Origin of the sequence: Dermacoccus abyssi, assembly GCF_003515945.1 — a bacterium.
In the GTDB taxonomy this organism is placed as follows: Bacteria; Actinomycetota; Actinomycetes; order Actinomycetales; family Dermatophilaceae; genus Dermacoccus; species Dermacoccus abyssi.
This window is the reverse complement of record NZ_QWLM01000002.1, coordinates 114,215-171,885: the sequence shown is the minus strand read 5'-3', so window position 1 is coordinate 171,885 and position 57,671 is coordinate 114,215. Positions and strand designations below refer to the sequence as shown.

Here is a 57,671-nt window from a genome sequence, read left to right as displayed (position 1 = left end):
GGGCGGCCCATGTGACCGCGGCGGTGACGAGCGTGCGCGAGGCGGGCAGGTGCGTCGCGAGCACCGCCAGCCCCACCCACGGGGCCGTCGTCACGACGACGAAGCAGGTGCCGCGCGTCCGGCTGGGTGCGTAGAGCTGCCGCTCACACGCCAGAGCCCACGTCCCGAAGCCCGCCACAGGGTGGCCACGCTGTGGGTCGCCGAGCAGGCGGTCGGCACCGTAACCGAGGAGAAGTCCGAGCGCGCGTTCGTTCAACGGTGTCCGTCCTTGATGACGAGGGGGCAACCTGCGACCACGAGGACGAGCTGGTCGCAGACCGCGGCGATGCGTTGGTTGAGCCGGCCGAGTTCGTCGGTGAACAGTCGGCCGGAGGCGTACGGAGAGACGAGGCCGAAGCCGACTTCGTTCGTCACGATGACGAGGTCGTCCTCGTAGTTCGCGATGGCGTCGACGAGAGACTCACGCGCGTCGCGGTACGCCGTCTGCCATCCGCGCCGCGGTGTCTCGTCGTTCCAGGCTTCGAGGGCGTCGAGGGTGCGCGAGAGCCAGTTGCCGACGTCATCGAGCAAGATCGGGCCGGTTGTCGCGGTGAGGGCTGCCGCAACGTCGAGGGTTTCGAGCGTCCGCCACGAAGCCGGTCGTCGTTCCTGGTGGAGCCGTACCCGCTCCTGCCAGTCGGCGTCGTCGCGGGGTACGCCGGTGGCCAGGTACGTTGCGTCGGCGAGGAGGCCCTCGGCGTAGGTCGACTTGCCCGAGCGAACGCCTCCCGTGATGAGCGTCTTCATCGCCACGCTCCGGAAGCGAGCACGACGAGGAGGGCCGCGGTGGCGAGTTCGACGGCGGCGCCGAACACGTCGCCGGTGATACCACCGAAGCTGCGACGGCACACGAGGACCAGAGCGCTCACCACGACGACGGCGACGGCGGCCGCGACGCACGCTCCGATCGGCCGCAGGCCGGAGAGAGCCGCGACCCCAGCCAACGCGAGAGCGACGGGCGCGACGACGAGGGCAGCGACGGCGGGGGAGACGGTGCGCGTCATGAGGGCGCCCATTCCTCCGGTTGTCGCGGGGGATGGGCCGGCTGCCAGAGCGGTACAGGCGGCCCGGCCGGCGCACCACGCGGCTGAGACGAGGAGGGGGTGATCGACGAGGGCCGCCACCCCGGCCGCTTCCAGACCCAGCACCACGACGAGGGCGACCGCGCCCATGGGGCCGACGTCGCCTCGCTTCATGACGGCGAGCGCCCGCTCGCGATCCCATCCGGCGCCGAGACCGTCGGCAGTGTCGGCGAGTCCGTCGAGGTGCATGCAGCGGGTGAGCAGAGCGGAGACAGCCACAGCGAGGAACCCGACGACGAGCGGACTGAGTTGCGCGAGATCGGCGGCCCACACCGTGAGGCCGACACCCACCGCCACCGGGAGAGCCGCCACCGGTGCGAGCGTCATGGCGACGCGTGCTGTGGAACGGGAGGTGTCGACCTCCCCGACCGGAACGACGCTCAGGGTGCCCATGGCCAGTCGCAAACCCGCGAGGAGGCTAGCCATCAGCGCCTCCCAAAGCCGTGACGACATCGCCGATCACCGTGATGGCCGGCGGCTCGAGCCCGCCTTGCGCCACGGCGTCGGCAAGGTCGGCGAGCGGTGTGACGACGTGTCGTTGCGTCGGTGTCGCACCGTCGGCGATGCAGGCCGCCGGCGTGGTTGGTGCCAGGCCGTGGCGTTGGAGCTCGCCGGCGATCGCTCGCAGGTTGGCCACGCCCATGAGCACGACGATCGTCAGCCCGCCGGTGGCGAGTGAGCGCCAGTCGACGGTGCAGCGCGGGTCGCCGGGCGGCACGTGGCCGCTGACGACGCTGAAGCCCTGCGTGAGGCTGCGATGGGTGAGCGGGATGCCTGCGAGCGCCGGAACCGCGATCGCGGAGGTCACGCCGGGGACGAGCGTCACCGGGACGCCGGCGTCGGCGCAGGCGATCCACTCCTCGCCGCCCCGGCCGAAGACGAAGTTGTCGCCGCCCTTGAGGCGGACGACCTGCTTGCCGTCGCGGGCGCGCTCGACGAGGAGGGCGTTGATCGTCTCCTGCGGCGTGAATTCCCCGCGCGGGATCTTGCCGACGTTGACGAGTTCGGCGTCCGGCCGGGCGTGCGCGAGTGAGGCCAAGGGTGCGAGCCGGTCGTAGACGACGACGTCGGCCTGCTTGACGGCCTCGAGACCAGCCACGGTGAGCAGCCCGGGGTCGCCTGGCCCGCCCCCGACGAGGACCACCGCCCCCGTTGCGTTCCGAGCGGAACTGCCCGAACTTCGGGCGTCGGGCGCAACACCCTTCAGGTGCGCGGACGCGTCGACGACCAGGGCATACGCGAAGGGGTCCGGCTCCTCGACATGGGTGAGCTGGCCCCGCGCAGCCAGATCCTCCGTGACAGCGGATCGTTCCTGCGCGGGAACGTCGACCCGAAAGCCCCGCTCAGCGAGATCGGCGACGACGACGCCTACGCGCTCGTCGGTGCGATGGACGAGAGCGGTGTTCATCGCATGGGCTCCCTCGTGTTCGGGCCGCCGGTTCGCTGGAGGACTCGCCCGAGGGCGGCGAGGAGGGCGTCCGTCGTCAGCGGGTCACGCACAGCGAGTCGGATCCATTCGGGCCCGAGGCCGGGGAAGGTCTCGCAACGCCGTGTGGCGAAGCCCTCCTCTCGCAGTCGTGCGTGGACGCCCGTTCCCACCTCGACCGTGACGAACGGTGCGCGGGACGGCAAGGGGTCCAGACCGAGCGCGCGCAGTCCGTCGACGAGGTGTTCGCGCCACTGCTCGGTCTCGACAGCCCACTCAGCCACCTGGCGCAGGGCGCTTGGTGACGTCGTGAAGATCGCGGCCTCGGCCGCGAGCGTGTTGACCGACCAGTGCGGTTGGGCGTGAGAGCACAGGGCGACCAGCTCGGTGTCGCCGACGAGGTAGCCCGCGCGCAGGCCGGCGATCGACCAGGTCTTCGTCAGCGAGCGGACGACAAGCAGGCCCTCGACCTCGTCGACGGGTCCGTTGAGGAGCGAGGCGTGCTCGCCGGGCACGAGATCCATGAACGCCTCGTCGACGACGAGGATCCGGCCCGGTCGGCGCAGGGCGAGAAGCTCGGCCCGGGAGTGAAGCGCACCCGTGGGGTTCGTAGGGTTCCCGACGACGACGAGGTCGGCGTCATCCGGAACGCTGTTGAGGCTCTCGCCGAGCCACGTTCGCACGATGTGAGGTCTTGGCCGATGGCCTGCGCGCTTCAGGGCGGCGTCGGGCTCGCTGAACTGGGGGTGAACCACGAGGGGCGTGTCGAACTCGAGACCGCGCGCGATGAGGGTGAAGGCCTCCGCCGCACCGTTCGTCAGCAGCACCTGATGCGGCGCGACCCCGTGACGCGCTGCGACGGCGTCCCGGGCGGCGTCGGCACGGGGGTACGCCGCGAGGCCGGAGAGATTGGAGGCGAGGTGCCGCGTGAGTTCGGCGGGTGGCTGCGCGGCGCGGACGTTGACGGCGAAGTCGATCAGTGCCTCGTCCAGCTCGTCGTCGCCGTGGAAGAGCGTGGGGTTGCCGACCGGCGTTTCCCCGGAGAAGAAGCCTCGTCCGTGGGCACCGGGCGCAGTCGGAGCCTGCGGGCCGGCGTGAACGGCGTCCGCGAACGTGACGGCCCGCTCCGGCGCTCCGGCCCAGTGCGTGTGGAGGTAGGACGCGTGAACGGTGGGGTGCCCGGTGCCCGCGGGATCGAGCGCGAATCCCTCGGCAGCACCGTTGAACTCCCAGGCGGGCTGCCTCCCCGTACGGGGCTCGGTGACGGTGCGGTGGAACTCGTGGCCGCGCACGGGCGGGTTGTCCGGGAAGGCTGGGTCGATCGCCTCGCGGTAGCCGAGGGTGAGGCGCGGGCTCATCGTCGCGCGCGCGTCGATGACGTCGGCGAAGCGGTGCCCGTCGACCTCGGCGAGGAGGTAGAGCATGCCCGCGCACTCAGCGACGGTCGGTACCCCCGCGCGGACAGCCGCGGCAACGTGATTGAGCAGCGATCGGTTCTTCGCGAGCGCCGCAGCGTGTACTTCCGGGAAGCCGCCGCCGAGGTAGAGGCCACGTGTGCCCTCGGGGAGGGCCTCGTCCGTCACGGGATCGAAGACGACGGGTTCGAGGCCCTGGGCGCGCAGCAGCTCGTCGGTCTCGGCGTAGCGGAACGTGAAGGCGCGGCCGCCTGCAACGGCCACCCTGGGCCGTTCGTCACCGGGCGTGAGCTGACGCGCGGGTGGCGTCCACGGTGTCGCCTCGAGCGGTGCCGCGGCGCGGGCCACCTCGAGCAGCGCACTGAGGTCGATGTGCTCTGCGGTGGCACGCGCGAGGTGGTCGAGCGTGGCGCGGGCGTCCGCGCTCTCCGCGGCGGGCACGAGTCCGAGATGGCGGGACGGAACGCTGACGCCTGCGTCGCGCGGCATGGAACCGAGCACACGGATGTCGGCCTCGGCGCAGGCCCGGCGCACTTCGTCGGCGTGCCGCGGCGACCCGGCCTTGTTGAGGATGACGCCCGCGACGTCGAGGCGCGGGTCGAACGAGCGCAGCCCGTGAACGACAGCCGCAACGCTCCGGCTCGCCGAGGAGACGTCGACGACGAGGACGACAGGCGACTGTGTGAGCCGAGCGACGTGAGCCGTCGAGGCGAAACCGTCCGTGCCGAGTCGACCGTCGAAAAGGCCCATGACACCTTCGATGACGGCAACGTCCGCAGGGTCCGGCTGGTGGGCCCCGGCGAGCAGAAGCGGCGCGATGCGTTCCTCACCCTGCATCCACGGATCGAGGTTGCGCCCGACGCGCCCCGTGGCGAGCGCGTGGTAGCCGGGGTCGATGAAGTCCGGGCCGACCTTGGCCGGCGCCACGTTCAACCCGCGCGTGGCCAGCGCGGCCATGACACCGACGCTGACCGTCGTCTTGCCCTGACCCGACGAGGGCGCAGCGAGGACGACGCGAGGGAGCACGTGTGAGTCGCGCGCCGCTGATCCACTCACCATTCGATGCCCCGCTGGCCCTTCTGGCCGGAATCGAACGGGTGCTTCACCTTCGTCATCTCCGTCACGAGATCGGCGACCTCGATGAGCGCGGGGTGCGGGTCACGTCCGGTGATGACGACGTGCTGGTGGCCGGGGCGCGAGGACAGGGTCTCGGCCACCTCGTGCGGGTCGATCCAACCCCACTTGATGGGGTAGGTGAATTCGTCGAGGACGTAGAAGCCGTGTGTCTCGGCGGCCAGTCGTCGCTGGATCTCGCGCCACCCCTCGAGCGCATCGGCAGCGTGGTCCTCCTCGGAGCCGGCGCGGCGCGACCACGACCAGCCGGAGCCCATCTTGTGCCACTCGACCGGGCCACCCTGGCCCGTGCTCGTGTGGACTTCACCGAGCGCTTCGAGCGCGGCCTGCTCACCGATGCGCCACTTGGCGGACTTCACGAATTGGAAGACGCCGATCGACCAGCCCTGGTTCCAGGCGCGCAGCGCGAGCCCGAAGGCGGCCGTCGACTTGCCCTTGCCCGCGCCGTGGTGGACGACGACGAGGGGGCGGTTGCGGCGCTGACGGGTCGTGAGGCCGTCGTCCGGAGTGCTGGGGGTCTGTCCCTGGGGCATCAGGCTGCCTTCCCGTTCGAGGTGCGCGGCGTCGCCGCGGGAGCGATGGCGTCGATGAGGCCGGTGGCCGAAACCTGTTCCAGCGGCACGTGACGGGCGAGCATCCGCTGGGCGAGCTGCCCCGCGAGGCCGAGTCGGAAGCGTCCCGATTCACAGTCGACAACGATCGTCTCGACGTCGAGGGAGTGCCACCTATCGGCCACGTCGAAGGCTCGCTCGAGGGCGCGCTCGCCGCTCGTCGCGCGGCCGTCGGTGACGAGGACGACCAGGGGACGGCGGCTCGGGTCGCGAAGCCGCTCGATGCGCAGCACGTCTGCCGCTTCGAGGAGGCCCTCCGCGACGGGGGTGCGCCCGCCGTGCGGAACGTCGGCGAGCAGGGTCGCGGCTCGGTCGACGGACGAGGTCGGCGGTAGGACGAGGCGGGCGCCGTCGCCGGCGAACGTCACGAGGCCAACCTTGTCGCGACGCTCGTAGGCGTCGAGCAAGAGCGAGAGCACGGCGGTCTTGACCTCGCTCATCCGCTTGCGTGCGGCCATCGAGCCCGAGGCATCCACGCAGAAGAGGACGAGGTTGGATTCACGGCCCATGATCCGCGCATGGCGCAGGTCCGCCGGTTCGACGAGGAGCCCCGAGCCGGGCTCGGCCTTCCGTGCTACTTGCCGCACGGCCGCTTCGCGGACCGTCGCGAGGAGGTGGACCTTGCCCTCACGATCGGGGCGCACACCGACGACACGGCCCGTCGTGGTCTCCGCCCGGCTGCGCCGTCCGGCCTCGCCACGGCCAACGCTCGACAGTTCGAAGCGCTGTGGGCGGTAGGGAGCGCCGACTGATGCCGTGGCGACGGGTGCCGCCGCGTTCTGCGGTTCGTCCTGTGTATCGGCAGGGCTCTGATCCGCCTCAGTCTCGGCATGAGTGTCGTGCGAGGACGTGGGTGACTGCTCGTCACGCGGTCTGTCGTCCTGGGCAGGCGGCGGTTGAGGAGAGTCGGCGCTTGGCCCGTCAGTCGCGTCGCTCCCGTCCGCGGCCTCGGAGTCGGACGGGTCCTCGTCATCGGGCCCCTGCGGCTCGTCGTCCGGGTCGTCGCCGCCCTCGGGCGGCGGGGGCGGTTCCTCGTCGAGCAGCCGATCGAGGAGGTCTTCGTCGAGGCCGGGCGGGTCGAAGGGGCCGCGGCGTCGACGGTGTGCGAGCGCGAGGACGGCCGCTGCGCGGATGTCCTCACGCTCGACGGCGTCGGCGCCACGCCACGCGGCGTGCGCACTGGCCGTTCGCGCGATGACGATGTCGGCACGCATCCCGTCGACGTCGAAGCCGGCACACACGCGGGCGATGGTGCGCAGCGCCCACGGGGAAAGGACAACCCCTCCGACACGCTCCTGGGCCGCGGCGATGCGCTCACGCAGACGAGCCTGATGGCCCGCGAATCGTTCGAGGAACGCATCGGGGTTCGCGTCGAAGGCGAGGCGACGCGTGACGACTTCGGCGCGGACCTCGGGGTCACGCGAGGCTGCGACGTCGACGGAGAGGCCGAAGCGGTCGAGCAGCTGGGGGCGGAGTTCGCCTCCTCGGGGTTCATCGTACCGACGAGAACGAAACGGGCTGCGTGCGTCACCGACATGCCGTCACGCTCGACAGTATTGCTACCCATCGCCGATGCGTCGAGAAGGAGATCGACGAGGTGGTCGTGCAGGAGGTTGACCTCGTCGACGTAGAGCAACCCCCGGTTGGCCTCGGCGAGCAGGCCGGGGCGGAACTCGGCGCTGCCGGCGCCCAAGGCCCGGGCCAGATCGAGCGAGCCACTCACTCGGTCGTCGCCGGCGCCGACGGGAAGTTCGACAAGACGGACCGGGCGACTCGTGGCGTCGCCGTCAGCGCTGTGCGGGCCGTCGGGGCAGTTCGGCTCCGGGGCGAGCGGGTCGCAGCTGTAGCGGCAACCGGCGACGACGTCGATCCGGGGGAGCACGTCGACGAGCCCGCGCACGATGGTCGACTTGGCCGTGCCCTTCTCACCGCGAACGAGCACACCACCGATGGCCGGTGAGATCGTCGTCAGCACGAGAGCCAGTTCGAGGTCGTCTGCGCCGACGACGGCCGTGAAGGGGTAACGGGACATCACGATTCCTCCTGACAAGTGACCACGCTTGCCGTACGAGATGCCGCGGCTCGTGCACGCGGCAGGTGATGACGACGTCCTGGCTCGCTTCGAAGGGAAGCTCACAGTGGCGGGACCGCTCCGGATTCTCACCGGTATTCCTCGTCATGCAACCGGGAGACATCATGGCAGACGAGCGCGCCGCGGTGGTGTCCGGGCCGATCCGAGGTTTCACCTTCCGTCAGTGGCCGCCGTCGGTGCTCAGCGTTGTCGTAGGGTGTCGGCCATGATCGAGGTCGTGGGCATCGGGGACGACGGGTGGAGTGGTCTCTCTGAAGCCTCACGACACCTCGTGGAACGGGCTGACACCGTCATCGGAAGCCCACGTCAGCTCGACCTGCTGCCGTCGATGGGACAGCAGGAACGGCGCACCCTGCCGTCGCCGCTGCGTGACAACCTGCAGTCGCTTGTCGGCGAATCAGGCAGGCACACAGTTGTTCTCGCATCCGGAGACCCGTTGTTGTCGGGCATCGGAACGACGCTGATCAAGGCAGTTGGTCGGGAGGCGGTGCGTGTCCACCCGGCGCTCTCGTCGGAGACGCTGGCCCGCGCTCGGATGGGGTGGTCGGCGGAGTCCGTCGACGTCGTCACCCTCGTCCGCCGCTCCACGGACCGTTTCCTTCCGTTCGTCACCCCTGGTGCCCGTCTCGTCCTGCTCTGTTCGGACGGTGACGGCCCCGCGGAGGTTGCACGCCTTGCCGCAGAGGCAGGCGCCGGAACTGCACAGCTCACCGCGTGGTGGCACCTCGGTGGCCAGAACGAGGGCTCGCACAGCACCACCTGCGCTGCGTGGGGTGACGAACGCACCCCTGACCTCGTCGTCGTGTGCCTCGAGGTCGGTGTTCTCGACGCCGAACCACAAACCCTCGGGCCGGCCCCCGGTCGTGCCGACGACGCTTTCGAGCACGACGGACTCATCACGAAGCGAGACGTGCGTGCCACCGCCCTCGCCCGGCTGCGCCCGTGGCCCGGTCAGGTCCTGTGGGACCTCGGAGCCGGCTCGGGGGCCGTGGGGATCGAGTGGTGCCTCGCTGCCCCGCGGGCCCGCACGGTCGCCATCGAGCGCGATCCCGACCGTGCCGATCGGGTGACGCAGAACGCCGCCCGCTTCGGTGTCTCCTCCCGCGTGGACGTCCACGTCACCAGCACGAGCGCCGCCGTGCGCGACGACGACCTGCCTCGACCGGATGCCGTCTTCCTCGGCGGTGGACTGGATCGTGACGTCCTGGACGCCGCGATCGCAGCGTTGCGGCCCGGTGGTCGTCTCGTCGCCCACGCCGTGACGAGAGAGAGCGAAGCGCTGCTTCACGAGGTACACCGCACGCACGGCGGCTCACTCACCCGCCTTGCCGTCGAACATCTCGAGCCTCTCGGGCGCTTCAACGGCTGGAAGCCTGCCCGTAGCGTCGTTCAGTGGTGCCTGACGCGGCCCCCCAGGTCGAAGGAGTCCGCATGACCGTCCACTTCATCGGTGCCGGTCCGGGTGCGGCCGATCTCCTCACGCTGCGCGCCGTGAACCTGCTCGAGCGCTCGTCGGTGTGCCTGTTCGCCGGCACCTACCTCGACGCGGCCGTGCTCGCTCACCTGCCCGCCGACGCCGAACGTATCGACACGCAACGTCTCGACCTCGACGACATCACGCGCCTCATGGCCGAGGCTCACGCCCGCGGAGCGGACGTCGCGCGGCTGTGCTCGGGCGACCCGTCGATCTACTCGGCTCTCGCCGAGCAAACCCGACGACTCGACGCTCTCGGGGTGCCGTGGGAGGTCTGCCCGGGCGTGCCCGCCTACGCGGCCACAGCCGCCGTCATCGGACGAGAGCTCACGGCCCCTGAGGTGACGCAGTCGCTCGTCCTTACCCGCGCCCAGCGCGATTCGACGAAGATGCCGCCGGGGGAGGAGCTTGCGAACTTCGCCCGCACGGGTGCGACCCTCGCGCTGCACCTGGCAATCCGTCACACGGACCGGTTGTGCGCCGAACTCGCGGAGCACTACGGCCCGGAATGCCCTGTTGTCGTCGGGTACCGCGTGAGTACGCCCGAGCAGCTCGTCCTGCGCGGAACGCTGACCTCGATGCCTGCCCTGGTGGCAGATGCCGGGCTGCGTCAGGCCGCTGTCATCCTCGTCGGCCCTGCCCTCGCGAACGACGACTTCGTCGAGTCGCACCTCTACAGCGCGTGTCGCGAGCGTCTGACCGGCGACTGACGCTCGGCGCCCATCAGGCGGTACTTCAGCTGACGAAGCGCGGCGACCAGACGCGGCCGTCCTCGGTCATCCGCGTCGAACTCGCGCCGACGATGACGAGGCACCCCATGTCGATCGTCTCCGGATCCAACTCGCCGAGCGTCGTCGTGCGCAGTTCCTCGGCGTCGCGACCGACGTGGCGAGCCACGGCCACCACCCGGTCGTGGGGCAGCTCCTCGCGCAGGACGGTGAGTGCGTCGCCGAACTGGTGCGGCCGGCTCGCCGATCGGGGGTTGTAGAAGGCCATGGCCAGATCGGCTTGGGCGCAGGCTCGCAGTCGCGCGTCGATGACATCCCACGGCTTGAGGCGGTCCGACAGCGAGATGAGCGCGTGATCGGCACCGAGGGCCGCGCCCGCGAGGGCCGACGCGGCATGAGCTGCCGTGATGCCAGGAACGACGTGCACGGTGACGTTGCGCAGACCTGCGTCGGCGTTCTCGCGCGCCTCGAACACCGCTGACGCCATGCCGAACACGCCCGCGTCGCCACCCGAGACCACTGCGACATCCTCGCCGTCGGCGGCAAGGCGCAGCGCGAGGGCCCCTCGGTCGACCTCGACGGTGTTGCCGCTCGCGTGACGCGTCAGCCCGGGGCGCTGCGGCACGCGCTCGACGTACGGCGCGTACCCGATGACGTGGGCGACTCGACCCAGGACCTCGGTCGCTTCGGGGCTCAGCCAGCGGTCGGGACCGGGCCCGAGGCCGACGACGTGAACCGTCCCTACCGCGCCCGAAGGGCTGGTTGACGGAGTCGGTGCGGATCCCTCCGCGCGGCCGGCAGCGTCAGCCCGCCTGTCGAGGCCGGGAACGACGACGAGCGCCATGTACGGCACCGTCTCGGGATCGACGTCGGCGACCGGCAGCACTCGTTCACCGTCGCGGCTGGCCCGCTCGACGTACACGGCGCGTTCGAGCAGGTTCGCCTGGCGCAGTGCCTCACGCACATTGGCGAACGTGCGCCCGAGCTTCATGATGACGGCGGCGTCGGTGTCGGCGAGGCGACGCGCGAGTTCCGGCGCGGGCAAGGTGCCCGGCAGAACCGTGAGTACGTCCTCGTGACGGCACAACCCTGAACCGATGGCCGCTGTCGCGCCGGAGACGGACGTGACGCCGGGAACCCGATGCGTCTCGAACTCCTCGGCGAGCAGGTCGTGGACGTACATCGACGAGCCGTAGAAGAAGGGGTCGCCCTCCGCGAGGAGGACGACGGTGCGTCCTGCGCGCAGGTGCGCACCCAGCCGGGCGGCGCAGTCGAGGTAGAAGTCGGCCAGGGCGCCGTGGTACCCGCGCGGGTGGGCCGCCTCCCCGGTCGTCACGGGGTAGACGAGCTCCTCCTCGACGGCGGGCACCGCACGCTCGGCGAGGAGTTCGGCAACGATGGAACGCGCGATGCTCGATCGCTTCGGGCCCCGGTGGTAGGCGACGACATCCGCCGACTCCACGAGGCGGGCCGCCTTGAGGGTGATGAGCTCGGGATCGCCTGGCCCGAGTCCGACGACGTGCAGAGCTGCGTGTGCCGACGCGCTCATGCCAGCTCGTCCCGCGTCGCGAGAGCATTGATCGTGGCAGCAGCCATGGCCGAGCCGCCCCGACGTCCGTGCACCGTGAGCCACGGCACCGGCCCGCCCTCGGGGGCGAAGGTGCTCAACGCGATCTTGGATTCGGCCGAGCCGACGAAGCCCACCGGCATGCCGATGATCGCTGCGGGGCGCGGGCCGCCGTCGGCGATGACCTCGAGAAGGTGGAACAACGCCGTCGGTGCGTTGCCGATCGCGACCACTGCGCCGTCGAGCCATGGCTCCCAGAGCGAGACAGCGGCCGCGGAGCGCGTCGTACCCCACGCGCGAGCGAGGTCGGGCACCGCCGGGTCGCGCAGGGTGCAGCGCACCTCGTTGTCGGCCGGAAGGCGGCGGCGCGTCACGCCGTTCGCGAGCATGAACGAGTCGGTGAGAATGTTCGCGCCGGCGCTGAGGGCGTTGTGAACGGCGTCGGCGACGTCGGGGCTTCCCTCGATCTCACCGACGATGTCGACGTCGCCCGCCGCGTGGATGATGCGAACGGCCGCCGTGTGCAGTGACTCGGGCAGCGTTGACAGGTCGGCTTCTCGTCGGATGGTCGCGAACGACTCTCGGTAGATCGCCTGCCCGTCACGTTCGTACGCATACCGGCGGGTGGGGGGCGTCGTCATCGGTCACCTCGTGCGTCGGCCACGTCGTCGGCGCTGCGCGGCGCCACGACGAGGGTGTGGGTGGAAGTCGGTCGGCCGCAGGCTCGTTCGCAGCCCACGATGTGAAGGCGTCCGTCGGCCTCGGGGGCGGGGGTTGTGCGGGCGATCTCGACGGTGGGGGAGTCGGTGCGGCGGCAGAATGGCGCGCCGATGCAGGCCGTCACACGGCGTCGCGGATCCGTCGCGCTGTGGAATCCGGCCGCAATCAGTTCATCGAGCGCCTCGGGCGACGTGTCGGCGGGTAGGACGAGGCTCCGGTGCGGCGTCACGACGATCCGTGCCGACGAGCCGAGGGTCGCGACCAACGCGTCGGCCAGGACGGGAGTGAGAAAGCCGAGAGGTACTCCGAGTTCGGTGAGCTCCACGCTGCTCACGCCCGTCGGGTCGGAGCCTCGCCCGTGCTCAGCGGTAGTGGTGTCACCGCCTCCATCGTCGTCATCGTCGAAGCCGTCGAACACCGGGGAGTTGGCGGGCAGATCACGCAGGTTCCACACGGCCTCCGACTCTCGGACGGCGAGGAACCGGTTCGCCACGTCGAGCAGAGCGCTCACGGCCTCGGCGGGGGAGCAGGGGCGCGACTGTCGGCCGGCGAGGAGGCGACCGGATGTGGGCGAGAACCTTTGGAACGCCACGTCGTACGGCGCGTCCAGCGAAGGGCCCATCTCGTCGGAGAGTGCGTAGAGCCACCGTCCCGGAAGCGTGGCGAGGGCGTCGTCCCGCTGCAGTCGGTCATCGAGTTCGCTGACGAGCCAGTCTAGTTCGGGCGACGGGTCGGCAACAATGTTGCGAACGCGCTCGTGGGTGGCCGAGGGGAGCAACCCCAGTCGCTCCACCGTCCGGACGAAGGGCTCCGGCAGCGGCTCGGGCAAGCCGCGGAGTTGAAGATTGCCGCGTGACGTCAGCTGGACGAAGGGTGCCCCGAATTCCTCGGCGAGAGCGGAGATGTCGACCAATTCCGTTGTGTCGGTGCGTCCCCCAGGAAGTCGCAGCCGGACGATGGCGCCGTCGTCGGCGGCGAACGGTCGCAGGACTCCGGGGCAGCGATCGTGAATCTGGCGGGACGGCACGGCGCCCAGCATAGGGGTAAGCCAGGTAGGGTCGGGGCTGGTCGTGAGCTGCGGAACCCGGTGTGAATCCGGGACGGTCCCGCCACTGTGAGCCCTCGTGCAAGTCAGGAACGCCGCCGCGACCGGCTCGCCGGGAACCCGGGAGAGTCCACGACGTCGACGTGAGCGCGGACACTCACGAAGGAGCGCCTGATGGCTCGTATTGCCCTGATCTCAACCTCCGACACGGACCTGCGCAGCGCGCGGTCCAGCGGTGCGGACTACGCCATCGCCAACCCGGCCCGGCCGCGCCCGATCGGCGAGGTCACCGACGGAGCTGACATCGTCGTCGTGCGCCTTCTCGGCGGACCACAGGACCTCTTCGACGGCTTCGACGCCCTCGCTGCGTCAGGTTTCCCGGTCGTCGTCCTCGGCGGCGAGCAGGAGCCGAACGCGGCGCTCATCGCGTGCTCGACCACCCCGCCCGGCGTCGCCCGCCAGGCCCACGACTACCTCGCTCAGGGTGGTGCGACGAACCTCGCGTCGCTGCACGCCTTCCTCAGCGACACCCTCCTGCTCACCGGTGAGGGCTTCGACCCGCCGGTCACGACCCCGTCGTGGGGTGTCCTCGAGCGCCCGGAAGCTCCCACGCCGGACGGGCCCCGGGTCGGAGTGCTCTTCTACCGAGCCCAGTACGTCGCGGACAACGTCGCCTACGTCCACGCCCTGGCCGACGCTCTCGATGCCGCGGGTGGTGTCGGCGAACCGGTTTTCGTGTCGTCGCTGCGCGACCCCGAAGCCGAGTTGCTCGAGCACCTGCGTCGCTACGACGCCCTCGTCACCACGGTGCTCGCCGCGGGCGGCACGCGTCCGGCCAGCGCCGGCGCCGGTGAGGACGACGAGAGTTGGGACGTTCAGGCGTTGGCCGCGCTCGACGTGCCGATCGTCCAGGGGCTGTGCCTCACCTGGGAGCGTGAGGACTGGCTCGACTCCGACGACGGCATGACGCCGCTCGACGTGGCGACCCAGGTCGCCGTGCCCGAGTTCGACGGGCGCATCATCTCGGTGCCGTTCTCCTTCAAGGAGTTCGACGAGGACGGTCTCGCCACCTACGTCGCCGACCCGGAGCGCTGCGCACGTGTCGCCGGCATCGTGCTCGGCCACGCCCGCCTGCGTCGGCTCGCGCCGTCCGAGCGCCGCATCGCCGTCGTGCTGTCGGCGTACCCGACGAAGCACTCCCGCATCGGTAACGCCGTGGGCCTCGACACGCCTGTCTCGACCATTCGGTTGTTGCGCGCCATGCGTGACGCGGGCTACGACCTCGGCGAGCCCGGTGCCATTCCCGGGCTCGACGGTGTCGGCGGGGAGCACGGCGTCGCACCCGTCGACGACGAGCACCCGGACACCACAGCAGGCAACGCGCTCATCCACGCCCTCATCGCCGCTGGCGGGCAGGATCCGGACTGGCTGACGGATGCTCAGCTCGGCGACGCCCACGTCCGTATCCCTGCCGCGACCTACCGCCGTTGGTTCGACGCGCTACCGAGCGACCTCACCGACGCGATGCGCGAGCACTGGGGAGAAGCGCCCGGTGAGCTCTTCGTCGACCGCCAGGAGAACCCCGACGGTGACATCGTCGCGGCGGCCATGCGCAGCGGCAACCTCGTCATCCTCGTCCAGCCGCCGCGCGGGTTCGGCGAGAACCCGATCGCCATCTACCACGACCCCGACCTTCCGCCCACGCACCACTACCTCGCCACCTACCGCTGGCTCGAGGAGGAGTTCGGCGCGCACGCCGTTGTCCACATGGGCAAGCACGGCAACCTCGAATGGATGCCGGGCAAGAGCCTGGGCATGTCGGCCTCCTGCGGCACGGACGCGGCCCTCGGCAGCCTGCCGCTCATCTACCCGTTCCTCGTCAACGATCCGGGTGAGGGCACCGAGGCCAAGCGCCGAGCGCACGCGACGATCGTCGATCACCTCGTGCCGCCGATGGCCCGCGCCGAGGGGTACGGCGACATCGCGCGCCTCGAGCAGCTGCTCGACGAGTACGGAAACGTCTCGGTCATGGACCCGGCGAAGGCGCCCGCGCTGCGCGGTGAGATCTGGACCCTCATTCGGGCAGCGGAGCTGCACCACGACCTCGGTCTCGACGAGCAGCCGGACGAGGACGACTTCGACGAGTTCGTCATGCACGTCGACGGGTGGCTGTGCGAGATCAAGGACGTCCAGATCCGTGACGGTCTGCACGTTCTCGGGCGCGCGCCGGAGGGCGACGAACTCGTCAACCTCGTCGTGGCGATGCTCCAGTCCCGCCAGCTGTTCGGCGGCGGTGGTGACGGTGTTCCCGGCTTGCGGACCTCCCTCGGACTCGAGGTGACGAGCACCGATCGCACCGCGACGGACGCCGCGCAGGAGCGGGCACACGCCCTCGTCAGTGCCTTGGCGCAGGCGGGATGGTCAGCCGACGCGGTGTCCTCCATCGTCGCGGAGCAACTCGACGGTCTGGCCGACGTCGACCGCTCGGGCGTCGAGGCCTCGCTGACGTTCGCTGCAACCCAGGTCGTGCCCCGCCTCGCCCAGACGCCTGACGAGCTGACGGCCGTCCTCCATGCCCTCGACGGTGGGTACACGCCGGCCGGCCCCAGCGGCTCGCCGCTGCGCGGCCTCGTCAACGTGTTGCCGACGGGCCGCAACTTCTACTCGGTCGACCCCAAGGCCATTCCGAGCCGTCTCGCGTACGAGACGGGCACGGCCATGGCCGACTCGCTGCTCGCGAAGTACCGCGACGAGCACGGTGAGTGGCCCGAGTCCGTGGGCTTGTCCGCGTGGGGCACCTCGGCGATGCGGACGAGCGGCGACGACATCGGCGAGATCCTCGCCCTGCTGGGCGTCACGCCGACCTGGGACGAGCAGTCCCGACGCGTCGTCGGCCTCGAGCCGATCCCCCTCGACGACCTCGGCCGGCCCCGCATCGACGTCACGGTGCGCATCTCGGGCTTCTTCCGTGACGCGTTCCCGCACGTCATCGCGATGCTGGACGACGCCGTCCGCCTCGTCGTCGACCTCGACGAACCCGACGACATGAACTTCGTGCGCGCCCACGCCCGCGCCGACGTCGTGGCCCACGGCGACGAGCGCCGTGCTCGCACGCGCGTGTTCGGTTCGAAGCCGGGCTCCTACGGGGCCGGTCTGCTGCAGGTCATGGACTCGGGCAACTGGCGCAGCGACGCCGACCTCGCCGAGGTGTACACGACCTGGGGCGGCTACGCGTACGGCCGCGACCTCGACGGCGCTCCGGCCCGCGACGACATGGAGCGCAACTACCGCCGCATCAAGGTGGCGGCGAAGAACGTCGACAACCGCGAGTCGGACATCCTCGATTCGGACGACTACTTCCAGTACCACGGCGGCATGGTGGCCACGGTCAAGGCACTCACGGGTGAGGAGCCGGAGGCGTACGTCGGCGACTCGACGACGCCCGACGCCATCAGGACCCGCACGCTCACGGAGGAGACCTCGCGCATCTTCCGTGCGCGCGTCGTCAACCCGCGCTGGATCGCCGCGATGCGACGTCACGGATACAAGGGTGCCTTCGAACTGGCCGCCACCGTCGACTACCTCTTCGGCTTCGACGCGACGAGCCACGTCGTGCCCGACTGGATGTACGAGCAGATCGCCCAGTCCTACGTGCTCGACGAGCAGACGCAGGAGTTCATGCGCCACGCGAACCCGTGGGCGTTGCACGGCATCGTCGAGAAGCTCGGGGAAGCCGCCGACCGTGGCCTGTGGGAGAACCCGAACCCGGAGACGATGGCCGCGATGCAGCAGGTTTACCTCGACGTCGAAGGGGAGCTGGAGCAGTGACGCCGTCGGGCGCGCCCCGACGACCGCGACCGACGGTCGGGGACGCCTCCTCCGCACGGGAACGCCGGGAGGATCCGCGCGGCTGGGCCATGGGTGAGCAGGTCACCGAGGCACTAGGGCAGGTCATCGCCGGGCGACGTGACATCCGTCGGTACCGGCCGGATCCGGTTGAGCCCGAACTGCTCGAGCGGGTGCTCGAGGCGGGTCACAGCGCGCCCTCGGTGGGCCACAGTCAGCCCTGGCGGTTTGTCGTCGTTCGCTCACCCGAGACGCGCGAGCGCGCAGCGCACCTGGCGGACACGGCGCGGCTGCGTCAGGCACGTGACCTGCTGCCGGAACGCGCCGCGCGCCTCCTCGACCTCAAGCTCGAGGGTCTGCGGGAGGCACCCATCGGCATCGTCGTGGCCTGCGATCGGCGGACGCAGGCGAACGGAGTTCTCGGACGGGCCACGTTCACCGAGACGGACGTCTGGTCGTGCGCCTGCGCCATCCAGAACATGTGGCTCACGGCGCGCTCGCTCGGCCTCGGGATGGGGTGGGTGACGCTCTTCGAGCCGTCCGACCTGGCCGGCCTCATCGGGGCACCCGAGGGAGTCGAGACGCTGGGGTGGATGTGCCTGGGCTGGCCGGACGAGCGCCCGCCGGAGCCCGGCCTGCAGCGCGCGTCCTGGTCGACGAAGCTGCCGCTCGAGGAGGTCGTGCTCGAGGAGCGGTGGCCCGAGGGCGACGGGGCACCGGCGCAACCGCTGTCCCACCTGCGCGCACCCGGCGGCGACGCACTCGTCGACGCTGGGGACGGCGCGGACACCCTGCTCGCACCGCCGGAGTCACTGGGCATCCTCGACCGGGCCCTCAACCGTGTCGTGGCAACGTCCGGTCCGCAGACCTCCGGAGGTCGCCTGATCCTGGCGGGTGCCGACCACCCCGTCGTGGACCTCGGCATCAGCGCCTACGAGGCGCACGTGACGGCCGACGTTCTCGCGCACGCCCTGACCGAGCCGAGCTCGCTCGGAGCAGCACACGCCCGTGCGGCAGGTCTTGCCGTGGACGTCGTGGACGCCGGCGTGAAGGAGGCTGTCACCGGGGCAGTCGATGCACGACCCCGTGGCAAGCGAGGCAACCTTCGGGACGCCGACGCCCTCACCGACAACGACCTGGAGCGCTGCGTCACCGTCGGTGAGAACGTCGGGCGGCGGGCCGCCGCCGACGGACTGGTCGTCCTCGGCGAGGTGGGTGTCGGCAACACGACCGTGGCGGCCGCACTGACGTGCGCGCTGCTCGGCGTCGACGCCGACGACGTCGTCGGGCTCGGTTCGGGAGCCGATGCTGCGATGTCGAAGCGCAAGCTCGAGGTCGTCAGCGCCGCCATGGAGCGTTCGGGAACCTTCGGCTCGGACGCCGACGCTGCCCGGCGAGCCCTGCGTTGTCTCGGAGGACCCGAGATCGCCGTTCTCACGGGAGTCTGCCTCGCAGCGGCGGACGCCGGCACGACGATCGTGCTCGACGGACTCGCGACCTCCGTGGCCGCGCTCGTCGCGTGCCGTCTCGAGCCGGCGGTGCAGGGTTACCTCGTCGCTGGCCAGCGCAGCAGGGAGAAGGGGCACGCACTCGTCCTCACGGAACTCGGACTTGAGCCCTTGCTCGATCTGCGTCTGCGTGCCGGTGAAGGTGTCGGCGGAGTGCTCGCCGCCGGGATGCTCCTGCGCGGGCTCGAGGCGCGCCGCACGAGCATCAGGACGACCGACTGAGGCGTGTCACGACCGCCAGGGCGTGATGTAGTCGTTCGCCGGCCAGCCCTCCACAGCTGCCAGCAGCTCACCGGCCGTCGCGCCGTCCAGCTCCTCACGGATGATGTCCGCGTGGCCCGCGTGCCGAGCGAACTCCTCGACGTGGTGGACGTAGAGGTAGCGCAGCTTCGCTGGGCGCGCCTCGTCCATCCCGAACCACGGCATGGGCCCCACGGGCAGTTCTGTTTCGACGTCACCCTCTCGACACATCTGTGTGTACTGGGCACGCACGTCGTCGAAGACCCCGAGAAGCGCGTCGAGCGTCTCCTCCGGGGTGGGCGTGAAGCTCGCGGCGAACGCCTCGAACGGCTGGTCGTATTCGTGGTGTCGCGCCGGACAAGGACTGCTTCATGCAATAGACGATGTGCTTGACGATGCCGCTGATGCTGAGCGCACTCCGCAGCGGCGTCCGGCGGGCCTGCTCGTCGTCGAGGCCGTACGCGCTCGCACGGATCGCGTCGAGTTGGACATCGAGGTAGTTGCACAACGTGGTGCGTTCGTCGTCGATCTGGGGCAGGTACATGGCGGTTCCCTTTCGTCATTGGCTCGTGCCGTAGAACCATATGAGCGCACCTTCCGGACAGGTTCGGTCCGCTGTGTCGGGCAGGATGAGCACATGGCGGAAACGACACACCGCGTCCTGCGCCTGCTCGGACTCCTGGAATCGCGCACGTCCTGGCAGGGGCAGGAACTCGCGGATCGCCTCGGGGTGACCGAGCGCACGGTACGACGCGACGTGGTGCGTCTTCGTGAGCTCGGGTACCCGGTCGAGGGCGAACGTGGACTTGACGGCGGATACTGCCTCGGGGCTGGGCGCGGTTTACCGCCGCTCGTGCTCGACGACGACGAGGCCGTGGCGATGGTCGCGTGTCTACGAATGGCGGCACTATCGGGCACCGATGAGATCGGTGAGGCGGCCCTTCGCGCGCTGACGAAGCTGGATCAAGTCCTCCCTCCGAGGCTTCGCGCTGTCGCCTCGGCTCTGGACGATGCCACGCGCGCACTGCCACGAACGCGGCCCGCGGTCGATCTGCGCGTGCTGCAGCAATTGGCCACGGCACAGCGCGACCGGACGCTGGTGCGGTTCGGCTACCGCAAGGCCGACGGCGAGACGTCCTTGCGTGAAGTGGAACCTGGGCGACTCATCACCCAGGGAGAGCGCTGGTATCTCCAGGCGTATGACCGAGGGCGTCAGGATTGGCGCGTGTTCCGACTCGATCGGATGGACGAGCTTCGCGTGACGTCCTGGTCGTTCGCGCCGAAAGCGGTGCCGCCTCATGATCAGCACCGTGATCTGGAGGAGAGGTTCGAGTGCGTCCTGCGCTTCGAGATGGCCGTCGACGTTTCGCGGGTGGCTCGCAGGATCCCCGCGGCCTTCCGCGAAGAACTTGAGGCCACGGCCACAGGCTGCCTCTTTCGGGTGGGCGCGCTCAGTTGGAATGTTCTCGCGTGGGAGATGCTGGGCGTCGCCCGGGATCTCGAGAGTCCGGTTCGGGTTCCCGCCCAACCACACGCCGAGGCCTTCCGCTCGGCCTGTGACCGCATCACGCGCCAGATGCAGACGCTGGTGGTGGCAGGGGATTCGTCGGCGCCGGTGGACGTGAGGCGTCAGGCTTCGGCAGCCGAGGCCGACGACACGGCACCGAGGGCGTAGACGTCCATGATCCATCCGTGCTCGGCGCGCAGCCGCGCGCGCAGGTCGACGATGTCGTCGATGACCTCGTCGAGCGGCCCGGAGCGCAACTCCTGTTGAGGTAGCCCGAGGTAGGCACCCCAGTGGAGGACGAGGTCGGGTGCCCGCTCCCGCAGGCCCGCACAGTGAAGCGAGCCGTCGAGCATGACGACGAACGCAGCGTCCGGGCTCCAGTCGGCTTCGAGTCGACGTCCGGTCGTGATGTGGATCGGCTTGCCGATCTCGTGCAGGACGATGCCGTGCTCGGCCGCGAGGGCCTGGAACGCCGATATGCCGGGTACGACGTGGACGTCGAAGTCGCGGGTAGCGCGCATCCGCTCGACGACGCGGATCGTCGAGTCGTAGAACGCCGGGTCACCCCAGACGAGGAAGCCAACGCTCACCTCGGGATCGAGGGCGTCGATCGTGTCGCCCCACAGCTGCGCGCGCGCCTCGTGCCAGTCGTCGACGCCTCGGCGGTACTGGCCGCCATCGCGCTGCGCGTCCGGCCCGCGCTCGGGGTCGGGCAGCGTGACGAAGCGGTAGCTGCCCGGCTCGAGGTGGCGCCGGCACAGCTCTTCGCGCACGGCCACGAGTTGGGCCCTGTCCTCGCCCTTGCCCGCGACGAGGAAGACGTCGACCTCGCGCATCGCGGCGATCGCGCCGAGCGTGAGGTGATCGGGCGCGCCGGCACCGATGCCGATGACGTTGACTCTTCTGCCGGTCACGGTGCCTCCTGGGCGAGTTCGAGAAGGTGATCGAGGTCGAGCGACGCCTCACACGCGTCAGCGAGGGCGTCGATCATCGCGCTGCGTCGCGCGCGGAAGCCTGGCGCCGTGAGGTCGGGCGTCCACGCGGAGCCGACCGCCGCTGCGACCTCGGTGAGCCAGGCGCGTCGGAAGCCGTCGTTCTCGAAGGTGCCGTGCCAGATCGTGCCCCATACCGAGCCCGAGGCCGAGCCGCCGGGGAACGTCGGTTCCGCGTCGACGACGCCGTGATGGATCTCGTACCCGTCGACGTCGTGGCCTTTCCACCGTTCATTCGGGCGGGCGAGCACCTTCTCGTCGTGGAACGTCACGCGGCCGGCGAGCACGCTCAACCCCGTGACGGTGCCGGCGGAGGATTCGACGGCATCCTCGATCGTCTCGACGAGCATTTCGTACCCACCGCAGATGCCGAGCACCGGCCGACCCGCTGCTGCACGCTCGGTGACGACGGCGTCGAGGCCCTGGCGACGCAGCCATGCCAGGTCGTCGACGGTGGCACGGCTGCCGGGCAGGACAAGGAGGTCGGCTTCTCGGCAGCGATCGAGGTCGGTCGTGATGTGGACGTCGATGCCCGGTTCGGCGGCCAGCGCGTCGACGTCCGTCGCGTTCGACGTGCGCGGAAACCGCACGACAGCAACCGAAAGGCGCTCGGACATCGCGTCGCCGTCGGGTCGCCAGCGGCCGATCGACAGGGCGTCCTCCGAGTCGAGCCAGACGTCCGTGAGCCAGGGGAGCACCCCCGCGCACGAGAGGCCGGTTCGTCGACTGATCTCGTCGAGGCCCGGCGTGAGCACTGACGCGTCACCGCGGAACTTGTTGATGACGAACGTGCGAAGGAGCGCACGGTCCTCGTCGTCGAGCAACGCCCAGGTGCCGTAAAGCGCTGCGAGCACGCCGCCCCGGTCGATGTCGCCCACGAGGGCCACAGGTAGGCCGAAGCGCCTGGCCAGACCCATGTTGACGTAGTCACCCGCCCGAAGATTGATCTCCGCCGGGGAGCCTGCACCCTCGGTGACGACGAGGTCGACGCTCGCCCGGAGTTCCTCGTACGCGGCGAAGGCTGCTTCGGCCAGGTGGGTGCGGCCCGTCGCGTACTCACCGGCCTCGAGCCGTCCGGCAGGCTTGCCGCGCACGACGACGAACGCCTGCCGGTCGCTGCCCGGCTTGAGGAGCACAGGGTTGTGCACCCCGCTCGCCTCGACACCGGCCGCCTCGCACTGCAGGTACTGAGCGCGCCCGATCTCCGCGCCGTCGGCGCACACCATCGAGTTGTTCGACATGTTCTGCGCCTTGAACGGCGCGACGCGGACCCCCTGGCGTGCCCACGCACGGCACAGGCCCGTGACGACGAGCGACTTGCCTGCGTCGGAGGACGTACCGGTCACGAGAAGGCCACTCACGAGCGTCCACCCTAACGGTCACGACGGCGTCTTCGGGGGCATGATGGTGCCGCCCGCGCCTGATCGGTGCGGCTCGTTGCGCGATAAGGGGCTCTCGAACGATGGCACGTTTCATTTCCTCCCGATACCAGGGCGATTCGTCGACGCAGATGTCGGTCTTCGCCGACCGCGCCCGCGAGTTCGACGACGTCATCAACTTCAGCCTCGGTGACCCCGACCTCACCACCAACGAGGGCGTCATCGACGCTGCCGCAGCGGACGCCAAGGCCGGGCACACGCACTACACCTCCAGCCTCGGCGACCCCGAACTGCGTGAGGCGATCGTCGAGATGTACTGCACCGATCACGCCCTCAAGCGCCCCGTCGACGACGTCATGGTGACGACGTCCGGTTGCCACGCGATGTGGCTCGTCATGGAGACGCTGCTCGACGACGGCGACGAGGTGCTCGTCATCGAGCCGTACTTCACGCCGTACCCGCACCAGGTCCGTCTCGCCCGCGGCGTGCCCGTCTTCGTGCCCACGCGCAAGGAGAACGGCTTCCAGGTGACCCGTGAGGATCTCGAGGCCGCCGTCACGCCGCGCACGCGGGCCCTCATCGTCAACACGCCCTGCAACCCGACGGGCGTCTCGTGGTCGCGCGCCGCGCTCGAGACCGTGGCCGAGGTGGCGAAGGAACACGACCTCGTCGTCATCGCCGATGACATCTACACGTCGTTCACGTACACCGAGCCCTTCGTGCCCTTTGCCTCGCTGCCGGGCATGGGGGAGCGCACCATCACCGTCGGCTCCTTCAGCAAGGACTTCATGATGACGGGGTGGCGCGTCGGTTGGATCATGGCCCCGGCCGAGTTCGTCTCCACCGCGCGCGACGTCAACGAGAGCAACGTCTTCACCGCGCCGTCGGTGAGCCAGCGTGCGGCTCTGCACGCCCTGGAGCGCCGGCACGAGTTGCAGCCCCCGGTCAAGGAGCTCTACCGCCGCCGTCTCGAGCGGGCGTACGAGCGCGTCCGGGCCCTTGCGAACATGGATGCCCTCGCGCCGCAGGGGGCGATCTACCTGTGGGCGGACATCCGCGCGACGGGCCTCACGTCCGTCGAGTGCGCCGCGCGCATCGTCGAGGAGGCGCACATCCTCACCATTCCGGGAACGGCTTTCGGTGAGTCCGGTGAGGGCTTCCTACGCCTCGCCGTGACGGTTGGGGAGCAGCGCATCGACGAGGCCTTCGACCGGCTCGCCCGGATGAGCATTTTCAGCGATTCCGCTGCCGGAGAGTGACGTACCGCCAGCGCTGAGACGGGGGATTGACTACCATGGCGGATCGTGCCGTCCGGGCACAGGTTCGCCGAGGCTCCGGGGTCGTTGGGAGTTCGGTGAATTTCGACCAACCCCTCTGAGACTCTCGTGAACTCGATCTCCACACGTGCCCACGACCGCCTCGGTCTGCGTACGTCGCCCATCATCTTTTTCGGCTCGGCCTTCCTCATCGTCCTGTTCACCGCAGGGATGGGTCTGTTTCCGGGGCCGGTTCAGACGTTCTTCGGTTCCATCGCGCACTGGTTGCGCTACGACATCGGCTGGTTCTACACGGCCGGGGCCACGCTCCTCGTCGTCTTCTCCGTCGGGCTCGCCATGAGCCGCTACGGCCGCATCAAGATCGGTGCGGACGACGCCGAACCCGAGTACTCGGGGCTCGCGTGGTTCGGCATGATGTTCGCCGCCGGCGTCGGCGCCGTCCTCATGTTCTGGGGCATCGCCGAGCCGATGAACCACTACGCGAACCCGCCGATGGGCGACAAGGCGTTCACCGACGCCGCCGCCTGGCAGGCCATCAACATCGCCAACTTCCACTTCGGCATCCACATGTGGGCCGTGCTCATCGTGCCCGGCCTGTCGTTCGGCTACTTCACCTACAAGCGCAACCTGCCGCCACGTGTCTCCTCGGCGTTCCACCCGGTCCTGGGTGACCGCATCCACGGTCCGATCGGACGCACGATCGACATCATCTCGATCGTCGCCACCGTCTTCGGTCTTGCCGTGTCGACGGGTCTCGGTGCGCTGCAGATCAACTCCGGTATGAAGTACGTCTTCGGCGTGCCGATCTCCGGCATGGTGCAGGCTGCGATCCTCGCGGTGATCACCGCTGCAGCGCTGACGTCCGTGCTCGCGGGTATGGACAAGGGCGTCAAGCGCCTGTCGTACGCGAACATCATCCTCGCGATCGCGCTCATGCTCTTCATCCTCATGAACGCGGCGTCGACGTCCGACCTCATGCGCAGCATCATCGAGGCGTCCGGTCGCTACCTCAGTGCCCTGCCGGTGCTCAGCACCTTCAACGACAGCTTCGGTCACGGCCAGTGGTCGGGTGACTGGACCGTCTTCTACTGGGCCTGGACCGTGACCTGGGCGCCCTTCGTCGGCATGTTCGTCGCGAAGATCTCCCGCGGCCGGAGCATCCGTGCCTTCGTGGCCGCGTCCCTCGGCCTGCCGACCGCGTTTGTCGTCGTCTGGATGTCGATCTACGGCTTCTCGGCCATCACCTCCGATCGCGCGAGCGCGGACAAGCCGGGTACCGGTGGCGAGCTGACGAAGACGATCGTCGATGACGGCCGCGTGCAGGACGCCCTGTTCCAGTTCCTCAAGGACATGCCGCTCTACGGCGTCACGGCGACCCTGGCACTCGTCGTCATCGTCGTCTTCTTCGTCACGTCGATCGACTCGGGTGCCCTCGTGCTCGACGCCATGGCGAACGGCCACGAGGACATGGGGACGCGCCGTCAGCGCGTGTTCTGGTCGTTGTCGGTCGGAGCCGTCTGTGCGGCGATCATCCTCACCGCCGGCGACAACGGCCTCAACGCGCTGCAGGAGGTCATCATCGTCATCGGCTTCCCGGTCATGATCCTGACGATCCTCCAGGCGTTCCTCCTGCTGCAGGCGCTGCGCGAGGACGCGGGCGCGGCGAAGCCGATCCGCACGCGACAGTGGAAGAAGGTTCTCCCGCAGGAGGAGTACGAGCGCCGCGCGGCCGAGAACAGCGAGGACATGGACGAGTACGTCGTCCTGCCCGAGTTCGAGATCGGCACCGAGCCCGAGTACGAGACGCACACCCCGACGACGTCGCACACGCAGGCTCTCGCGGCCAGTCGCGCGGCCGTGTCGATCGGTCTCACGGGCGCCGTGGCCTCCGGAAAGTCCGTCGTCGCCGACGAGTTCGAGCGTCGTGGCGCAGTGGTCGTCGAGTTCGACGAGCTCATGCGCGAGGTGCTCACACCGGGCCACGAGACGCTCGAGGACCTGCGCGCGGTCTTCTCCGAGGAGATCGTCCACCCCGACGGCACGATCGACTGGGAAACGCTCGACGGCCTGACGACGGAGAGCCACTCCGCCCGTCGGCGCCTGTACGACGTGGTCGGGCCTGCCGTCCGCGAGGTGGCCGACGCTCGGGCCAAGGCGGTCGGCGAGGATTCCGTTCTCGTACTCGACCTCGCGCTGCTCACCGAGTCGACGCCGCGCGACTTCGACCAGGTCGTCGTCGTGTCGGCTCCGGTCGAGCTGCGCGTGGGGCGCCTCATGGCGGAGCGCGGTCTCACCCGCGAGCAGGCATGGGCGGAGATCGACGCCGACACCCAGCAGAGCGAGCGCGAGGACGCTGCGGACTTCGTCATGGAGAATGCAGGAACACGCGACGAACTGCGTGAGCTCGTCGACGCCCACTGGGACGAGCACGTGCAGCCGGTGCTCGACGAGACGAGCGCTCACGCGGGTAGCTGACGATCGAGGAGAGACGATGAGTGGCACCGAGCAGCACGCGTTCGAGCGAGGCCTGCGGGTCGGGCTGACCGGCGGTATCGGCTCCGGAAAGTCCACCGTGGCGCGCACGTTCGCGCAGCTCGGTGCCCTCGTCGTCGATTCGGACGCGATCCAGCGCCTCGTCGTGGCGCCCGGCTCCGACGGCCTCCGCGCGATCGTCGAGGAGTTCGGGGAAGCGATGCTGACCGCCGACGGTGAGTTGAACCGCCCTGCGATGGCAGAGCTCGTCTTCGCCGACGAGACGGCCCGGCGGCGACTCGAAGGCATCACGCACCCCCTCATCGCGCAGGAGACGGCGCGACAGATGGGCAAGGCCGCGTCGGGGCAGGTCGTCGTCCACGACATTCCGTTGCTCGTCGAGTTGGGGTACGCGGACAAGTACGACCTCGTCGTCATCGTCGATGCGCCGCAAGAGGTGCGCCTGGAGCGCCTCGTCGCCGACCGGGGCATGACGAAGGAAGCGGCGCTCTCACGCATCCGCTCACAGGCCACAACGGAGCAGCGCCGCGCCGTGGCCGACGTGTGGATCGACAACACGGGCACCCCCGAGGAGCTGCGCGAGCAGGCATCGGAGGTCTGGACGACGCACGTCGAGCCGTCGGTTCATCACTGACCCACGAATGGCGCCCCCAGCCGTGCGGGTGGCTTCGAGTGGCATCAGGACCCCGTGATTCCGGGGTTGTCGGTGCCCGGACGTAGGGTTTGACCATGCGTCCAGTGACTGACATCCAGCGCCGCGTTGCGCCGTTCAAGGTCGAGTCGGAGTATCAGCCCGCCGGCGACCAGCCGAAGGCCATCGCCGAGCTCTCCCAGCGCGTCAACGCGGGGGAGAAGGACATCGTCCTCCTGGGTGCCACCGGTACCGGTAAGTCCGCGACGACGGCCTGGCTCATCGAGCAGGTGCAGCGCCCGACGCTCGTTCTGGCGCCGAACAAGACACTGGCCGCCCAGCTCGCCAACGAGTTCCGCGAGCTGCTGCCACACAACGCCGTCGAGTACTTCGTCAGTTACTACGACTACTACCAGCCAGAGGCGTACGTACCGCAGACGGACACGTACATCGAGAAGGACTCCTCGATCAACGAGGAGGTCGAGCGACTGCGTCACTCGGCCACGAACTCGCTGCTCACCCGCCGTGACGTCGTCGTCGTCGCGTCGGTGTCGTGCATCTACGGTCTCGGTACCCCGCAGGAGTACGTCGACCGAATGGCCCGGCTGAAGGTCGGCCAGGAGATCAACCGTGACGAGTTGCTGCGCCGCTTCGTCACCATGCAGTACACGCGCAACGACATGGCCTTCACGCGCGGCACGTTCCGGGTGCGCGGCGACACGGTGGAGATCATCCCCGTGTACGAGGAACTGGCCATTCGCATCGAGTTCTTCGGCGACGAGATCGACCGGCTCTACACCCTCCACCCGTTGACGGGCGAGATCGTCAACGACGAGGAGGAGATGTACGTTTTCCCGGCCACGCACTACGTGGCCGGCCCCGAGCGCATGGAACGCGCCATCAAGGGCATCGAGGTCGAACTCGGTGACCAACTCCAGCGGTTCGAGACCGAGGGCAAGATGCTCGAGGCGCAGCGCCTGCGGATGCGCACGACGTACGACATCGAGATGATGCGTCAGGTCGGCTCGTGTGCGGGCATCGAGAACTACAGCCGCCACATGGACGGCCGTGAGTCGGGCTCGGCCCCGAACACACTGCTCGACTACTTCCCCGAGGACTTCCTGCTCGTCATCGACGAGTCGCACCAGACGGTGCCGCAGATCGGCGCGATGTACGAGGGCGACATGTCGCGCAAGCGCACCCTCGTCGACCACGGTTTCCGCCTGCCGAGCGCGATGGACAACCGTCCCCTCAAGTGGGAGGAGTTCCTCGAGCGCATCGACCAGACCGTCTACCTGTCGGCCACGCCGGGCGACTACGAGATGGCCAAGAGCGACGGTTACGTCGAGCAGGTCATTCGCCCCACCGGCCTCGTCGACCCGGAGATCGTCCTCAAGCCGACGAAGGGCCAGATCGACGACCTGCTCGGCGAGATCCGCACGCGTACCGAGAAGAACGAACGCGTCCTCGTCACCACCCTGACGAAGAAGATGGCCGAGGACCTCACCGACTATCTCCTCGACAAGGGCGTTCGAGTTCGGTACCTGCACTCCGAGGTCGACACCCTGCGCCGCGTCGAACTCCTGCGGGAACTGCGCATGGGTGAGTACGACGTGCTCGTCGGCATCAACCTGCTCCGCGAGGGCCTCGACCTGCCCGAGGTCTCGCTCGTGTCGATCCTCGACGCCGACAAGGAGGGCTTCCTGCGTTCGGCGAGAAGCCTCATCCAGACCGTCGGCCGTGCCGCCCGAAACGTCTCGGGTCAGGTGCACATGTACGCCGACAAGATCACCCCGTCGATGCAGGAGGCGATCGACGAGACCACGCGTCGTCGCGAGAAGCAGGTGGCCTACAACACCGAGCACGGGGTCGACCCGCAGCCGCTGCGCAAGAAGATCGCCGACATCACCGACATGCTGCAGCGTGAGGACGCCGACACGGACGCCCTGCTCGGTTCCGGTCGTTCGATGAGCCGCGGCAAGGTCCGCGGTGGCACAGGAGCCGCCACGGCCGACGCCGACGTCGCCACGGGCGGTCGCAAGGGCTCGAGCAGCGCCGACCTGGCGGGGCTCATCCAGGAACTCACGGCACAGATGCACGAGGCCGCAGCGGAGCTTCAGTTCGAACTCGCAGCTCGCCTGCGCGACGAGTTGCGTGACCTCAAGAAGGAGCTGCGCCAGATGACGGAGGGCCAGAAGTAGGCGCCCACGCTGCGCTCAGGTGGCGTCGGTATTCTTGAACGCATGACGATCACGCGTTTGTTCAAGGGTTTCGCGCTGGCCGAGGCCATCTCCTGGGGTCTGCTGCTCATCGGCATGTTCTTCAAGTGGATCCTGAAGACCACCGAGATGGGTGTGCAGATCGCCGGCCCCATCCACGGGGTCATGTTCATCGGCTACGTGCTGTGTGCGCTCAAGCTGTGGCAGGAGAAGAGCTGGCCGGGCAAGACGATCGGGCTCGCCCTCGTCAGCGCCGTCATCCCGTTCATGACGATCTGGTTCGAGAAGCGCGCCGAGCGTGCCGGCGAACTGGACACCCCGGCCGCCGGCCCGCGCGTCACGGCCTGACGCCCCCGCCGCCGACGAGATAGCGCCCGGTCCAGGCAGCCTTGAGCTGCCGGACCGGGCGCTTCGTCGTTCTCGCCGGTCGTCCGTTCACCAGCCTCGTTCGCGCCATTCGTCGAGGTGCGGACGTTCGGTGGCGAGGCTCGTGTCGTCACCGTGGCCGGGGTGCACGACGGCGTCGTCGAAACGGCCGAAGATCCGATCCCTGACCGAGGCGAACAGTTCGTCGAAGGACTGCTCGTCGCTGTGGTTCGTGGCACCCACGCCGCCGGGAAACAGGGTGTCTCCGGTCCAGACGTGCGGCGTCGAACCGTCCTCGGGCGACCAGCTGAGGACGACGCTGCCCGGCGTGTGCCCGGGCACGTGGTGCGCCGTGAGCGTCTGTTCGCCGAGCGTGACGGTGTCACCGTCGGCGAGCGTGCGGCTCGGCTCGACGGGCAGTTCCGGCGCGTCGAGTTCGCCGGCCATCGTCTCGCGGGCCAGGGGTGCGATCTCCGGCAGGGCCCGGTGGTGATCCCAGTGCTTGTGTGTCGTCACGACGCCGACGAGGGCTGCGTCCTCGACCTGCGCCTCGGCGAGGAGTTCGCGAATGGTAGCGGCATCGTCGGCGGTGTCGACGAGCAACGCCTCACCGGTGGCGGCGTCCTTGAGCAGGTAGACGTTGTTGTGCATGTCCGAGACCGACAGCTTCCACATCGTGAGGCCGGGAAGGTCGAGGCGCGACGGCGCGTGGCCGGGCTGGACGTCCGAAACATAGGTCATGCGATCTCCTCGTTGGGGTAGTCGTTCGACGCGATGCGTGCCTCGTGGAGGTCGTAGGCCGCACCGATGAGCGTGAGGTGGCTGAACGCCTGCGGGAAGTTGCCCACCTGACGCATTTCCTCGGGGTCGTACTCCTCGGCGAGCAGGCCCACGTCGTTCGGCAGGTCGCACAGGCGGTCGAACAGCTCGCAGGCCTTGTCGAGCTCGCCGATCTTCGCGTAGGCCGAGACGAGCCAGAACGAGCACGCGAGGAACGGGTGCTCGTCGCCCGCGAGGCCGTCGACGCCCGACTGGGTGCGGTAGCGCAGGAGGAACCCGCCGCGCATGAGGTCGTTCTCGATGGCGCGCACGGTGCCGATGACGCGGGGGTCGTCACCGGGCAGGAACCCGACGAGGGGGATGAGCAGCAGGGAGGCGTCCACCTCGTCGGTGTTGTAGTGCTGCGTGAAGGTGTTCTTGTCCGTGTTGAAGCCCTTCGTCAGCACCTCCTCACGCACGAGGTCGCGGATCTCGCGCCAGCGCTCGACGTCACCGGGCAGGTCGTGCTCCTCGACGGCCTGGATCGCGCGGTCGAAGGCCGCCCACACCATGACGCGCGAGTGCGTGAAGTGCTGCAGGGGCCCGCGGATCTCCCACAGGCCGTTGTCCGGCTCGTCCCAGTGATCCGCGAGCTGGTTGACGAGCGCAGCCTGGATCGCCCAACTCTGCTGGCTCTCCTGCCCGCCGAGGTCGCGAGCGGACTCGAAGGCGATCATGACCTCGCCGAGGACATCCGTCTGCTTCTGGTCGACGGCGCCGTTGCCCACGCGGACCGGTCGGCTGTTCGCGTACCCGGGCAGGTGGTCGAGTTCGCGTTCGGCGAGTTCACGCCCACCGTCGATCGTGTACATGATCTGCATGTCCTCGGGAACACCGGCGAGGGCGCGCACGAGCCACTCACGCCACTTCAGCGTGGCCTCGATGTAGCCGGCACGGAGCAGGGCCTCGAGGCCCAGCGAGGCGTCGCGCAGCCAGCAGTAGCGGTAGTCCCAGTTCCGTTCGCCGCCGATGTGCTCGGGAAGCGACGTCGTGGGAGCTGCGACGATGCCGCCGCGCCGGCTGTCGGTGAGCAGGTCGAGCACGAGCAGGCTGCGCTTGACGACCTCGGCGTGCGGGCCGTTGTACGTGCAGTGGCTCATCCAGTTCTCCCAGCGATCGAGGGAGGCTGCGATGCGACGGTCGGTGTCGAGGGGAGCGGGGATCGGCTTGTAGCTGGGCACCCAGGTGACGCTGAAGTCGTAGCGTTCACCGGCCTTGACCTCGAAGTGGTCACGGTGACGGCCCTCGTCACCGACGGGCAGTCGGTCGCCGCGGAAGATGAGCATGTCGGGTCCGGCGATCGCGACGAGCACCTCCTCGTCCTCGCTGTGGCCGGGGTGGTGGCTGACCCACGGCTTCACCTTGCCGTAGCCGAAGCGGACGATGAGCTCCTGCTCCATCGCCACGGTGCCCTCGAGACCCTCGACGCGGCGTAGCACGTCGGCGCGGCCGTCGCTCACGGGCATGAGGTCGGTGACGCGCACCTTGCCGGTCGGCGTCTCGTGGATGGTCTCGAGGACGAAGCTGTTGCCCCGGTAGCTGCGCGTGGTCGTTGCCTCGTCGACAGGACCCAGCAGCCAACGGCCGTGATCGGGGGTACCGAGAAGGGCGGTGAAGCAACTCGAGGAGTCGAACCGGGGGAGGCACAACCAGTCGACGGAACCCCGGAGGCTGATGAGGGCCGCTGTCTCGGTGTCGCCGATGATCGCGTAGTCCTCGATCGGGGTGTGGTTCGCCTCGGAAAGGGTGGTGTCGGCAGGCATGAGGGCCAGCCTAGTCCGCGGTTGTCGGTGGTCGCACCTAGCATGGAGCCGTGCCGAATTCTCAGAACTCCCAGGCCGCCGAGCGACGTTCGAGCGCTTCCGCCGTCGCGCGTCGCGGCCACGATCACCTGCTCGTGCGTGGTGCACGTGAGCACAACCTCAAGAACGTCTCGATCGAGATCCCGCGTGACGCGCTCGTCGTCTTCACGGGCCTGTCCGGTTCGGGCAAGTCGTCGCTCGCGTTCGACACGATCTTCGCCGAGGGCCAGCGTCGCTACGTCGAGTCGCTGTCGGCGTACGCGCGTCAGTTCCTCGGGCAGATGGACAAGCCCGACGTCGACTTCATCGAAGGTCTGAGCCCGGCCGTCTCGATCGACCAGAAGAGCACGAACCGCAACCCGCGCTCCACCGTGGGCACCATCACGGAGGTCTACGACTACTTCCGTCTGCTCTTCGCCCGCGCCGGTCGTCCGCACTGCCCCATCTGTGGCGAGCCGGTCGGCAGCCAGACCCCTCAGCAGATCGTCGACAGCATCCAGGAGTTGCCCGAGCGCACCCGCTACCAGGTGCTCGCCCCCGTGGTCCGGGCACGCAAGGGTGAGTACGTCGACCTGTTCGCCGAACTGCAGACGAAGGGCTTCTCGCGCGCCCGCGTCGACGGCGAGATCGTGTCGCTCACCGAACCGCCGGTGCTCGAGAAGCAGAAGAAGCACACCATCGACGTCGTGGTCGACCGCCTCGTCGCGAAGGGGCCGGACGACACGAGCGGACGCCAGCGCCTCACCGACTCCGTCGAGACAGCTCTCGGCCTTGCCGACGGACTCGTCGTCGTCGAAAAGGTCGTGCGTGAGGGCGAGGAGGTCGAGGGGCCGCTCGAGCGCCGCTATTCGGAGAAGCTCGCGTGCCCCAACGACCACCCGCTGTCGATGGACGCCATCGAGCCTCGCTCGTTCTCCTTCAACAGCCCGTTCGGTGCCTGCCCCGAATGCACCGGCCTCGGTACGGAACTCCAGGTCGACCCCGACCTCGTCGTGCCCGACGAGGAGAAGACGCTGCGAGACGGGGCCATCCTCCCGTGGGCGCAGGGCTCGGGTGCGGCCGACTACTTCACCCGCGTGATGAAGGCGCTCGGCGACGAGCAGGGCTTCGACCTCGACACACCCTGGCGTGCCCTGCCCACCCGCGCCCGCACCATGCTGCTCGAGGGCAAGAACCACAAGGTTCACGTGCGCTACCGCAACCGCTACGGGCGTGAGCGCTCGTACTCGACGGGCTTCGAGGGCGTCATCCCGTTCGTCAAGCGTCGCCACTCCGAGACGGAGTCCGAGTGGAGTCGTGAGCGCTACGAGGGCTACATGCGTGAGGTCCCGTGCCCGGTGTGCAAGGGTGCCCGACTCAAGCCGGAGTCGCTCGCCGTCACCATCGGTGGCAAGTCGATCGCCGAGGTCTGTGCCCTACCCATCTCGGAGTCCGCGTACTTCCTCGACGGGGTCGACTTCGACTCGCGTGAGCGTCAGATCGCCGAGCGCGTCATCAAGGAGATCGGCGCTCGCCTGGGCTTTCTGCTCGACGTCGGCCTCGACTACCTCTCGCTCGACCGGCCGGCCGGCACCCTCTCGGGTGGCGAGGCTCAGCGCATCCGCCTGGCCACGCAGATCGGTTCCGGCCTCGTGGGTGTGCTCTACGTGCTCGACGAGCCCTCCATCGGTCTCCACCAGCGCGACAACCACCGCCTCATCGAGACGCTGACCCGTCTGCGCGACCTCGGCAACACCCTCATCGTCGTCGAGCACGACGAGGACACCATCGAGACGGCCGACTGGATCGTCGACATCGGTCCCGGTGCCGGCGAGCACGGGGGTGAGGTCGTCTACTCCGGACCTGTCAAGGGCCTCGTCAAGGAGAAGCGCTCGATCACGGGTGGCTACCTCTCCGGCCGCCTGTCGATTCCCGTTCCCCCGACGCGTCGCGGACAGGACGGGCGGCAGGTCGTCGTCGAGGGGGCTCGCGAGCACACGCTGAAGAACGTCGACGTTGCCTTCCCGCTGGGCAACCTCGTTGTCGTCACCGGGGTCTCCGGCTCCGGAAAGTCGACGCTCGTCAACGACATCCTCTACACCTCGCTCGCCAACGAGCTCAACGGCGCCCGGCAGGTCGCGGGGCGTCACAAGCGCGTCACCGGCATGCAGCAACTCGACAAGGTTGTCCACGTCGATCAGAGCCCCATCGGGCGTACCCCGCGAAGCAACCCGGCTACGTACACGGGTGTGTTCGACAACATCCGCAAGCTCTTCGCCGAGACGCAGGAGGCGAAGGTGCGCGGTTACCAGCCGGGCCGTTTCTCCTTCAACGTCAAGGGCGGTCGCTGCGAGGCCTGCTCGGGTGACGGCACGCTCAAGATCGAGATGAACTTCCTGCCCGACGTGTACGTGCCCTGCGAGGTGTGCCACGGTGCGCGCTACAACCGCGAGACGCTCGAGGTGCACTTCAAGGGCAAGACGATCGCCGAGGTTCTCGACATGCCGATCGAGGAGGCCGCCGACTTCTTCGAAGCGGTGCCTGCCATCGCGCGCCACATGCGCACCCTCGTCGACGTGGGGCTCGGCTACGTCCGCCTGGGTCAGCCCGCGCCGACGCTCTCGGGTGGTGAGGCCCAGCGCGTCAAGCTCGCGAGCGAATTGCAGAAGCGATCCTCCGGACGCACCATCTACGTGCTCGACGAGCCGACCACGGGCCTGCACTTCGAGGACATCCGTAAGCTGCTCGACGTCATCCAGGGTCTGGCCGACAAGGGCAACACGGTCGTCGTCATCGAGCACAACCTCGACGTCATCAAGTGCGCCGACTGGGTCATCGACATGGGTCCCGAGGGCGGCTTCCGCGGTGGCACGGTCGTTGCCGAGGGAACTCCGGAGCAAATCGCGCAGGTTGCCGAGAGCCACACCGGTCGCTTCCTCGCGCCGGTGCTCGAGAAGGCGGGCGTGACGCCGCAGATCGTGCCGCAGAAGGCCATCGAGCCGATCGCCCGCGGTCCGCGGGCCGCCAAGAAGGCGGCGGAGAAGAAGGCCGCAGCGGCCGCCACGAGCGCTACGACGAGCAGTTCGTCGACGAAGACCACCACCAAGAGGACGGCGAAGAAGGCGGCACCCGCCGCCGGAAAGGCGAAGAAGTCATGACGTCACTGAGCAACGAGATCTCCCGCCGCAGCGCGCTCACTGCCACGACGGCCGTCGTGGGCACGGGGCTTCTCGCTGCCTGCGGCGGTGGTGACGACGCTCCGGCGGCCAAGAAGGTCGACATCAGCGTTGATGCATCGAACGTTCCGGTCGGTGGCGGCTTCATCGACCGCACCAACAGCGTCGTCGTCACCCAGCCGAGCAAGGGCTCCTACAAGGCGTTCTCGTCGGTCTGCCCCCACCAGGGTTGCCAGGTCGGCCAGGTCACCGAAGAAGCCATCGTCTGCACCTGCCACGGCAGCCGTTTCGACCCCAAGACGGGTGACGTCACCGCCGGCCCGGCGGAGAAGGGGCTTCCCGCCAAGCAGGTCGCCGTGCAGGGCGCGAAGCTGCACGTCACCGGCTGATGGCCGATCCCCGCACCTACCGCCCGAAGACGGGCGACATCCCCACGGACGCCGGCGTCTACCGCTTCCGCGACCGTGACGGACGTGTCATCTACGTCGGCAAGGCGAAGTCCCTGCGTTCGCGCCTCACGAGCTACTTCCAGGACCTGCGTCTGCTTCACCCGCGGACGCGCACGATGGTGACCACGGCAGCATCCGTCGAGTGGACGGTCGTGCGCAACGAGGTCGAGGCACTTCAGCTCGAGTACGCGTGGATCAAGGAGTACGACCCGCGCTTCAACGTGAAGTACCGCGACGACAAGTCGTACCCGTACCTCGCGGTGACGATGTCCGACGAGGTGCCGCGGGCGCAGGTCATGCGCGGACGCAAGAAGCCGGGCACCCGCTACTTCGGACCGTTCACCCACGCGTGGGCCATCCGCGACACCCTCGACCAGCTCATGCGCGTGTTTCCCATGCGCACGTGCAGCGCGGGCGTCTACCGCCGCGCCGAGGCCTCCGGACGCCCGTGCCTGCTCGGCTACATCGACAAGTGCAGTGCTCCGTGTGTCGGCAACGTGACGCACGAGGAGCACCGCGCCATCGCCGAGGACTTCTGCGCGTTCATGGCGGGGGATTCGGCGCGGTTCACGCGCGACATCGAGCGTCGCATGAAGGCGGCGTCGGCCGAACTCGACTTCGAGCAGGCCGCGCGCTTGCGTGACGATCTCGCTGCCCTCGAGAAGGTGCTGCAGAAGTCGGCCATCGTCTTCGACGACGCCACGGACGCCGACGTCTTCGGTCTCGTCGAGGACGAGCTAGAGGCCGCAGTCCAGGTCTTCCACGTCCGAGGTGGGCGCATTCGAGGACAGCGCGGCTGGGTCACCGACAAGGCCAGCGAGGCGGGCGTCGGAACCCCGGAACTCATCGAGCGGATCCTGCTCGAGGTGTACGGAGAACGCGAGGGCAAGGACGACGTTCCCCGCGAAGTGCTCGTGCCCGTCCTACCGGGCGAACCCGACGACGTGCGTGACTGGCTGCGCCAGCGTCGCGGCGGGGTGGTCGACCTGCGCGTCCCGCAGCGTGGTGACAAGCGAGAACTCGCCGCCACCGTGACGAAGAACGCCGAGCAGGCCCTCGCCCGACACAAGGTCAGCCGGGCCGGCGATCTCACCGCTCGCTCGCAGGCCCTCGAGGAGTTGCAGGAGAACCTCGGGCTGCCCGAGGCGCCGCTACGCATCGAGTGTTTCGACATCTCGCACGTGCAGGGCACGAACGTCGTGGGCTCGATGGTCGTCTTCGAGGACGGCCTGCCGCGCAAGTCCGAGTACCGCCGCTTCATCGTGGCCGGCACCGAGGACGCGGACGGCACCCTGCGCAACGACGACGTGGCCGCCATGCACGAGGTGCTCACGCGCCGCTTCGCCCGTCTGGCCCGTGAGACCGCGAACGGCGACGAAACCACCCCGGTCAGTGGCGAGGTGGACGCCGACGACAGGGCCGGTTCCCTCCGTGACGAGGACGGGCGTCTCAAGAAGTTCGCCTACCGTCCGCAGCTTCTCGTCGTCGACGGTGGACGCCCGCAGGTGGACGCTGCGGCGCGTGCTCTGGCCGAGGTCGGGTTCGCCGACATCCCGGTCGTCGGGCTCGCCAAACGCCTCGAGGAGGTGTGGCTCGCGGACGACGACTTCCCCGTCATCCTGCCGCGCACGAGCGAGGCGCTCTACCTACTGCAGCGGGTGCGTGACGAGGCCCACCGCTTCGCCATCACCTTCCACCGGGAACGGCGCTCTAAAGCCATGACGGTCTCCGCCCTCGACGGGATCGCGGGCCTCGGGCCGGCCAAGCAGAAGGCGTTGCTCCAGCACTTCGGAACGGTCAAGGCCATCCGTGCGGCCGACGCCGAAGCGCTCCAGGAGGTCAAGGGTGTCGGCCCGGCCCTGGCCGAGTCCGTCGTCCGGGCGCTCTCGTCGAACGAGGGGTCGCCAGCGGTTAACGTGATCACCGGAGAAGTACTGGAATGAGAGAACGAGAGGCCACGATGACCGACTCTGCGCACTCGGAGATGATGATCGTCACGGGTATGAGCGGGGCGGGTCGCACCACTGCGGCCAACGTTCTCGAGGACCAGGGCTGGTACGTCGTCGACAACCTGCCGCCGCAGTTACTCACGCAGCTGGCTGACCTCGTCGACAGGAGCGGCGAGTCCGACGTACGCGTCGCCGCCGTCGTCGACGTGCGCAGCCGTGCCTTCTTCACCGACTTCCGCGCGGGCCTCGAGCAGCTGCGCGACAACGGGTGGCGTCCCTCCGTCGTCTTCGTCGACGCCACGGACGAATCGCTCGTGCGCCGTTTCGAATCCGTGCGTCGCCCTCACCCGCTGCAGGGGGAGGGGCGCATGCTCGACGGCATCACGCGCGAGCGTGAGCTGCTACGTGATCTTCGCTCGAACGCGGACATCCTCATCGACACGAGTGGCCTCAACGTCCACCAGCTCTCGGCCAAGGTGCAGGAGCTCGTCGGTGACAAGGGAGGCCCGGATCTGCGGATCGCCGTCATGAGTTTCGGCTTCAAGTACGGCATCCCGCTGGACGCCGACCTCGTTTTCGACATGCGCTTCCTGCCCAACCCTTTCTGGAATCCGGAGTTGCGTCCGTTCAGCGGTAAGGACGAGGTCGTGAGCGACTTCGTGCTCGGCCAGCCGGGTGCGAAGGAGTTCCTCGACGGCGTCCTGTCACTCCTCGAACCGATGACCGAGGGCTACCTGCGTGAGGGCCGTAGCTACGTGACGCTGGCCGTCGGGTGCACGGGGGGCAAGCACCGGAGCGTCGCCATGGCCGAGGCCCTTGCGAAGCAGCTTCGTTCCGAACGTCTCGGCACACTCGTGGTGCACCGCGACCTGGGGCGCGAGTGAAGAGGCCCGCTGTCGCGGCACTCGGGGGAGGGCACGGTCTCTTCGCCTCCCTCGAAGCCCTGCGGCTCGTCACCGACCAGATCACGGCCATCGTCACGGTCGCCGATGACGGGGGATCGTCGGGACGCCTCCGGGAGGAGTACGACATCCTTCCGCCTGGTGACCTGCGCATGGCCCTGGCGGCGTTGTGTGACAACTCCGAGTGGGGCATCGCCTGGCGTGACGCCCTGCAGCACCGGTTCCCCGGTGAGGGTCCGATGGGCGGCCACGCGCTCGGTAATCTCATTATCGCGGGTTTGTGGGATTCGCTCGGCGACCCGATCAAGGGTCTCGACATGGTGGGGCGCCTGCTGAGCGCGCGCGGTCGCGTCCTGCCGATGTCGATGCAACCGTTGCGCATCGACGCCACGGTGCGCGGCGCCGACCCCGAGAAGCCGGAGGAAGTGCAGGAGGTATCCGGTCAGGTCGCCATCGCGCAGACGCCCGGTCAGGTGCTCAACCTTCGCCTGTTCCCGGACCCTCCTCAGCCGTGCAAGGAGGCCGTCGACGCCGTTCTCGACGCCGACTGGGTCATTCTCGGACCGGGCTCGTGGTTCACGTCCGTCATGCCACACCTTCTCGTGCCCGATCTGCTGGACGCCCTCGTCATGACCAAGGCGAAGCGCATGCTCGCCCTCAACGTGCAGATGGACACGGGCGAGACCGCGGGCTTCTCGGCAAGCGACCACTTGGAGGTGCTGCGCGCTCACGCGCCTGCACTGCATCTCGATGCGGTCCTCGCGGACCCCGGTGTCATCGGTGACGACGAGCGGGCCCTCCACGCACTCGAGACGTCCGCTGCCGCCCTCGGCGCGGAAGTCGTCTACAAGCACGTGGCCGACCCGGACACGGCCGGGGTGCACGACACGTTGCGCCTCGCCACGGCCTATCGAGACGTCATGGAGCGTTCCTCCCGTGGTCCGCGGCATCAATGAGTCAGGGGGCGTACGCACCCCTGCAGGTCACTATTTCGCACCAACAATGTTTGGGTTCTCGCGTTGGAGCAGGCAAAATGAGAACCCCGCTTCACGGCAGCCAAGCCTTGAAGCGGTCGTTTCTGGAGAGGACATGGCGCCATGGCGATGACCGCAACGGTCAAGGACGAGCTCAGCCGGGTCGTCGTCACGACGAACGCGACGCGCAAGGCCGAGGTGGCCGCGATGCTGCGTTTCGCAGGGGGATTGCACCTCGTCGGCGGCCGCGTGAGCGTCGAGGCGGAGCTCGACACGGGGGTTGCCGCGCGACGCCTGCGCACCGCCATCACCGAGCTTTACGGCCACTCGAGCGAACTCGTCGTCATGCGCCCGGGTGGCCTTCGTCGCTCCACGTCCTACGTCGTGCGTGTTCCGAAGGCCGAGCTCGCCGTTCAGGCGGGTCTCGTCGACGCCAAGGGACGTCCTGTACGCGGGCTTCCCCCGAAGATCGTCAACGGCACCGTCGACGACGCCGCCGCCGCGTGGCGCGGAGCCTTCATCGTTCACGGATCGCTCACCGAACCCGGACGTTCGTCGTCGATGGAGATCACGTGCCCCGGCTCCGAGGTGGCTCTCGCCCTCGTCGGAGCGGCCCGCCGCCTCGGCATCGCCGCGAAGGCACGTGAGGTGCGTGGGGTCGACCGCGTCGTCATCCGTGACGGGGAGGCCATCGGGGCCATGCTCACGCACATGGGCGCCACGGACGCGCGCCTCGTGTGGGAGGAGCGCCGTATGCGCCGAGAGGTGCGTGCCACCGCCAACCGCCTCGCGAACTTCGACGATGCCAACCTGCGCCGTTCGGCCCGCGCGGCCGTCGCGGCCGGTTCGCGCGTTGCTCGCGCCATGGAAATCCTCGGCGACGAGGTGCCCGGTCACCTGCGTCAGGCCGGTGAACTGCGCATCGAGCACAAGCAGGCCAGCCTCGAGGAGCTGGGCGCTCTCGCCGACCCGCCCATGACGAAGGACGCGGTTGCCGGGCGCATCCGTCGTCTGCTCGCCATGGCCGACAAGCGCGCGGCGGAACTCGGCATTCCCGGCACCGAGGCCAACCTCACGCCGGACATGCTCGAGGACGACTGACCCTCGCCACACTTCGCCGACGCCCACCGCACGCCCGCGGTGGGCGTCGATCTGTGCTCGACGAAGCCCCCACACGGGCCCACCGTGCGGCTCTGCGGGTCTCATGCACTGGCCGGTAACCTTCCACCGCTTCGCCACGCGTGGGGCCCCTTGTCATAGGGTGGACGTGTGAAAGACCGCGTGCCCGCCAGCGGGTACGCGAGCACTCGATTCCTAGGGAAGGGCAGGGTCCAAAAGTGACCGTCCGCGTTGGTATCAATGGCTTTGGCCGCATCGGCCGCAACTTCTTCCGCGCCGTCAAGGCGTCGGGCGCAGATGTCGAGATCGTGGCGGTGAACGACCTCACCGACAACAAGACGCTGGCCCACCTGCTCAAGTACGACTCGATCCTCGGCCGCTTCGACGGCGACGTCACCTTCGACGACACCTCCATCACGGTCGACGGCGCCAAGATCGCCGCCTTCGCCGAGAAGACCCGGCCAAGCTCGACTGGGCGTCCGTCGGCGCCGACATCGTCGTCGAGTCCACCGGCTTCTTCACCGAGGCCGAGGCTGCCAAGGCCCACCTGGCCGGCGGCGCGAAGAAGGTCATCATCTCCGCCCCGGCGAAGAACGAGGACATCACCATCGTCATGGGCGTCAACGACGACCTGTACGACCCGGAGAAGCACACGATCATCTCCAACGCGTCGTGCACGACGAACTGCCTCGCCCCGATGGCCAAGGCCCTCAACGACGGCCTCGGCATCGAGAAGGGCCTCATGACGACGGTTCACGCCTACACGGGTGACCAGCGCCTTCACGACGCGCCGCACAAGGACGCACGCCGCGCCCGCGCCGCCGCCATCAACATCGTTCCCACGTCGACGGGTGCGGCCAAGGCCGTCTCTCTCGTCCTGCCGGAGCTCAAGGGCAAGCTCGACGGTTACGCGCTGCGCGTGCCTGTTCCCACGGGTTCGGCCACGGACCTGACGTTCACCGCCTCCCGCGAGACGACCGTCGAAGAGGTCAACGAGATCGTCAAGAAGGCCGCTTCCGAGGGCCCGCTCAAGGACGTCCTCAACTACTCCGAGGCCGACCTCGTCTCCACCGACATCGTCACCGACCCGGCGTCCTGCATCTTCGACTCCGGTCTGACGAAGGTCATCGGCAACCAGGTCAAGGTCGTCGGCTGGTACGACAACGAGTGGGGTTACTCCAACCGCCTCGTCGACCTCACCGCCCTCGTGGGCTCCAAGCTCTGAGGCGTCGATGAAGTCGATCTCCGACCTCGGTGATCTGAGGGGCAAGAAGGTTCTGCTGCGCAGTGACCTCAACGTGCCGCTCGATGGTTCCCGGATCACGGACGACGGCCGTGTGCGCGCGTCCGTCCCCACGATCCAGGAGCTGACGAAGGCAGGCGCCCGCGTCGTTGTCGTGGCCCACCTCGGCCGTCCCAAGGGTGAGCCGGAGGCGAAGTACTCGCTCGAGCCGGTCGTCTCCCGTCTGTCGGAGTTGCTCGGTCAGGACGTGAAGTTCGCCTCCGACACCGTCGGCGAGTCGGCCCGTGAGGTCGTGGAGTCCCTCGGTGACGGCGACGTCGCCCTGCTCGAGAACCTGCGTTTCAACGCGGGGGAGACGAGCAAGGACGACGCCGAGCGCCGCGAGTTCGCCCAGCAGCTGGCCGATCTCGCCGACGTCTTCGTCTCCGACGGCTTCGGTGTCGTGCACCGCAAGCAGGCGTCCGTGTACGACGTCGCCGAACTCCTGCCGTCGGCCATGGGTGGTCTCGTGCAGGCCGAGGTCAACGTGTTGCAGCGCCTCACGGACGAGCCGCAGCGTCCCTACGCCGTCGTGCTCGGCGGCGCCAAGGTCGCTGACAAGCTCGCCGTCATCGAGAACCTCATGAAGACCGCGGACCGTCTCCTCATCGGTGGCGGCATGGTCTTCACCTTCCTCAAGGCCGAAGGCCACGAGGTCGGCAAGAGCCTTCTCGACGACGAGCAGCTCGAGACCGTCAAGGGCTACATCGCCAAGGCCAAGGAGGCCGGCGTCGAGATCGTCCTGCCGGTCGATGTCGTCGTGGCGCCCGAGTTCGCTGCCGACAAGGGCAGCGAGGTCGTCGCGGTCGACGCCATCCCGGCCGACCAGATGGGTCTCGACATCGGCCCCGAGTCCGCGAAGCTCTACGCGTCGAAGCTCACCGACTGCAAGACGGTGTTCTGGAACGGCCCGATGGGCGCATTCGAGATGGAGCCGTTCGCCGCGGGCACGAAGGCCGTCGCCCAGGCGCTCGTCGAAGCCACCGAGAACGGTGCTCTCACCGTGGTCGGTGGCGGCGACTCGGCCGCCGCAGTGCGTCAGCTGGGCTTCGCCGACGAGCAGTTCGGTCACATCTCCACCGGCGGAGGCGCCAGCCTCGAGTACCTCGAGGGCAAGAACCTGCCCGGCATCGAGGTGCTCGGCTGACGCCGACGTCCCGCACGTCACGAGCCCCGCTTCCGTCGTCCGGCGGGAGCGGGGCTCGTTCTCGTTCCATCACCTCGAACCTTCAAGGGAAAGGGGAGCCTCATGGCTTCGACCACCACCCGCACGCCGCTCATGGCGGGCAACTGGAAGATGAATCTCGACCACCTGCAGGGCACGCACCTCGTGCAGAAGCTCACGTGGACCCTCGAGGACAAGCGCCACGACTTCGCCGACGTTGAGGTGGCCGTGCTGCCGCCGTTCACCGACCTGCGTTCGGTGCAGACGCTCGTCGACGGCGACAAGCTGAAGCTCGTCTACGGCGCCCAGGACCTCTCGCAGCACGACGAGGGCGCCTACACCGGTGAGGTCTCAGGTGCGTTCCTCGCAAAGCTCGGCTGCACGTACGTGTGCGTCGGCCACAGCGAGCGTCGCGAGTACCACCACGAGACGGACGAGATCGTGCGCGCCAAGGTCGAGGCAGCCTATCGCCACGGCGTGACGCCGATCCTGTGCGTCGGCGAGCCGCTCGAGGTCCGCAAGGCCGGTCAGCACGTCGAGCACACGGTCGCTCAGCTCGAGGCGGCCGTCGCCGGTCTCTCGCGGGAGCAGGCGGAGAGCCTCGTCGTGGCGTACGAGCCCGTGTGGGCCATCGGTACGGGTGAGGTCGCCACGCCGGCGGACGCGCAGGAGGTCTGCGGCGCGCTGCGCGAGGCCCTCGCCCGCGTGTTCGACGGCGATGTCGCCGCGAAGGTCCGCGTTCTCTACGGCGGTTCGGTGAAACCCGGCAACGTCGCGGAAATCATGGCCGGTGACGACGTCGACGGCGCCCTTGTCGGTGGTGCGTCGCTCGTCGTCGACGACTTCGCCGGCATTTGCCGTTACAAGGAGCACGCCGGGCAGTGATCCTGCGCGTCGCACGCCGGACCCACCGGCCACCGAGGTCGTGCCGCTCGGCGCGCGTCGGGGGCTGACATGGGCACGGTGTCCGACGCGATAGGCTTGGGCGAATTGTGCGGGCGTCAGCTCGCGTCGTCGTGAGGTGAGATTTCTACGTGGACATTCTGAAGATCGCTCTGCAGGTTCTGCTCGTGCTGAGCAGTCTGTTCCTGACCATGCTCATCCTCATGCACAAGGGCAGTGGCGGCGGACTCTCCGACATGTTCGGTGGTGGCTCCGGAGCCACGATGGGTGGCTCCTCGATGGCCGAACGCAACCTCAACCGCATCACGGTCGGCGCGGCCGGCCTCTGGTTCGCGGCCATCATCGGACTCGGTCTCGTCGAGCGGTTCAACTGACACCTCGTCGCGAGCCGAACACAGGCTTCGACATTGAAAGAGCCCCTCACCGGCAGCGGTGAGGGGCTCTTTCGTCGTTCCAGGGAAGGGCTTCGGGGTTCGCTCAGCCGGCGGCGGCCTCGTCGAGCCACCACACCGTGGCGACCTGCCCGTGGACTCCACAAGCCGGATGAGCCACCCGGTCGTCGGAGCCGGACGCTGCACGTACGGCATCCCGTTTGTCCTCGCCTGCGACCATGAGCCAGACCTCACGGGCGCTGTTCAAGGTGGGGAACGTCATCGTGATGCGCTCGGGCGGCGGCTTGGGGGAGTTCGTCACCGAGGCGACGCTCACGGCGTCGGCGCGCGTCTGCTCGTGACCGGGGAACAACGACGCGACGTGCGTGTCGGGCCCCATCCCGAGCATGACGACGTCGAACGCGGGAACCTCGCCCTGGAGGAGCGCGTCACCGAACGCTTCGTCGAGCTCGGCGGCATAGGCAGAGGCACCCGCGGCAACGTCCCCGGCGGCTGCCCCGTCGGAGGCCGCCATGACGTGGACCCCGGCAGGGGCCACGGTGAGGTTGTCGAGAAGGGCATCGCGCGCCTGCGTGACATTCCGCTCGCCGTCGCCCTCGGGCAGGAATCGCTCGTCACCCCACCACAGGTGGAGCGAGGCCCACGGCACCTCGTTCGGCGAGCGTCCGAGCGCTTCGAGAAACGCCGTGCCCATCGACCCGCCGGTGAGGACGACGTGCGCCACACCGCGCTTCTCGACGGCCTCGGTGACGACGGCGAGGAAGCGCTCGGCGACGGCGTCGGCGAGTGTCGCCTTGTCGGGGCGTACCCGACGCTCGACGTCACTCATCGTGTTCGTCGTCCGCGACGATCTTGGGCAGCCCTCGCACGAGTGCGTCCCGGTAGATCTCGTCCTTGTCGAGACGACGCAGTTCTTCCGCCAACGACGCGACGGCGTCGGGACGGGGAAGCGCCATCTGACGATCCGGCTGATCGGGCTGACGAAGGATCGCTTGCTCGCCGTCCCGGATCAGCGAGATGGCGCCGCTCTCGCGGTGGAGCTCGACGGCCACGAGGCCGCGCCCGGGTTCGGTCAGCTCGCGCTGCACCGGGCACCCCAGCTCGACCGACAGCCAGCCACCGAGGAGGTCGGAGGACGCGGAGTCGGACGCGCCCTTGACGACGATGCGCTGCACCGGCTCGTACGGCGGCAGGTCGAGCGCGCCGGCGAGCAGCCCGCGCCAGCGCGTCGTGCGTGCCCACGCCATGTCGGTGTCACCGGCCGTGTAGTACATCGCCCGGCGCAGGATCTCGCCGCGCGGGTCGTCGGACAGGGAGACGTCCGTGATCCGACGCTGCGCCATCCGACCGATCTGCGTCTCGCCGATGTTCTCGTCGGCCTGCATCGGCCACCACGCGACCACAGGGGAGTCCGGCAGGAGCAGCGGAGTGATCGCCGCCGCACCGTGCTCGGCCAACTCACCGCGCAGCCCGAGGACGATGATCTCGCTCGCGCCCGCATCCCCGCCGAGGCGGATCTGGGCGTTGAGGTCGTCGTCGCCCGCATCGGGTTCGTCGACGACGGCGATGATGCGGCTCGGGTGCAGACGCGTGGCCTCCGAGGCCACCCGCAGCGACTCGTCCACGTGCTCACGCGGGCTGACGACAACGAGGGTCATCACGCGACCCAACGTCATCGAACCGACCTCGTTGCGAAGCTGCACGAGCTTCTTCGAGATGTCGGCGCTCGAGGTCTTCTCCAGGTCGACGATCACGGCATTCTCCAGACTCGTCCGTCGCGGGCCATCATGTCGTCCGAGGTACGCGGACCCCACGTGCCCGACTCGTACTGCTCGGGCTGGCACTCCTGCTCGGCCCAGAACTGCTCGATCGGGTCGAGGATGCGCCAGGACAGCTCGACCTCCTCGTGCCGGGGGAAGAGCGGCGGATCGCCGAGAAGCACATCGAGGATGAGACGTTCGTAGGCCTCAGGGCTCGAATCGGTGAAGGCCGACCCGTAACCGAAGTCCATCGTCACGTCGCGCACCTCGAAGGAGTTCGAACCCGGCACCTTGGAGCCGAAGCGCATCGTGACGCCCTCGTCCGGCTGAACACGGATGACGACGGCGTTGCGGCCGAGCTCCTCGGTCTGGTTGGCGTCGAAGGGCGTCGCAGCGTTCTTGAACACCACGGCGATTTCCGTGACGCGCTTGCCGAGACGCTTGCCCGTACGCAGGTAGAACGGCACCCCGGCCCAGCGACGGGTGTTGATACCGAGCTTCACGGCCGCGTACGTCTCCGTCTGCGACTGCGGGTCGATGCCCTCCTCGGCGAGGAAGCCGGGCACCTTCTGCGCGCCCTGCCAACCCTCGGCGTACTGTCCACGAGCCGTCGCCGCGGCGAGGTCGCCCGGCAGCTTCACCGCGGCGAGCACCTTCTCCTTCTCCGCCCGCAGATCCTTCGCGTCGAAGGAGAGCGGCTGCTCCATCGCCGTGAGGGCGAGAAGCTGCAGGAGGTGGTTCTGGATGACGTCGCGTGCTGCGCCGATGCCGTCGTAGTACCCCGCGCGACCACCGATGCCGATATCCTCGGCCATGGTGATCTGCACGTGGTCGACGTGGTTCGCGTTCCAGATCGGCTCGAACATCTCGTTGGCGAAACGGAACGCCAGGATGTTCTGCACCGTCTCTTTGCCGAGGTAGTGATCGATGCGGAAGATCGAGTCGGCCGGGAAGACGCCCTCGACGATGTCGTTGAGTTCGCGTGCGCTCTCGAGGTCGTGCCCGAACGGCTTCTCGATGACGACGCGACGCCAGGCGTCACCCTTCGGCTCGGTGAGGCCGGCGGCTTCCAGCTGCTCGCACACCTGGGCGAACGAACCCGGTGGGATCGACAGGTAGAACGCCGCGTTGCCCTCAGTGCCGCGCGTCTGCTCGAGCTCCTTGAGCGTCGTCGCGAGAAACTCGAAGGCCTTGGGGTCGTCGAAGGTGCCGGGCACGAACCGGATGCCGTCGGCGAGGTTGGTCCAGACCTTCTCGTCGAACCCGGTGCGAGCACGCTCGCGCACGGCGTCCTTGACGATCTGCATGAAGTCCTGGTCCTCCCAGTCGCGTCGGGCGAACCCGACGAGGGAGAAGCCGGGCGGCAGCAGACCGCGGTGGAACAGGTCGTAGATCGCCGGCATGAGCTTCTTGCGTGCGAGGTCACCGGTGACTCCGAACAGCACGACGCTGCACGGTCCGGCGATGCGCGGAAGACGCTTGTCCAGGGGCGAACGCAGGGGGTTGTGGTCCTTGGTGATGTCGACCGGTGGCGTCACCGAGCGTCGCCTCCTGCAAGCTTTTCGAGGGCCGACGTGACCTGGGCCAAGCCGGCATCGTGCTCACGCAGGTGCAGGCGCAGGACCGGACGGTCGTGGTCGGCGAGGACTGCGGCGTCACCGCCGGCCTGAGCCGCGCAGAACTGGCCGAAGGTGAAGTCGCGACCCGGCACGGCCAGATCTTCCTTCGCCTCGGTCGTGATCTGCAGGTAGACACCGATCGCGGGCCCACCCTTGTGGTACTGGCCGGTCGAGTGGAGGAAACGGGGCCCCCAGCCGAAGGTGACCGGACGCTCGAGCGTGCGCTCCAGCGGAGCACGGACGTCGGCGAGCGACGCATCGCGCAACCGGTCGAGGTAGGCCATGATCGCCAGGTAGCCCCGCGGACCGAGCTGGTCGACGAGGGCCCTCAGCGCGTCGTCGAGCGTCGAGGCGTCACCGAGGAAGTCGGGCCCCTCGGCACGGACCTCGACGGCGCCTTCGGTGAAGGCCGGAGCCGCACCGGCGTCCATGCCCTTGTCGAGCAGGTCACGAGCGGCCGACTTCGCCGACTCGACATCCGGCTGGTCGAACGGGTTGATGCCGATGAGGCGGCCAGCGACGGCGGTCGCGACCTCCCACAGGAGCATCTGAGCCCCGAGCGAACCGGAGACCGTCGAGACGGCTTCACCCTCGGGGGCACGCTCGTCGTCCTCGGCCGTGAGGAGGACGAGGTTCTCGTCAGCGGCGAGTTCGTCGGGCTCGGAGTCACCGACGACGACCGGGAGCAGACCCTTGCCGTCCTTACCGGTGGACTCGGCGATGAGCTGCTCGGCCCAGTCGCCGAAGCCCTTGATCTGCGTACCGGCATCGGCGAGCAGGATCTTGTCGCGCAGCGGCTGCGTGCCACCGAGCACCGCGCCGAGACGCAGGCCGGGGTTGGCCTCGTCGTCCGCAGCGAGCAGGTCCGTGACCGACTCGGCCTCATCGAGGAGCGCCTCGATATCGGCGCCGGCCAGGCCGGACGGCACGAGACCGAACGCCGTGAGCGCCGAGTAGCGTCCGCCGACGTTGGGGTCGGCGTTGACGACCGTGAAGCCGCCCTCGCGCGAACTCTTGTCGAGCGGGGAACCCGGGTCGGTGACGATGACGATGCGCTCACGTGGGTCGATACCGGCGTCCTCGAACGCCTTCTCGTAGGCGCGGCGCTGGCTGTCGGTCTCCACGGTCGAACCCGACTTGGAGGAGACGACGACGACCGTGTGCTCGAGGTCCTCCGCGAGGGCGTCGCGCACCATGTCGGGCTGCGAGGAGTCGAGCACGACGAGCGGAACGCCCGCCGTCGCGCAGATGACCTCGGGAGCCAGGGACGAGCCGCCCATGCCGCACAGGACGACACGGTTGAGGCCGGCCTCGGCGAACTTCTCACGCAGAGCGGCGACCTCGCCGACGAGCGGGCGCGACGAACGCGCCAGCGTCACCCAGGACAGGCGCTTGGCGGATTCGGGCTCGGCCGCGGTGCCCCACAGCGTCGGGTCCTGGTCGAAGAGACGGCTTGCGAACTTCTCGGCAACGAGCGCCGGGACGGCAGCGTCGATCGCTGCCGTCCCGGCACCCACGGTGCCGAGGCTGACACCGGAGGAGGTCACTTGTTGTCGCCCGCCTTCTCCAGCTCGGAGCGGACGGAGCCGAGGAGCTCTTCCCAGGAGGCCTCGAACTTCTCGAGACCCTCGGTCTCGAGCTGCTCGACGACGTCGGCGTACGAGACGCCGACCTGCTCGAGGGCATCCATCGTGGCCTTGGCCTCGCCGTAGGAGCCGCTCACGCGGTCACCCGCGATCTCGCCGTGGTCGGCGAGCGCGTCGAGCGTCTTCGGCGGCATGGTGTTGACCGTGTTCGGCGCAGCGAGCTCGACGACGTACAGCGTGTCGGACAGGTTCGGGTCCTTGACGCCCGTGGAGGCCCAGAGCGGACGCTGCACGTGGGCGCCGTCGTCCGCGAGGGTCTGCCAACGCGGCGTGCCGAAGACCTCTTCGAACGCCTGGTAGGCAAGGCGGGCGTTCGCGATGCCCGCCTTGCTCTTGAGCTCCTTCGCGGCGTCGGAGCCGATGGCGTCGAGGCGCTTGTCGAACTCGGTGTCGACGCGGCTGACGAAGAACGAGGCGACCGAACGGATGGTCGACAGGTCCTTGCCGTTCTCGCGGGCCTGCTCGAGGCCCGTGAGGAAGGCGTTCATGACGCCGCGGTAGCGGTCGAGCGAGAAGATCAGCGTGACGTTGACGCTGATGCCCTCGGCGAGCGTGGCGCTGATCGCGGGCAGGCCCTCGACCGTGGCCGGGATCTTGATCATGCAGTTGGGGCGGTCGATCGTCTCCCACAGCTGCTTGGCCATCTTGATCGTGCCGTCGGTGTCTCGCGCCATGCGCGGGTCGACCTCGATCGAGACGCGGCCGTCCTCGCCGTTCGTGGCGTCGTACACCGGGCGCAGGATGTCGCACGCGGAGATGACGTCCTCGGTGGTGATGGTGAAGACGGCCTCGTCGACACCCTTGCCGGACGCGGCGAGCTCGGCGACCTGCTCGTTGTAGGCCGAGCCGTTCGACAGCGCCGAGGCGAAGATGGTCGGGTTCGAGGTCACACCGACGACGTTCTTCGTCTCGACGAGCGTCTTGAGCTCGTCACCGGTGACCATCGGACGGTTGAGGTCGTCGAGCCAGATCGAGACGCCGACGTCGGAGAGGGCCTGGGTGTTCGTGTTCTGAGTCATGGAAGTACTCACTTTCCTTCGACTGCTGCGATGGAGGCTTCAGCGGCTTCGACAACGTTCTCGGGCGTGAAGCCGAACTCCTTGAAGAGGGTCTTGGCGTCGGCCGAGGCACCGTAGTGGTCGATACCGACGACACGACCGTGCGTGCCGACGATGTCGTACCAGCTCATCGGGTGCCCCGCCTCGACGGCGACGCGGGCCGTGACGTTCTTCGGCAGGACGCTCTCCTTGTAGGCGTCGTCCTGCTCGTCGAACCACTCACGGCACGGCATCGAGACCACACGGGTGGCAACACCCTTGGCCTCGAGTTCCTTCCGGGCCGCGACGGCGAGGCCGAGCTCGGAGCCCGTGGCCACGAGGATGACCTTGGGCTCGCCCTCGGAGTCGGCGAGGACGTAACCGCCCTTGGCCACGCCGTCGGCCGACGCGTACTCGGAGCGGTCCAGCGTCGGCATCTCCTGACGGCTCAGGATGAGGCCGGTCGGGCGGTCGGTGGTCTCGAGAATCTTCTTCCACGCCTGCGCCGTCTCGTTCGCGTCGCCCGGACGGACGACGGCGAGGTTCGGGATGGCGCGCAGCGCGGTGAGGTGCTCGATCGGCTGGTGCGTCGGGCCGTCCTCGCCTACACCGACGGAGTCGTGCGTCCACACGAAGATCGACGGGAGCTGCTGGATGGCTGCGAGACGCACCGCGGGGCGCATGTAGTCGGAGAACACGAGGAACGTGCCGCCGTAGGCGCGCGTGAGGCCCTCGAGCTCGATGCCGTTGAGGATCATGCCCATGGCGTTCTCACGGATGCCGAAGTGCAGCGTGCGGCCGTACGGGTTACCCGTCCACGTGTCCGTCGAGCGGTCCGAGGGGATGAACGACGGCTGGTTGTCCATCGTCGTGTTGTTCGATCCGGCGAGGTCGGCGCTTCCGCCCCACAGCTCGGGCACGACATCGGCGAGGGCATTGAGCACCTTGCCGGAGGCAGCGCGGGTGGCGATGCCCTTCTCGTCGGCGTCGAACACCGGCAGGGACTCGGCGAGGTTGTCCGGAAGCTTCTTCGCGACGACGCGCTCGAGCAGCGCTGCGGCGTCGGCGTTGGCCGACTTCCACGCGTCGAACTTCTCCTGCCAGGCGGCGTGCGCCCTCTGGCCACGCTCGACGGCCTTGCGGGTGTGCGCGATGACCTCGTCGTCGACCTGGAAGGTCTGTTCCGGGTCGAAGCCAAGCAGCTTCTTCGTGGCGGCGATCTCCTCGTCACCGAGGGCCGAACCGTGGGCCTTGCCGGAGTTCTGCTTAGTCGGAGCCGGGTAGGCGATGATCGTGCGCAGCACGACGATGGACGGCTTGTCCGTCACCTTCTTGCCGGCCTCGATCGCCTCGAAGAGGGCGTCGACGTCCTCGGTGTAGGGGCCGTTCCTGGCCGAGCCACGCCAGTCGACGATGCGCACGTCCCAGCCGTAGGCCTCGTAGCGCTTCGCGACGTCCTCGGAGAAGGAGACGTTCGTGTCGTCCTCGATCGAGATGTAGTTCTCGTCGTAGATGAGGGTGAGGTTGCCGAGCTCCTGGTGGCCGGCAAGCGAACTGGCCTCGGAGGCGACGCCCTCCATGATGTCGCCGTCGGAGGCGATGATGTAGACGTGGTGGTCGAAGGGCGACTCGCCGGCCGGCGCCTTCGGGTCGTACAGGCCCCGCTGACGACGCTGTGCCATGGCCATACCGACGGCGGAGGACAGGCCGGAACCGAGCGGGCCGGTGGTGATGTCGACACCCTTGGTGTGGTGGACCTCCGGGTGACCCGGCGTCTTCGAGCCCCAGGTGCGAAGCGCCTTGAGGTCGTCGAGCTCGAGGCCGGAGCCCGAGAGGAAGAGCTGCGTGTACTGCGTCAGCGAGGAGTGGCCGCACGAGAGGACGAAACGGTCACGACCCATCCACTCGGTGTCGGACGGGTCGTAGGTCATGACGTTCTGGTAGAGCAGGTATGCGACGGGCGCGAGGCTCATGGCCGTACCCGGGTGACCGTTGCCGACCTTCTGAACGGCGTCGGCTGCCAGCAGGCGCGCGGTGTCGACCGCTCGCTGGTCGACGTCGGACCAGCCGACCATGTCGGCCTTGGGGGACGCGAGCGACTCGTCGCGCTGCCACGTGGTGGTGGGCTGTTCCGTCGTCACGGGGAATGCTCCTTCGCATCGGATTCGTTCTCGACCCCGACACTAGTCCTCTTCGAGGGGCGCAGTCACGCTGAGTAGACTGGCCCCAAGACGGGGTCTTGCCCGTCACCCCCGAGAGCATTCGTGAAGGACGTCGTGACAGCGCTCGAACCAGACACCGACACCTCGCGCCCTGATGGCGCCGCGGGTGGAAAGCGTCCCCTCAAGACGGTCATCGGTGACTACGTCTCGCTTACCAAGCCGCGCATCATCGAGCTTTTGCTCATCACGACCTTCCCGGTCATGTTTCTCGCGGAGCGCGGCATTCCGAACGCGTGGCTCATCATCGCCACCTTGATCGGTGGCACGCTTTCGGCGTCGTCGGCGAACGTGCTCAACTGCTACCTCGACCGTGACATCGACAAGCTCATGCACCGCACCGAGGGTCGCCCCCTCGTGACGGGTGCCATCTCGCCGCGCAACGCCTTGATCTTCGGCCTCGTGCTCGGTGTGGCCGCAACGCTGTGGCTCGGTCTGCTCGTCAATTGGCTCAGCTCGCTGCTGTCTCTCGCGGCGATCGCCCTGTACGTGGGCTTCTACACGGTCCTGCTCAAGCGCCGCACGTCGCAGAACATCGTCTGGGGCGGTGTCGCCGGCTGCATGCCCGTCTTCATCGGCTGGGCCGCCGTGACGGACTCGCTGTCCTGGGCCGCCGTCGTCCTGTTCCTCGTCGTCTTCTTCTGGACGCCGCCGCACTACTGGCCGCTGTCGATGCGCTTCAAGGACGACTACGCCAACGCCGGCGTGCCGATGCTGCCGGTCGTCGCCGAGGACCTCGCCGTCGGCAAGCAGATCGTCGCCTACTCGTGGGTGACCGTCCTGACGTCGTTCGCCCTCATCCCCATCGCACCGATGGGTTGGATCTACACGGCCATCGCCGTCATCTCGGGTGGCGTCTTCCTCTTCGAGGCTCACATGCTGCTCAAGCGTGCCAAGGAGGGTGCGCCGTACTCGGTGCTCAAGCCGATGCGCCTGTTCCACTACTCGATCAGCTACCTCACGCTGCTGTTCATCGGTGTGGCCCTCGACCCGCTGTGGTACTTCGCGGTGACCGGCTGAGTCGCTGTCCGCTTCGGCGGACAACGACGAAACGCCCGCCCTGCTTCGTGCAGGGCGGGCGTTCGCGTTTGTGTGTGCGAAGCGTCAGATGCGCTCGCGCAGTGAGCACATCGCCCACGTCATGTAGGTGACGAGCAGTGCCGCGCCGAACATGTGGACGAGCACGATGACCCAGGGCAGCCCGGTGAAGTACTGGACGTATCCGATAGCGCCCTGCGCGAACGTGACGACGAGGAGGCCCGTCCACATCTTCACGGACTGATGCGATGCCTTCGTCACCTTCTGCGCGAGGAGAACGGCGATGACGAGGCCGACGAAGAGCATGACGGCGTCCGCGTGCAGCCAGGAGACCGAACGCGGGTCGAATCCAGTGCGGGCCGGCGCGACGGCGTCACCCGAGTGCGGGCCCGAACCCGTGACGATCGTGCCCAGCACGAGAACGACGAAGGCGGCGGCCGTCGTCAGCCACGCGGTGATCTCGATGGGCCGCACGACGAGGAGGCGACGCTCGCCGTCGCCCTCGCGGCCGCGCCAGATGAGCCAGGCCGAAGCGGAGACGAGCAGCATCGAGATGAGGAAGTGCAGCGCCACGATGAAGGGGTTGAGCTCCATGTGCACCGTGATGCCACCGACGATCGCTTGCAGGGCGATGCCACCGAGCACACCCGCGACAGGGACGCGCAGCCCCTTGCGCTGAGGCGCCCACTTGATGATGCCGATGAGGAGAGCGAGTGCGACCACCAAGACGAGACCGGTCAGCGTGCGGTTCCCGAACTCGATGTACTTGTGGTAGCTCTGCTCCTGGTGCTTGACGGGCGTGAACGAGCCGGGCACGCACTGCGGCCAGGTGGGGCAGCCCAACCCGGAGCCTGTGAGGCGGACGAGACCACCCGTGACGACGATGCCGATCTCGACCGCGAGGTTGAGCCAGAACAGACGGCGTAGCCACGGGTGAACCGGTGCCTTGTCGGCTCGGACACCCTCGCGAGGCTCGGCCGGAGGTGGGACGAAAGCGGGGGAGGTGGTCACCTCTCCAGGGTAGTCGGACGCCGTCACGCCCCCGCCACCGGTCGGACGCGAGTGCGTCACATGCGCACCGGGAATGTGAACGAACGTTCAACGGTTGCCGCGAAAAGCGACGCTGTCGAACTCCGGGCGTCATCCTTACTGTCCGAACGTGCCCGACGGAAAGGATCGAAGTGTCCACTTCACCCGAAACCACCTCCGACGTCGTCATCGCGGGAGCGGGCATAGCCGGCCTCACCGCGGCGCTCACACTGAACGCCCAGGGCATCCGGCCCGTCATCCTCGAGAGCGCCCGCGAGACCAAGCCTCTCGGCGTCGGTATCAACCTTCAGCCGCCGGCCGTCGAGGTGTTGACGAGGCTGAGGTTGCGCGAGCGCCTGGAGAAGCTCGGCGTCCCGACGTCGTCGGCGCGCTACCTTGCCCGCGAGGGAACGCTGCTCGCCGAGCGCACCTTCTCGCCGGAAGAGCAGCAGATCGCTGTGCTCCGCGGCGAACTGCAGAACATGCTGCTCGACACCGTTCTGGAGCGCCTCGGATCCGACGCGGTGCGCACCGGTCAGCGCGTCGAGGGTTCGAGCTGAGCGACGGTGTCGTGAACGGCACAGTGACCGACCGTGACTCGAAACAGGCGGAGAAGGTCACAGCGCGCATCCTCCTCGCCGCTGACGGTGTCCACTCATCAGTGCGTCAGCAACTGCACCCCGACACGTCCTTCCACTGGGAGGGCACGCGCATGTTCCGCGGCACCGCAGTGCGGGAGCCATTCCTCGACGGCGCGACCATGACGCTCATCTACGGCGAGGAGGAGAAGCGTTTCCTCGTTTACCCGATCTCCCGCGACGTGGAGAACGAGGGTGAGGAACTCATCAACTGGGTGGCCATGGTGCCCGAGGCTGACTCCCGGACGATCTCGGTCGACGACACGAAGAACGAGCCGACCGACCCGAAGGACGTCGTCCCGACGTTCCGGGGCTGGGGATTCGACCTTGCTCGACATCGAAGGTCTCTTCGCCGAGTCGACCGACGTGTTGCGCTACCCGATGACGGATCGTGAGCCGCTGGATTCGTGGGGCGAAGGCGGCGTGACGTTCATGGGCGACGCCGGCCACCCGATGCACCCCATCGGTGCGAACGGGGGCTCACAGGCCATTCTCGACGGCCAGGCGATCGCCGAGCACCTCACCGGCGTCGACCTCAGGGACGGTGCGGCCGTGGACACCGCGCTGCGGGCCTACGAGGACGAGCGACGCCCCGTCACCAACGACGTGGTGATGGCCAACCGCAAGCTCAACAAGACCGAGCGCAGCATCGCGAACAAGACCCAGGACGAGCTCAAGGAGTTCGCCGAGTCGGGGGAGTTCGAAGAGATGCAGAAGAAGTACGCGAAGGGCGAGTTCGACGAGCTCTGATCCTTCAGGGTTCGACCCCAGGCGTAAGGCGCCTCACCGCGACGGTGGGGCGCCCGCGCTCTGTCCGAAGACAAGGGGCTCACGGCCGAGGCGGGTCAGTCGCTCCAGCGGAAGGCCTTCGTGGCCACGAACGTCAGGAGGGCGCCCCAGACCACGAGGACGAGCATCGGCACCACGGTGTTTCCCTGGCCGGTCAACGCGCCGCGCAGACCGTCACCCAGCGCGCCCGTCGGGAGGTACTTCATGACAGCTGCCCAGGCGTCGGGGTAGCGCGAGGTCGGCATGAGCAGGCCGCCGCCGACGGCGAACAGCACCCACAGAAGGTTCGCGACGACGAGAACGCCCTCGGCGCGAATCCGACCGGCCACCGTGAGGGCGAGGGCCACGAACACCCAGCACCCGAGAGCCAACAAGAGGACGGCCGGAAGAACACCGTCGATGCGCGGCTGCCAGCCCAGGGCGAAGCCGAGGCCACCGAGCACGATGGTCTGCACGAGAACAACACCGGCCACGGCGACAGCCTTGGCGATCATCAGACCGCGGCTGCCCAAGGGCGTCACGCCCAGCAGGCGCAGAACCCCGTAGCGACGATCGAAGCCCGTCGCGATCGCCTGGCCGGTGAATGCCGTCGAGACCACCGCGAGGGCCAGCACGCCGGGAACCGCGAGGTCGATGCGTCGTCCCGGCCCGAGGTCCGGCGTGGAGCTGAAGTGCAGCCCGAGCAACGCCATCGCCGGAAGCAGGATGGAGACCATGAGCTGCTCGCCGTGGGAGAGCAGCGTGCGCCCCTCGAAGAGTGCCTGTGCGCGAACCCGAGCCGGGGCGGGTGCGGCCGGATTCGCGTTTCGTTCCACGGCAGCGTTCACAGCGTTCCCTTCCCGGTGAGGTCGAAGTAGACGTCCTCGAGCGAACGGCCGTCCGTGACGTCCGCGAGGGAACCCTGCGCGACGCACCGGCCCTCGTTCATGACGACGACGTGGTCGGCGAGGCGCTCCGCCTCCTCGAACGAGTGGGTCGTGACGACAACACTCGCGCCGCGCTCCCGCTCGGCTTCGACGAGATCCCAGACGTCGCGGCGAGCGTGCGGATCGAGGCCGGCACTCGGTTCGTCGAGGAAGAGCACCTCGGGTCGTCCGATCATGGCGGCCGCGAGAGCCACGCGCTGGCGCTGACCGCCCGAGAGGCGCCGCACGGAGGTGCGGTTGAACGTGGGGATGTCGAGCGCACCGGCGA

The 57,671-nt window shown here is 68.7% G+C and carries 48 protein-coding genes, 3 pseudogenes and 2 riboswitches (2 of these 53 running past the window's edge); of the genes and pseudogenes, 25 read left to right on the top strand and 26 right to left on the bottom strand.

Translation table 11 applies throughout. From position 1 onward, the window contains the following. From cbiB to D1832_RS15680, 8 genes and pseudogenes are all read right to left on the bottom strand, one after another. Positions 1-256, bottom strand: partial view of an adenosylcobinamide-phosphate synthase CbiB gene (cbiB, locus tag D1832_RS02415; protein ID WP_118912458.1) — the beginning only. Its footprint begins 683 nt before the window's first position; the window shows 256 of its 939 coding nt (coding positions 1-256); it begins with the start codon at positions 254-256; its stop codon lies off the left edge, out of view. Then, complete coding sequence (locus D1832_RS02410) at positions 253-786, bottom strand: bifunctional adenosylcobinamide kinase/adenosylcobinamide-phosphate guanylyltransferase (RefSeq protein WP_118912567.1); 534 nt, start codon at positions 784-786, stop codon at positions 253-255. The genes cbiB and D1832_RS02410 overlap by 4 nt, the downstream gene beginning before the upstream one ends. Beyond that, a complete protein-coding gene (locus D1832_RS02405) occupies positions 783-1,547 on the bottom strand; it encodes an adenosylcobinamide-GDP ribazoletransferase (RefSeq protein WP_118912457.1) in 765 nt (254 codons plus the stop codon). The genes D1832_RS02410 and D1832_RS02405 overlap by 4 nt, the downstream gene beginning before the upstream one ends. After that, complete coding sequence (cobA, locus tag D1832_RS02400) at positions 1,540-2,529, bottom strand: uroporphyrinogen-III C-methyltransferase (protein ID WP_118912456.1); 990 nt, start codon at positions 2,527-2,529, stop codon at positions 1,540-1,542. Before cobA ends, D1832_RS02405 begins: the two co-directional genes overlap by 8 nt. Further along, the gene (locus D1832_RS02395) at positions 2,526-5,021 is read right to left on the bottom strand and encodes a bifunctional hydrogenobyrinic acid a,c-diamide synthase/histidinol phosphate aminotransferase CobBC (RefSeq protein ID WP_118912455.1); all 2,496 of its coding nucleotides are present in this window, start codon (positions 5,019-5,021) and stop codon (positions 2,526-2,528) included. The genes cobA and D1832_RS02395 overlap by 4 nt, the downstream gene beginning before the upstream one ends. Continuing rightward, on the bottom strand, positions 5,015-5,629 hold the full coding sequence (cobO, locus tag D1832_RS02390; protein ID WP_118912454.1) for a cob(I)yrinic acid a,c-diamide adenosyltransferase: 615 nt from the start codon (positions 5,627-5,629) through the stop codon (positions 5,015-5,017). The genes D1832_RS02395 and cobO overlap by 7 nt, the downstream gene beginning before the upstream one ends. Further along, entirely contained in the window at positions 5,629-6,948 is a 1,320-nt protein-coding gene (locus tag D1832_RS15685; RefSeq protein WP_241510819.1) for a VWA domain-containing protein, read from the bottom strand. Before D1832_RS15685 ends, cobO begins: the two co-directional genes overlap by 1 nt. A 284-nt stretch (positions 6,949-7,232) precedes the next feature. Then, positions 7,233-7,343 (bottom strand): annotated as a pseudogene (locus tag D1832_RS15680) (hypothetical protein); the annotation flags it as partial. On the opposite strand from D1832_RS15680, the gene D1832_RS15675 reads away from it, so the two are divergent. The 3 genes from D1832_RS15675 to D1832_RS02375 all read left to right on the top strand — a co-directional run bounded on the left by D1832_RS15675 (position 7,311) and on the right by D1832_RS02375 (position 9,983). Further along, positions 7,311-7,667, top strand: coding sequence for a hypothetical protein (locus D1832_RS15675; protein ID WP_241510818.1), 357 nt, complete (start codon positions 7,311-7,313; stop codon positions 7,665-7,667). The pseudogene D1832_RS15680 and the gene D1832_RS15675 overlap by 33 nt on opposite strands. A 140-nt stretch (positions 7,668-7,807) precedes the next feature. Continuing rightward, positions 7,808-7,887: riboswitch (adenosylcobalamin (AdoCbl) riboswitch) on the bottom strand. A gap of 117 nt (positions 7,888-8,004) precedes the next feature. After that, the gene (cbiE, locus tag D1832_RS02380) at positions 8,005-9,234 is read left to right on the top strand and encodes a precorrin-6y C5,15-methyltransferase (decarboxylating) subunit CbiE (RefSeq protein WP_206609340.1); all 1,230 of its coding nucleotides are present in this window, start codon (positions 8,005-8,007) and stop codon (positions 9,232-9,234) included. Then, positions 9,231-9,983 carry a cobalt-precorrin-4/precorrin-4 C(11)-methyltransferase gene (locus D1832_RS02375; RefSeq protein ID WP_118912452.1) on the top strand — a complete coding sequence of 251 codons (753 nt, stop codon included), beginning with the start codon at positions 9,231-9,233 and terminating at the stop codon, positions 9,981-9,983. The genes cbiE and D1832_RS02375 overlap by 4 nt, the downstream gene beginning before the upstream one ends. A gap of 25 nt (positions 9,984-10,008) precedes the next feature. Here D1832_RS02375 and cobJ read toward each other — a convergent pair whose 3' ends face one another. From cobJ to D1832_RS02360, 3 genes are read right to left on the bottom strand one after another with little or no spacing between them, the layout of a single operon-like run. Next, positions 10,009-11,550 carry a precorrin-3B C(17)-methyltransferase gene (cobJ, locus tag D1832_RS02370; protein ID WP_118912451.1) on the bottom strand — a complete coding sequence of 514 codons (1,542 nt, stop codon included), beginning with the start codon at positions 11,548-11,550 and terminating at the stop codon, positions 10,009-10,011. Continuing rightward, complete coding sequence (locus D1832_RS02365; protein WP_118912450.1) at positions 11,547-12,209, bottom strand: precorrin-8X methylmutase; 663 nt, start codon at positions 12,207-12,209, stop codon at positions 11,547-11,549. The genes cobJ and D1832_RS02365 overlap by 4 nt, the downstream gene beginning before the upstream one ends. Further along, a complete protein-coding gene (locus D1832_RS02360) occupies positions 12,206-13,315 on the bottom strand; it encodes a cobalamin biosynthesis protein CobG (protein ID WP_241510817.1) in 1,110 nt (369 codons plus the stop codon). The genes D1832_RS02365 and D1832_RS02360 overlap by 4 nt, the downstream gene beginning before the upstream one ends. A gap of 52 nt (positions 13,316-13,367) precedes the next feature. Next, positions 13,368-13,490: riboswitch (cobalamin riboswitch) on the top strand. 17 nt (positions 13,491-13,507) lie between these two features. On the opposite strand from D1832_RS02360, the gene cobN reads away from it, so the two are divergent. Then, positions 13,508-17,161, top strand: a complete 3,654-nt coding sequence (gene cobN / locus D1832_RS02355; protein WP_118912448.1) for a cobaltochelatase subunit CobN — start codon at positions 13,508-13,510, stop codon at positions 17,159-17,161. 89 nt (positions 17,162-17,250) lie between these two features. Continuing rightward, positions 17,251-18,909 carry a 5,6-dimethylbenzimidazole synthase gene (gene bluB, locus D1832_RS02350; protein ID WP_118912447.1) on the top strand — a complete coding sequence of 553 codons (1,659 nt, stop codon included), beginning with the start codon at positions 17,251-17,253 and terminating at the stop codon, positions 18,907-18,909. A gap of 6 nt (positions 18,910-18,915) precedes the next feature. On the opposite strand, the pseudogene D1832_RS15995 reads toward bluB, so the two are convergent. Together D1832_RS15995 and D1832_RS16165 are read right to left on the bottom strand one after the other, a co-directional pair. Then, positions 18,916-19,197, bottom strand: a pseudogene (locus tag D1832_RS15995) (mycothiol transferase); the annotation flags it as partial. Beyond that, positions 19,142-19,471: a mycothiol transferase gene (locus D1832_RS16165; RefSeq protein ID WP_206609338.1), complete on the bottom strand. Its 330-nt coding sequence runs from the start codon at positions 19,469-19,471 to the stop codon at positions 19,142-19,144. The gene D1832_RS16165 and the pseudogene D1832_RS15995, both read right to left, overlap by 56 nt. A gap of 93 nt (positions 19,472-19,564) precedes the next feature. Here D1832_RS16165 and D1832_RS02340 point away from each other — a divergent pair, with 93 nt between their 5' ends. After that, positions 19,565-20,602, top strand: coding sequence for a helix-turn-helix transcriptional regulator (locus D1832_RS02340; RefSeq protein WP_118912446.1), 1,038 nt, complete (start codon positions 19,565-19,567; stop codon positions 20,600-20,602). Here D1832_RS02340 and cobF read toward each other — a convergent pair. Both cobF and D1832_RS02330 read right to left on the bottom strand, forming a co-directional pair. Further along, a complete protein-coding gene (gene cobF, locus D1832_RS02335) occupies positions 20,557-21,348 on the bottom strand; it encodes a precorrin-6A synthase (deacetylating) (protein ID WP_118912445.1) in 792 nt (263 codons plus the stop codon). The genes D1832_RS02340 and cobF overlap by 46 nt on opposite strands. Then, complete coding sequence (locus tag D1832_RS02330; RefSeq protein ID WP_118912444.1) at positions 21,345-22,787, bottom strand: cobyric acid synthase; 1,443 nt, start codon at positions 22,785-22,787, stop codon at positions 21,345-21,347. Before D1832_RS02330 ends, cobF begins: the two co-directional genes overlap by 4 nt. A 101-nt stretch (positions 22,788-22,888) precedes the next feature. Here D1832_RS02330 and D1832_RS02325 point away from each other — a divergent pair, with 101 nt between their 5' ends. The 5 genes from D1832_RS02325 to D1832_RS02305 all read left to right on the top strand — a co-directional run bounded on the left by D1832_RS02325 (position 22,889) and on the right by D1832_RS02305 (position 29,773). Next, on the top strand, positions 22,889-24,064 hold the full coding sequence (locus D1832_RS02325) for an aminotransferase class I/II-fold pyridoxal phosphate-dependent enzyme (RefSeq protein WP_118912443.1): 1,176 nt from the start codon (positions 22,889-22,891) through the stop codon (positions 24,062-24,064). Between the two features lie 126 nt (positions 24,065-24,190). Continuing rightward, positions 24,191-26,557: a dephospho-CoA kinase gene (gene coaE, locus D1832_RS02320; protein WP_118912442.1), complete on the top strand. Its 2,367-nt coding sequence runs from the start codon at positions 24,191-24,193 to the stop codon at positions 26,555-26,557. 16 nt (positions 26,558-26,573) lie between these two features. Continuing rightward, the gene (gene coaE, locus D1832_RS02315) at positions 26,574-27,209 is read left to right on the top strand and encodes a dephospho-CoA kinase (RefSeq protein ID WP_118912441.1); all 636 of its coding nucleotides are present in this window, start codon (positions 26,574-26,576) and stop codon (positions 27,207-27,209) included. 95 nt (positions 27,210-27,304) lie between these two features. Next, complete coding sequence (gene uvrB, locus D1832_RS02310) at positions 27,305-29,407, top strand: excinuclease ABC subunit UvrB (protein WP_118912440.1); 2,103 nt, start codon at positions 27,305-27,307, stop codon at positions 29,405-29,407. Positions 29,408-29,449: 42 nt separating this feature from the next. Continuing rightward, positions 29,450-29,773 carry a DUF3817 domain-containing protein gene (locus D1832_RS02305; RefSeq protein WP_165357858.1) on the top strand — a complete coding sequence of 108 codons (324 nt, stop codon included), beginning with the start codon at positions 29,450-29,452 and terminating at the stop codon, positions 29,771-29,773. Between the two features lie 87 nt (positions 29,774-29,860). Here the strand turns inward: D1832_RS02305 and D1832_RS02300 are convergent, their stop codons facing one another. Then, positions 29,861-30,532: an MBL fold metallo-hydrolase gene (locus D1832_RS02300; RefSeq protein ID WP_118912439.1), complete on the bottom strand. Its 672-nt coding sequence runs from the start codon at positions 30,530-30,532 to the stop codon at positions 29,861-29,863. Then, on the bottom strand, positions 30,529-32,373 hold the full coding sequence (locus tag D1832_RS02295) for a glycoside hydrolase family 15 protein (RefSeq protein WP_118912438.1): 1,845 nt from the start codon (positions 32,371-32,373) through the stop codon (positions 30,529-30,531). Before D1832_RS02295 ends, D1832_RS02300 begins: the two co-directional genes overlap by 4 nt. 134 nt (positions 32,374-32,507) lie before the next feature. On the opposite strand from D1832_RS02295, the gene uvrA reads away from it, so the two are divergent. The 10 genes and pseudogenes from uvrA to secG all read left to right on the top strand — a co-directional run bounded on the left by uvrA (position 32,508) and on the right by secG (position 44,684). Beyond that, positions 32,508-35,549 (top strand): excinuclease ABC subunit UvrA, encoded by a 3,042-nt coding sequence (gene uvrA, locus D1832_RS02290; protein WP_415557154.1) that lies wholly within the window; start codon positions 32,508-32,510, stop codon positions 35,547-35,549. Beyond that, positions 35,546-35,956: a Rieske (2Fe-2S) protein gene (locus D1832_RS02285; RefSeq protein WP_118912437.1), complete on the top strand. Its 411-nt coding sequence runs from the start codon at positions 35,546-35,548 to the stop codon at positions 35,954-35,956. The genes uvrA and D1832_RS02285 overlap by 4 nt, the downstream gene beginning before the upstream one ends. Beyond that, on the top strand, positions 35,956-37,959 hold the full coding sequence (uvrC, locus tag D1832_RS02280) for an excinuclease ABC subunit UvrC (RefSeq protein WP_118912436.1): 2,004 nt from the start codon (positions 35,956-35,958) through the stop codon (positions 37,957-37,959). Before D1832_RS02285 ends, uvrC begins: the two co-directional genes overlap by 1 nt. 17 nt (positions 37,960-37,976) lie before the next feature. Further along, positions 37,977-38,849 (top strand): RNase adapter RapZ, encoded by an 873-nt coding sequence (gene rapZ, locus D1832_RS02275; RefSeq protein ID WP_241510816.1) that lies wholly within the window; start codon positions 37,977-37,979, stop codon positions 38,847-38,849. Beyond that, the gene (locus tag D1832_RS02270) at positions 38,846-39,823 is read left to right on the top strand and encodes a gluconeogenesis factor YvcK family protein (protein ID WP_118912434.1); all 978 of its coding nucleotides are present in this window, start codon (positions 38,846-38,848) and stop codon (positions 39,821-39,823) included. Before rapZ ends, D1832_RS02270 begins: the two co-directional genes overlap by 4 nt. Positions 39,824-39,964: 141 nt before the next feature. Continuing rightward, on the top strand, positions 39,965-40,942 hold the full coding sequence (whiA, locus tag D1832_RS02265; protein ID WP_118912433.1) for a DNA-binding protein WhiA: 978 nt from the start codon (positions 39,965-39,967) through the stop codon (positions 40,940-40,942). A 236-nt stretch (positions 40,943-41,178) separates the two neighbouring features. After that, positions 41,179-42,185, top strand: a pseudogene (gap, locus tag D1832_RS02260) (type I glyceraldehyde-3-phosphate dehydrogenase). A 7-nt stretch (positions 42,186-42,192) separates the two neighbouring features. Next, complete coding sequence (locus D1832_RS02255) at positions 42,193-43,389, top strand: phosphoglycerate kinase (RefSeq protein ID WP_118912432.1); 1,197 nt, start codon at positions 42,193-42,195, stop codon at positions 43,387-43,389. A 102-nt stretch (positions 43,390-43,491) separates the two neighbouring features. Next, a complete protein-coding gene (tpiA, locus tag D1832_RS02250) occupies positions 43,492-44,292 on the top strand; it encodes a triose-phosphate isomerase (RefSeq protein WP_118912431.1) in 801 nt (266 codons plus the stop codon). Between the two features lie 149 nt (positions 44,293-44,441). After that, complete coding sequence (gene secG, locus D1832_RS02245) at positions 44,442-44,684, top strand: preprotein translocase subunit SecG (protein ID WP_047312777.1); 243 nt, start codon at positions 44,442-44,444, stop codon at positions 44,682-44,684. Between the two features lie 103 nt (positions 44,685-44,787). Here secG and pgl read toward each other — a convergent pair whose 3' ends face one another. The 6 genes from pgl to tkt are packed head-to-tail and all read right to left on the bottom strand — an operon-like array spanning position 44,788 to position 52,839. Then, positions 44,788-45,531 (bottom strand): 6-phosphogluconolactonase, encoded by a 744-nt coding sequence (gene pgl, locus D1832_RS02240; protein WP_118912430.1) that lies wholly within the window; start codon positions 45,529-45,531, stop codon positions 44,788-44,790. Beyond that, a complete protein-coding gene (locus D1832_RS02235; RefSeq protein WP_118912429.1) occupies positions 45,524-46,456 on the bottom strand; it encodes a glucose-6-phosphate dehydrogenase assembly protein OpcA in 933 nt (310 codons plus the stop codon). Before D1832_RS02235 ends, pgl begins: the two co-directional genes overlap by 8 nt. Further along, positions 46,453-48,000, bottom strand: a complete 1,548-nt coding sequence (gene zwf / locus D1832_RS02230) for a glucose-6-phosphate dehydrogenase (RefSeq protein WP_118912428.1) — start codon at positions 47,998-48,000, stop codon at positions 46,453-46,455. Before zwf ends, D1832_RS02235 begins: the two co-directional genes overlap by 4 nt. Further along, entirely contained in the window at positions 47,997-49,628 is a 1,632-nt protein-coding gene (locus D1832_RS02225; protein WP_118912427.1) for a glucose-6-phosphate isomerase, read from the bottom strand. The genes zwf and D1832_RS02225 overlap by 4 nt, the downstream gene beginning before the upstream one ends. Further along, positions 49,625-50,746 (bottom strand): transaldolase, encoded by a 1,122-nt coding sequence (gene tal / locus D1832_RS02220; RefSeq protein WP_118912426.1) that lies wholly within the window; start codon positions 50,744-50,746, stop codon positions 49,625-49,627. The genes D1832_RS02225 and tal overlap by 4 nt, the downstream gene beginning before the upstream one ends. An 8-nt stretch (positions 50,747-50,754) precedes the next feature. Next, positions 50,755-52,839, bottom strand: coding sequence for a transketolase (gene tkt, locus D1832_RS02215; protein WP_241510832.1), 2,085 nt, complete (start codon positions 52,837-52,839; stop codon positions 50,755-50,757). A gap of 201 nt (positions 52,840-53,040) precedes the next feature. Here tkt and D1832_RS02210 point away from each other — a divergent pair, with 201 nt between their 5' ends. Next, entirely contained in the window at positions 53,041-54,003 is a 963-nt protein-coding gene (locus D1832_RS02210) for a heme o synthase (RefSeq protein ID WP_274541945.1), read from the top strand. An 84-nt stretch (positions 54,004-54,087) separates the two neighbouring features. On the opposite strand, the gene D1832_RS02205 is transcribed toward D1832_RS02210, so the two are convergent. Continuing rightward, the gene (locus D1832_RS02205; RefSeq protein ID WP_182434623.1) at positions 54,088-55,032 is read right to left on the bottom strand and encodes a COX15/CtaA family protein; all 945 of its coding nucleotides are present in this window, start codon (positions 55,030-55,032) and stop codon (positions 54,088-54,090) included. A gap of 170 nt (positions 55,033-55,202) precedes the next feature. On the opposite strand from D1832_RS02205, the gene D1832_RS15990 reads away from it, so the two are divergent. From D1832_RS15990 to D1832_RS15980, 3 genes are read left to right on the top strand one after another with little or no spacing between them, the layout of a single operon-like run. Then, positions 55,203-55,610 (top strand): FAD-dependent monooxygenase, encoded by a 408-nt coding sequence (locus D1832_RS15990; protein WP_182434622.1) that lies wholly within the window; start codon positions 55,203-55,205, stop codon positions 55,608-55,610. Between the two features lie 11 nt (positions 55,611-55,621). Next, complete coding sequence (locus D1832_RS15985; protein ID WP_182434621.1) at positions 55,622-56,083, top strand: FAD-dependent monooxygenase; 462 nt, start codon at positions 55,622-55,624, stop codon at positions 56,081-56,083. Continuing rightward, positions 56,016-56,438: an FAD-dependent monooxygenase gene (locus D1832_RS15980; RefSeq protein ID WP_182434620.1), complete on the top strand. Its 423-nt coding sequence runs from the start codon at positions 56,016-56,018 to the stop codon at positions 56,436-56,438. The genes D1832_RS15985 and D1832_RS15980 overlap by 68 nt, the downstream gene beginning before the upstream one ends. 95 nt (positions 56,439-56,533) lie before the next feature. Here D1832_RS15980 and D1832_RS02185 read toward each other — a convergent pair whose 3' ends face one another. Beyond that, positions 56,534-57,304: an ABC transporter permease gene (locus D1832_RS02185; RefSeq protein ID WP_241510815.1), complete on the bottom strand. Its 771-nt coding sequence runs from the start codon at positions 57,302-57,304 to the stop codon at positions 56,534-56,536. Beyond that, on the bottom strand, positions 57,301-57,671 hold the 3' portion of the coding sequence (locus tag D1832_RS02180) for an ABC transporter ATP-binding protein (protein ID WP_241510814.1). Its footprint extends 382 nt past the window's final position; 371 of the gene's 753 nt are visible here — the last part of the coding sequence; its start codon lies beyond the right edge, outside the window; it ends in the stop codon at positions 57,301-57,303. The genes D1832_RS02185 and D1832_RS02180 overlap by 4 nt, the downstream gene beginning before the upstream one ends.

Coding starts and splice junctions, on each gene's coding strand:
- D1832_RS02410 (WP_118912567.1), bottom strand. CDS start 786: ATGAAGACGCTCATCACGGGAGGCGTTCGCTCGGGCAAGTCGACCTAC.
- D1832_RS02405 (WP_118912457.1), bottom strand. CDS start 1,547: ATGGCTAGCCTCCTCGCGGGTTTGCGACTGGCCATGGGCACCCTGAGC.
- cobA (WP_118912456.1), bottom strand. CDS start 2,529: ATGAACACCGCTCTCGTCCATCGCACCGACGAGCGCGTAGGCGTCGTC.
- D1832_RS02395 (WP_118912455.1), bottom strand. CDS start 5,021: ATGGTGAGTGGATCAGCGGCGCGCGACTCACACGTGCTCCCTCGCGTC.
- cobO (WP_118912454.1), bottom strand. CDS start 5,629: ATGCCCCAGGGACAGACCCCCAGCACTCCGGACGACGGCCTCACGACC.
- cbiE (WP_206609340.1), top strand. CDS start 8,005: ATGATCGAGGTCGTGGGCATCGGGGACGACGGGTGGAGTGGTCTCTCT.
- D1832_RS02375 (WP_118912452.1), top strand. CDS start 9,231: ATGACCGTCCACTTCATCGGTGCCGGTCCGGGTGCGGCCGATCTCCTC.
- cobJ (WP_118912451.1), bottom strand. CDS start 11,550: ATGAGCGCGTCGGCACACGCAGCTCTGCACGTCGTCGGACTCGGGCCA.
- D1832_RS02365 (WP_118912450.1), bottom strand. CDS start 12,209: ATGACGACGCCCCCCACCCGCCGGTATGCGTACGAACGTGACGGGCAG.
- cobN (WP_118912448.1), top strand. CDS start 13,508: ATGGCTCGTATTGCCCTGATCTCAACCTCCGACACGGACCTGCGCAGC.
- bluB (WP_118912447.1), top strand. CDS start 17,251: ATGGGTGAGCAGGTCACCGAGGCACTAGGGCAGGTCATCGCCGGGCGA.
- D1832_RS16165 (WP_206609338.1), bottom strand. CDS start 19,471: ATGTACCTGCCCCAGATCGACGACGAACGCACCACGTTGTGCAACTAC.
- D1832_RS02340 (WP_118912446.1), top strand. CDS start 19,565: ATGGCGGAAACGACACACCGCGTCCTGCGCCTGCTCGGACTCCTGGAA.
- D1832_RS02325 (WP_118912443.1), top strand. CDS start 22,889: ATGGCACGTTTCATTTCCTCCCGATACCAGGGCGATTCGTCGACGCAG.
- coaE (WP_118912441.1), top strand. CDS start 26,574: ATGAGTGGCACCGAGCAGCACGCGTTCGAGCGAGGCCTGCGGGTCGGG.
- uvrB (WP_118912440.1), top strand. CDS start 27,305: ATGCGTCCAGTGACTGACATCCAGCGCCGCGTTGCGCCGTTCAAGGTC.
- D1832_RS02305 (WP_165357858.1), top strand. CDS start 29,450: ATGACGATCACGCGTTTGTTCAAGGGTTTCGCGCTGGCCGAGGCCATC.
- D1832_RS02300 (WP_118912439.1), bottom strand. CDS start 30,532: ATGACCTATGTTTCGGACGTCCAGCCCGGCCACGCGCCGTCGCGCCTC.
- D1832_RS02295 (WP_118912438.1), bottom strand. CDS start 32,373: ATGCCTGCCGACACCACCCTTTCCGAGGCGAACCACACCCCGATCGAG.
- D1832_RS02285 (WP_118912437.1), top strand. CDS start 35,546: ATGACGTCACTGAGCAACGAGATCTCCCGCCGCAGCGCGCTCACTGCC.
- uvrC (WP_118912436.1), top strand. CDS start 35,956: ATGGCCGATCCCCGCACCTACCGCCCGAAGACGGGCGACATCCCCACG.
- rapZ (WP_241510816.1), top strand. CDS start 37,977: ATGACCGACTCTGCGCACTCGGAGATGATGATCGTCACGGGTATGAGC.
- whiA (WP_118912433.1), top strand. CDS start 39,965: ATGGCGATGACCGCAACGGTCAAGGACGAGCTCAGCCGGGTCGTCGTC.
- D1832_RS02255 (WP_118912432.1), top strand. CDS start 42,193: ATGAAGTCGATCTCCGACCTCGGTGATCTGAGGGGCAAGAAGGTTCTG.
- tpiA (WP_118912431.1), top strand. CDS start 43,492: ATGGCTTCGACCACCACCCGCACGCCGCTCATGGCGGGCAACTGGAAG.
- pgl (WP_118912430.1), bottom strand. CDS start 45,531: ATGAGTGACGTCGAGCGTCGGGTACGCCCCGACAAGGCGACACTCGCC.
- tal (WP_118912426.1), bottom strand. CDS start 50,746: ATGACTCAGAACACGAACACCCAGGCCCTCTCCGACGTCGGCGTCTCG.
- tkt (WP_241510832.1), bottom strand. CDS start 52,839: ATGGTCGGCTGGTCCGACGTCGACCAGCGAGCGGTCGACACCGCGCGC.